The following is a 57,671-nucleotide window of genomic DNA, read 5'->3' on the forward strand; positions in this document are numbered from 1 at the left end:
ATGACCTCAGGACATTTTCTCCAGTCGGCGCCATCCGCTTCGATCACCCCGATCCGTCGATTTTTTCGGTGCTGACGGCGCCGACCGAAGATGCAGGCACCGCGAATGTCGATTTCGTGATCTTTCCGCCGCGCTGGCAGGTCGCCGAGCACAGCTTCCGTCCGCCCTGGTACCACCGCAACATCATGAGCGAATTCATGGGCCTGATCCATGGCCAGTATGACGCCAAGGAGGAGGGCTTCGTGCCGGGCGGCATGAGCCTGCACAACATGATGCTTCCCCACGGGCCGGACGCGCTCGCCTTCGAAAAGGCGGCCAATGCCGAGCTCAAACCTTTGAAACTCGACCACACCATGGCTTTCATGTTCGAGACCCGATACCCGCAGCAACTGACGAAATACGCCGCCGAGCTAGAAACGCTGCAGGACGACTATCTCGAATGCTGGGATGGTCTGGAACGCAAGTTCGACGGAACCCCGGGCATCAAGTAATAGCATCGGAATAGGGACATGAAGCTTGCGACCTTGAAGGACTCCACCAGGGACGGCCGCCTCGTCGTCGTTTCCCGCGACCTGACCCGCTGCTCCGAAGTCGGCCATATCGCCCGCACGCTGCAGGCAGCACTCGACGACTGGGAGCATGTGGCGCCGAGACTTGCGCTGATTGCCGAAGGCATCGAGACAGGCGCCCAGCCGACGCTCCGGTTTCACGAGCATGACGCAACGTCACCTTTGCCGCGGGCCTATCAATGGGCCGACGGTTCCGCTTACGTCAACCATGTCGAACTGGTGCGCAAGGCGCGCGGCGCCGAGATGCCGGCAAGCTTCTGGACCGATCCACTGATGTATCAAGGAGGCTCGGATAGTTTCCTCGCGCCGCGCGAGCCGATCCTGGTGGCTGACGAGGCCTATGGGATCGACATGGAAGGCGAGGTCGCCGTCGTCACCGGCGACGTTGCCATGGAGGCAAGCCCGGAAGCGGCACGCGACGCCATCCGCCTCGTGATGCTGGTCAACGACGTGTCGCTGCGCGGTCTGATCCCCCACGAACTGGCCAAGGGATTTGGTTTCTTCCAATCCAAGCCGGCTTCGGCATTTTCGCCTGTCACTGTGACGCCGGACGAGCTCGGGGACGCCTGGGATGGCGGCAAGCTGCATCTGCCGTTACTGGTCAGCCTGAATGGCAAGTCCTTCGGCAAGGCCAATGCCGGCATCGATATGACGTTCGATTTCGGCCAGCTGATCGCCCATGCCGCCAAAACCCGAAATCTGACGGCCGGAACGATCATCGGCTCGGGAACGGTTTCCAACAAGCTGGACGGCGGCCCGGGCCGGCCGGTCGAAGAGGGAGGGGACGGCTATTCCTGCATCGCCGAGATCCGAATGATCGAGACGATCGAGACCGGCGCGCCGAAGACGCCCTTCATGCAGTTCGGCGACCAGGTCCGCATCGAGATGAAGGATCGCGCCGGCCATTCGATCTTCGGGGCGATCGAGCAGACCGTCGAACGTTATGGGGGAGTGGGGCCGCAATGAGCGAGGTCGTTCTTTACGACTACTGGCGATCGTCGGCGAGCTATCGCGTCCGCATTGCGCTCAACCTGCTGGAGATCGACTACAGGACGGTGCCGGTCAATCTGCTGGAGGGAGCGCATGGGAAACCGGACTATCTCACGCTCAACCCGCAGGGGCTCGTGCCGACCCTGGTGGTCGATGGAAGACCCCTGACCCAGTCGCTTGCCATCATCGAATATCTGGCCGAGCTTCGGCCGGAATGCGGATTGCTGCCATCCGATAGCGCCGATCGCCAGACAGTGCGGGCGCTGTCCTATGCGGTCGCCATGGACATCCATCCGATCTGCAACATGCATGTCGTGGCCCATCTCACGACCATGACCGACAAGGCCGACGCCCGCGAGGAATGGATGAAGCATTTCATCGCCGACGGACTGCGCAAGCTGGAGGCGATGATCGGCGAACACGACGGAGCCTTCAGCTTCGGCGACACGCCGACGATGGCGGACCTCTGCCTTATCCCGCAAGTCTATAACGCCCGCCGTTGGGGCGTTGATATCACGTGTTTCCGACGCATCGCCGATATCGATAGTAGGTGCGCAGAACTGCCGGCGTTTCAGGCAGCGCATCCTGACCGCGTGAGGCCGTGATTTCACCGCCGGCGGGGCAGATCCGGCGGTAGCCGACTATTCGTCCCGCCATGACGGGAATATCGCAGCCTGGCCCAGCCGCTTCCCGGTCTCATCGATGAGCTGCCAGACGGTCACCTTCTCGATCCAGAAACGCCGTCCCGATTTCGCGATCCTGAGGCCGCGGCCATTGTCGACAAAACCGTCGCGCGTGACGCTATCCAGTAACTGCTGGCGCTCGGCGCGATCGGGCTGTTCGGCCGAAAGCCGAGACGGCAGCGCGACGAATTCCTCCCAGCCATATTCGAAGCATTTCTGCGCGGTGCGGTTCGCGTAGATGAAGCGCGGGTCCGGCTCGCTATTGTGGGCGAGGACCACGAAAGGCGCATCGTTGTAAAGCCAGTCCGGTCCTTGCCCGTCCCGGACAAGGCGACGGCCGACAATGCGCTTGTAGCTTCCGGTGAGAAGGGAGAAGAAATCGGCGTCGCTCGTCAGGTCGAGGGCGTGATCGTCATAGGTAGAAGTCACGAAGTGCCTCGCTGGTCAGATGCTCGGTGCAGGCGACATAACCGATATTCAGTGCATCGGTCTACAAGGCCCGCCGCTCGGGAATTGATAGGACCGATTTCAAGCACATCTAGCCCAAGCATCCCGACCGTGCGGATAGGAATGTCGCGATGCCGGCGAGGAACCGGCGTTTACCGTGTCTTATCACTTCTGATTGTGCCGCTTGCCAGAAGATCGCCCCTTGTGCATTGATCGGATTTTGCTGGGTAGGGTGAAATGTTCTCGTCAAAGCTGTTGATCTTTCACTCGTGATCGCCATGGGCTTGGGTCGCATTGAAGCGGGCTCACGCCGAGGATTCGGTGATCAGCCTGGCAACAAGTGAGCAAGATATGCTGCGAGTGACGACAGGAGAAATACGTGCTCGAAGGCTGGGGAAGAATGCTGAAATCCGTCTCATTCATATCGATGCTGCTGGCATTCGTCGCCCTGGCCGGAGAGGGGCATGCAGCAATTTCCTACCAACGTCTGGACGGCGCGCCGGGAGAGCGTGGCCTGGTGATAAAGGGCGTGTTTGAGTTCTCCGACGATCCGACGAAGCTTGTCGTCGAATACCGGCAGTACCAAGCGGACTACATCAGCTTTGACTCGCCCGGCGGAAACGTGGTCACCGCGATCAGCTTCGGCCGCGCCATCCGCGCACTGAATGCAAAAACGCTCCAGATCAGAGCCATGGAATGTGCATCGGCTTGCGCCTTCGCCTTCGTCGGTGGTGTTGAAAGATTTGCCGAGCCAGGGTCTATCGGCGTGCATCGGGTTTCCCTATCCGACGATGCCGGCGTGGATAACAAATTGGCCGTCTCGACCGTTCAAGCGCTGACCGGCGACATCATCGGCTATCTCACCGACATGGGGGTAAGCCCCAATCTGCTGCAACTCAGTCTGTCGATCGACAGCACCGATATACGGTATCTCACCGCTGCCGAAATGCGAGACTGGAACATCAACACGCCCGAGGATATGCCCTCGGCACAGGAAAGCGCGCCGCCCCCGCCAGGCGCCGCACCGCAGGAGAGCGCAACACCCGCCGACATGCCGTCAGACCCCGGCGCTTCCGAGGAGGTGGCTGCCTCCGAACCCGGCGACCTGACCACGGAAGCGGTTGATTTCGTCAACCGATACAATGACGAATGGTCAAAAGACAGCGCTTCGGCGCTAGCCTTCATGAAGAGCATCTATGCCGATGAGGTCTCCTTCTTCGGCAACTCGGTCGACAAAGACGCCGTCCTGAAGGAAAAGGCAGCCTTCGCGGAACGTTGGCCGGAGCGCATCTACAGCGTCAAACCCGGCTCCGTGACTGCGAGCTGTGCCGGAAAATGCGAAATGTCGGGAATTGTCGAGTGGTTTGCCCGAAACAAGGAAACGGGTAAGACTTCCGCCGGGATGGCGGAATTCTCTTACGTGTGGAACACGGCCTCCCTGCAGATCGAGTCCGAGACCGGAAAGGTGCTCGCCACGGACAAGGGAGCCAAGGCGCCGGATCGGTTGATTGACCAGTGGATAGGGCTGGACGACATCTGCCGCGGTAGCCTCGACCGCGAGGGCGTCAAGACACTGCAGGCGTGCAAACGGCGCGACGAGCTCGGTCCGCTGCTCGATCGCCTCGACTGGTGTTATGGCCGTGAGGGTGAAGCCGGAATGGACTGGGAATGGCACAAATGCGATGCCAACTCCCGGAGGTATGCAGAGTAGATATCGCCGGTCCGCAGCCAGCGACCGCAGGGGCCGCAGTCCGCCCGAGGGAACGAGCGGCCGGTTACTGCTTCAAAGCGGAGGTATCTGGCTAGCAACCATCAAGCACCTTGATCCTCAAGACCAGTGTTTTGCCAAACACATAGGTGGTCTGGACATCGGCGCGGCCCTTACAGCGACGACCGTCATTGGTGACGTATTTGTAGGAAACCCTGACCTCATCGTCGCCGCGCAACGCCGTGCCTGTGAGTTTTAGCGGCTGCGACATCGCGCCGAAGAAGGCGTGGATCGAAGCTTCGTTGAAGGGCCCCTGGCCGCGCTTTTCCGGAACGACGAGCGCCGAGGCGGTTTCACCATCGGCTGCAGCGAGCGCGGAGTAAAAGGCCGTCACCGCGCCCATCGGATCGTGTGGAAACGTCTTGCCCGCCTCGGACGCCGGATCAGGTCCGTCCTCGTCGATCGCGTCGTAGGTGATGCCCACGGCCTGCGCCTTGGCGGCCGTCAGCCACGCGATGCCTTCAGGTGGTGCCGACGTCACGTAGGCGATGGCGGTATCGGACAATCCCAACTGGTTGAGGTAGGCGCCGACCAGCGCATTGGCGACGCCGCTCTCGCTGGCCTTGCCGTCCACCACGCGATAGGCGGCATGGAAGCCGATATTGGATTCAGGCTGAAGAAACCGGGGCGACCCGGCAAGCCAGGTGAGGGCGCAAGCTGACGCGCACAAGGTCCCCGGCGGGGTGGCCGTGGCAAAGCCTCGAAGGCGGATGGCACGCCCGATCTCGATCCCGGCTTTGAGATCCCCGCCCTCGCTGTTCAGGAAAACAAGGGCCTTGCTGGAGGCCGCGGCCAGGTTTCTGAAGACGATTTCGTCACCGTCGTTCAAGACGCCCGTGACGGAGATCAGATCGGTATCATTCTCCAACGGCTGTCGCGTGATCTCTGCCGCAGACAGAGGAAATGCGCATAGAAACAACAGCCCAGCCGCGATGTAACGCATCGATTCGCCCCGCCTTTACGATCATTATTGAACATTGCGAGGAATTTTTTGCAAGTCCGATCGGGGCGGCCCACCGAGGCAGGCTTCGGTCAATCCGCGGAGTGGCGGATCGAAGTGAAAGATGGGCTGGATCGCCATCTCTGCGCAAATCCACTAGGACATTCCTACGCGCCGATCTTGATCTGGTATACATCGGATGTCGGCATTCTGTTAACGCGACACGATAAAGCATGTCAGAACACGAGCATCCCGAGGAAGACAGCGTCTTGTCTGGATCCGGCGAACCCGAGAAACCCGCGGAGCGCTATCAACTTGGCCTTTGCCTTTCGGGCGGCGGCTATCGGGCCATGCTGTTCCACGCGGGATCGCTGGCGAGGCTGAACGAGGCCGGTCTTCTGGCGAAGCTCGACATGATCTCGTCGGTATCGGGCGGATCCATCGCCTCCGGTCTGCTGGCCTATGTGTGGCCGCGGCTGGTCTTTAAGAATGAGGTCGCCGTCAACTTCAAGACGGAATATGTCGATCGCATTCTGGCCTTCAGCCAGGTCTTCGCCGATGGGCCGAGCTTTCTGAAGGGCGTGTTCAATCCCTTCTCGAGCGCGGCGGAGGAGGCGGCAAAACTCTATGAGCGACATCTCTTCAACGGAAAGTCGCCAAGCCTGAAAGATCTTCCGGGGTCGCCCTGGTTCGTATTCTGCTCCAGCAATCTCAGCACCGGTTCGCTCTTCCGCATGTCTAACCGCTATATCGCGGACTACAGGATCGGCCTGTCGTTTCATCCGGCACTTTCGCTCGCGACCGCGGTTGCCGCTTCGGCTGCATTCCCGCCCGTACTGTCACCGCTGCGATTGGACCTGTCGCAGTTTTCCTGGAAGAGGGAAAAACTCGATGACACGGTTGGCGAACCCGTTGCTCCGGACAGGGCGATATTGAGCGACGGTGGCGTTTATGACAATCACGGCATCGAGCCGGCGCTGAAACGCTGCGACTGCCTGCTCGTCAGCGACGCAGGAGCGCCTTGGCGCTCCTCCACCACCCGCGGATACTGGAACTATCTCTCCCAGCTCAAGCGTGTTCTCGATACCACCGACAATCAGGTGAGGTCGTTGAGGCGGCGAGACCTGGTCGCCGCCTTCAAGGCTGCAAAACTGGCGGATATGCTTGGCCTCGACGATCCCTCGAAATCGGCTCTGCGCGCAAGAACGCGTGGCGTCTATTGGTCGATCGACAGCAAGAACGCCGAACTCGAGCCATATGCATCTTACACGCTGCCGCCGTCCCCGGTCGTTCCCTCCGACGTCGGCACCTACGTTCATTTCTTGGGCGCTGAGGAGACGGAGCACCTGACGAATTGGGGGCATTACGTGTGCGACGCCATGCTCAACCGGTTTTATCAATCGCAGCTGGTTCCATCATTTGGGCCGCCATTAATTGCCGGCGCCGTGAAGCCATCTTGGACGGCGAGGGCCAGCAAGCGCCTATTCGACTTCCTGCTGTGAGCAGAGGGGCGACGAGGTTGAATACGGACAAAGATTGTTCCCGCGAGTGCGTCGGCGTCTGACGCTTGTAATATTCAGATCGTCGTCTGTAGGCCAAGTTCGACAACTCGGCCGGTTGGAAGTCCGAAATAGTCTGTCGCATTGCCGGCATTCTGCGCAAGCGTAATGAAGAGACGATCCTGCCAGAACGGCATGCCGCCTTTCTTGGAAGGCAGGATCGTCCGCCGTGACAGGAAGAAGGACGTGGACATGATGTCGAATTTCAGCCCCAGCTTACGTACCAGGACGAGGGCGCGGGGAATGTTCGGCGTCTCCATGAAGCCGAAGGTGACGACCAGCCGGCTGAACAGCGGATTGAAACTCTCCAGGAAAATCTTCTCGTCGTCGGGGACAAAAGGCGTCGTCGCGGTCACGACGCTCAGGATGATGTTTTGCTCGTGAAGTACCTTGTAATGCTTGAGGCTATGCAGAAGCGCAGTCGGTGCCCCTTCGACGTCGCTGGTGAGGAAGATGGCCGTGCCCGGCACAGTCGGTGGTTTCTTTTGCGCGAGCCTGTTGATGATCGACGCCAGCGGGATTTCGTCCATCTTCGTGCGGGCGGCGAGCAGACGACGACCGGACATCCAGGTCTGCATGATGAGACCCATCGTGCAGGCGACCGCGACTGGCACCCAGCCGCCGTCGGCGAACTTGGCGACGTTGGCGGTGAAGAAGCCCGCGTCGATCAGGAAGAGCGGCGCCACGGCCGCCGCGGCGCTTACCGGTTTCCAGTTCCAAACGCGTAGCATGACGACGAAGAGAAGCACCGAAGTGATCAACATCTCTCCAGTCACGGCGATGCCGTAGGCGGCGGACAGCCCACGCGAGCTACGGAAGTAGAGAACCAGCGCGACCACGAAGATGAAGAGGAAGGAGTTCACCTGCGGCATGAATATCTGCCCGGAATGGGCCTCGGAGGTATGCAGGATCTGCAGGCGCGGCAGCAAGTTGAGGTGCATGGCCTGACGGACAAGCGAGTAGGCGCCTGAAATGACCGCCTGACTGGCGATGACGGTCGCCGCCGTCGCCAGGCAGACCATCGGAATTTTCGCCCAGTCGGGATGCATGCCGAAGAAGGGGTGTTCGGCCATCTCCGGATTTGAGAGCACGAAGGCGCCCTGACCGAAGTAGTTGAGCAGGAGGCAGGGAAAGACGAGCAGGAACCAGGCCATCACGATCGGACGCCGGCCGAAATGGCCGAGGTCGACGTAGAGGGCCTCCGCACCTGTAACCGCGAGAAAGACGGCGCCCAGCACCGTCACTGTGATGCCGACGTTGTTTGTCGCATAGCGGAGCGCATGGAGCGGATTGACGGCCGAAAAGACAGCTGGATCGTCGAGGATATGGATCGCCCCGCTGAGCCCGAGCACCACGAACCACAGCGCCATGACCGGTCCGAACACTGCTGCCACGCCGGCCGTGCCGAAGCGCTGAACGAAGAAAAGCACAGCAATGATCGTGAGAGTTATCGGGACGATCCACGTCGACAAAGCCGGGGCAACCACCTGGATCCCTTCAACAGCCGACAATACCGATATGGCCGGAGTGATGATGGCGTCGCCAAGGAAGAGCGATGCGCCCGCAACGCCGAGCACGAGGACCCAGGCCGGCCTGCCGGAGAGACTTTCCCGAGCCAGCGTCATGAGGGAAAGTGTACCGCCTTCGCCACGGTTGTCGGCCTTGAGCACGAACGTGACATACTTCACGGTCACGACGATCGTCAGGGCCCAGACGATCAGAGAAAGGATTCCAAGCACGTTCTCACGATGCGATCCGCTTCCCGCGGTCGCATGGAGCGCTTCCCTGAAGGCGTAGAGCGGGCTGGTGCCGATGTCGCCGTAGACGACGCCGAGCGCCGCCAGGACCAACGCAGGCAAGCCGCTTTGCGTTTCATGTTCGAGTTCGGGATCCCGGGATCGGAGCTGCGGATAGGCCAAGGGCGGACTCGTGGTTTGGAGAAGCTCGGCGTCCGGATACGCCAGCAGGAGGGACGCTGTTAAATATGCAAGGCCATGCCGACCTCGTCAAACGAGTTGGGGGCTCAGGGGTTCCATGTACGACCTCGTCGAGCCTTTCCGGCCGAAGCCCCTGTCATTCCGGGCGACATCTTCGCGCCCTCGCTTGCAGTCGGCGCCCGCTTCGGCAGCACGGTCGGTTCGTTGCTCGGCACCAGCATCGCCCTTGCCACTATTCTCGGCATGGCCGGCTATTTCGCGGGCGTCGTGCAGGCCCCGACCCGATGACGGCTTTTGTCATCATCCTGGAAATCACCGGTGATCACTAAGCCATCATCCCGATCATGGCGATGTCGATGATCAGCTACGTGACATCGCGCATCCTGTGAGCCTCTCTATCACGGTCTGTCACGGGTGTGCGTCGCAGCCGCCATCCGGGCGCATCGTGCGATCGACAAAGAGTGTCCCTGAGCGACCGACGGGATGCTTCAGGATCGACGTCCAACACGCCCGAGCGGATTCTCTCGAAACGATGGGGCAGGATTCTCTGCCGAGGCTGCTGTCTCAACGCCCTTCGGCGTCCGGAAACGACGGCGAGAGTGCACTGCCCAAGCCTCGCACAATCAACAGGGATATCTCGAACGGGTTCGTCTCGCCCAAAGTTTTCGGCTTGGGGCGAGACGTATTCTGCGTTTCAGTGGCTGCCCGTCAAAATGAATGGCTGCCTATACATCCGCGCATTACTCAGCTGCACCCGCTCGTCGCACCGCACGTATCGCACTTCTCGCAAGTCCCATTCCGCACCATCGTGAAGTTCTGGCACTCCGAGCAGATGTTGCCGGTGTAACCCTGCATGATCGAGCGCTGGCGGCGTTCGGCTTCCACCTTCTTGGCTTCGGATTTCGCCGTTGCAGCGTCGGCTGCGGCCTTGTCGGAGAAGAGGGCGGTCGCGTCGCTGGTGATTTCCTCGGTCACCTCTTCGGCGATCTCTTCCGCCAATTCCTTGGCGCGCTCCTCGTAGTCGCGCTTGAAGGCGACGATTTCGGAGGTGGAGATGGCGACCGTCGGTTCCAGCTTGCGGGCGGCACTGCCGGCAAAGACGGTCACGGTGCCGGTGGACGTGGCGCGGGCTGGCGCTGCGGTCGCCGCACCCTTGGGTTCGCCCGCCTGGCGTTCGCCGCCGGTGCCGGGCACCAGCGTCGGCTTGTAGCCGCGGGTCCAGCCGGTGGAGAGCAGGTTGGTCTTGCCTTCCTGGATGCCCTTGCCGAGTGCGGTGTTCGAGAAATCAGACGTATCGACATGCGCGAGATCGTGGCGGCCGAGATAGGAGACGGCAAGTTCGCGGAAGACGTAGTCGAGGATCGAAGTGGCGTTCTTGATCGCGTCATTGCCGATGACCATGCCGGCCGGCTCGAACTTGGTGAAGGTGAAGGCCTCGACATATTCCTCGAGCGGTACGCCATACTGCAGGCCGAGCGAGATGGCGATGGCGAAATTGTTCATCATCGCGCGGAAGGCAGCGCCTTCCTTGTGCATGTCGATGAAGATCTCGCCGATGCGGCCGTCGCCGAATTCGCCGGTGCGGAGATAGACCTTGTGTCCGCCGACGGCGGCCTTCTGGGTATAGCCCTGGCGGCGGTTCGGCAGTTTTTCGCGTTCGCGGGAAACACGCTCGACCACCCGCTCGATGATTTTCTCGGTGATGGTGACGGCCTGGGCGGCGAGGGGCGCTTGCAGCAGTTCCTCCAGCGCATCCTCGTCGTCCTCGTCTTCGATCAGCGAGGCATTGAGCGGCTGCGACAGCTTCGAGCCGTCACGATAAAGCGCATTGGCCTTGAGGCCGAGCTTCCAGGACAAGAGGTAGGCGTTCTTGCAATCCTCGACGGTTGCGTCGTTCGGCATGTTGATCGTCTTGGAAATCGCGCCCGAGATGAAGGGTTGGGCCGCCGCCATCATGCGGATGTGGCTTTCCACCGAGAGGTAGCGCTTGCCGATCTTGCCGCAGGGATTGGCGCAATCGAAAACCGGCAGGTGTTCATTTTTGAGGAAGGGTGCGCCTTCCAGCGTCATCGCGCCGCAGACATGGACGTTGGCAGCTTCGATGTCCTTCTTCGAGAAGCCCATATGGTCGAGCAGGCTGAAGCTCATGTCAGCCAGCTGTTCGTCGGAAACCTTCAGCGTGTCCTTGAGGAAATCGGCGCCGAGCGTCCACTGATTGAAGACGAACTTGATGTCGAAGGCGCTCTTCAGCGCGGCGTTGACGGCTTCCACCTTCTCGTCGGTGAAGCCCTTGGTCTTCAGCGTCGACGGGTTGATCGCCGGCGCCTGGTTCAGGTTGCCATGGCCGACGGCATAGGCTTCGATTTCGGCAATCTGGCTTTCCGAATAACCGAGCGTGCGCAGCGCGTCGGGCACGGCGCGGTTGATGATCTTGAAGTAGCCGCCGCCGGCGAGCTTCTTGAACTTGACGAGGGCGAAGTCGGGCTCGATGCCGGTGGTGTCGCAATCCATGACGAGGCCGATCGTGCCGGTGGGCGCGATCACCGAGACCTGGGCATTGCGGTAGCCATGCTGTTCGCCAAGCGCGAGTGCCTTGTCCCAGGCCGCTTTGGCATGGGCGACGAGATCCTGGTCGGGGTTTTCCGAATGGATCAGCGCGACCGGGTCGATCGACAGGGCCTCATAGCCAGAGGTCTCGCCGTAAGCGGCGCGGCGATGGTTGCGGATGACCCGCAGCATGCTCTCGCGGTTTGGCGCGAAGTTCGGGAAGGGCCCGAGTTCGCCGGCCATTTCGGCCGAGGTCGCATAACATACGCCGGTCATGATCGCGGTCAGCGACCCGGCGATGGCGCGGGCCTCGGTGGAGTCGTAGGGAATGCCGGTGGACATCAGCAGGCCGCCGATATTGGCATAGCCGAGGCCGAGCGTGCGGTATTCGTAGGAGAGTTCGGCAATGCGCTTCGACGGGAACTGCGCCATCATCACCGAGACTTCGAGCACGACGGTCCACAGGCGAACCGCGTGTTCGTAGTCGCCGATATTGATGCGCTTGGTGGCCTTGTCCTTGAACTGCAGCAGGTTCAGCGAGGCAAGGTTGCAGGCCGTGTCGTCGAGGAACATGTATTCCGAGCACGGGTTCGAGCCGCGGATCGGGCCGCCGGCCGGCGAGGTGTGCCAGTCGTTCATCGTCGTGTTGAAGTGGATGCCCGGATCGGCAGAGGCCCAGGCGGCATAGGAAATCGTTTCCCAGAGATCGCGCGCCTTCAGCGTCTTCATCACCCTGCCGTCCTTGCGGGCGGTCAGGTTCCACTCGCCGTCAGTCTCGACGGCGCGCAGGAAGTCGTCCTTGATCGAGACGGAGTTGTTGGAGTTCTGGCCCGATACAGTGAGGTAGGCTTCCGAATCCCAATCCGTGTCGTAGGTCTTGAATTCGAGATCCTTGTAGCCCTGGCGGGCGAACTGGATGACGCGCTGGACGTAGTTTTCCGGAACCTGGTCCTTCTTGGCGGCGCGGATTTCGCGCTTCAGGGCAGGGTTCTTGCTGGGATCGTAGCAATCGCCGTTATCGCCGCCTTCACAATTGAAGCAGGCCTTCATGATCGCCTTCAGGTGCTTGGCGACGACCTTCGAGCCGGTGACGAGGGCCGCCACCTTCTGCTCTTCCTTGACCTTCCAGTTGATGTATTCCTCGATATCGGGATGGTCGATATCGACGACCACCATCTTGGCGGCGCGGCGCGTCGTGCCGCCCGATTTGATGGCGCCGGCGGCGCGGTCGCCGATCTTCAGGAAGCTCATCAGGCCGGAGGAGCGGCCGCCGCCGGACAGTTTTTCGCCTTCGCCGCGCAGCATCGAGAAGTTGGAGCCGGTGCCGGAGCCGTATTTGAACAGGCGCGCTTCACGCACCCAGAGGTCCATGATGCCGCCTTCGTTGACGAGGTCGTCCTCGACCGACTGGATGAAGCAGGCGTGCGGCTGCGGGTGTTCGTAGGCCGACTTCGACTTGGTCAGCTTGCCGGTGAAGGGATCGACGTAGAAATGGCCCTGGCCGGGGCCGTCGATGCCATACGCCCAGTGCAGGCCGGTGTTGAACCATTGCGGCGAGTTCGGCGCGACGCGCTGGGTGGCGAGCATATAGGCAAGCTCGTCCTGGAAGGCCGAAGCATCTTCCTCAGCAGAGAAGTAGCCGCCCTTCCAGCCCCAATAGGTCCAGGTGCCGGCAAGACGGTCGAAAACCTGGCGCGCATCGATTTCGGAGCCGGTCTGCTCATCCTTGGACAGGGTCTTCAGCGCCGCATCGTCGGGAACGGAGCGCCACAGGAAGGAAGGAACGTCGTTTTCCTCGACCTTCTTCAGCCGGGTGGGAACGCCGGCCTTGCGAAAATACTTCTGCGCCAGAACGTCGGTCGCGACCTGGGAGAACTGCGCGGGAACGTCGATATTCTCGAGGCGGAACACGATCGAACCATCAGGGTTCTTGATCTCGCTCGTCGCCTTGCGGAATTCGATATCCGCATAGGCGCCGTGTCCGGCCTTGGTGAAACGACGTTCGATGCGCATGGTCTTAACCTCGTGTTGGCGCCCGATCCCCGCGACCAGGGCGCAAAATTCCTATCCGGCGGCACTTTTGTCGTCGTGCAGCCAGTCTCGTTTCCGTATTGTCACAGGGGTGTCATCCGGAGATGCCCTTCCTGTATCTTGTGGTGATGGTGGCTGCAAACACTAAATATAGTATTAACAGCTTATTATCGCCAGTCCCAATGTCACTTTTTTTGGAGGCTGAAAACCGCGCAGAAATCCTGTCAGGCCTGAACCGTTCCCGGCACATTACCCTGATTCCGCGTCTAATTTTCAAAAGGGAACCGGGCTCGTTACCTCCGGTCCTGTCGCCGCCGCAACATCAGAGACAGTAAGTTTGAAACAGGTGATTCCGTCAAGGGCTGGCTCTTAATAGATTGCTAACCACAACATCTTGTGGATGCGCCTGTGGAGATTGGGGAAAGCCGGGGAGCCCTGAAATTACAATGGCTTGCACGCGTCGCCGGCTAAGGAAAGTGCTGGAACGGCAAAAAAACGTCCCGCGGCAAATCTTGTGATGGCATTTCCGGCGCAAATGCGCATGCCGATTCGGCGAGGAAATTCGCACTCTTCAGAGCGCATCGATGGCGATGGTGACGGTGGCGACGCCGATCGGCCTGTCCTCTTCGTCCATGACGACGAAGCTCGCCTGCGTTTCGAGCATCTGGGTGGATTCGTTGCGTTCCGCCCGGTCGATGAAAATCTCGCGGGAGCCGTTGGCGAAAGTTCTGAGGTATTTTTCCTCGTCGCCCTGCCAATAGTCGGCGGTGATGGTGCTTTGCCCTACGTTCAGCCCATGACTGTCGGTGACGAAAAATTCGACGATCGCCCCCTGCGAGGCGTCCTGCCTGGTTTTCAGGTAATGCGACACGGATTTGTCGAGCAGCAGCTTGACCATCTGCAGGTGGTGCTGATCGACCTCCGACCGGTAGATCTCGTCGAGCACCCGCATATCCATTTCGCTGACATTGCCGAACTGCGCATTCTGCTCGGCGATGGCTTTCAGCACCAGCGGCGTTTCCACCATTGGCCGGATCCGCGTCTCGACATAGTCGCGCACCAGGGGAATATAAGCAGGCTCGGCGCGGGCAAGCGTCGGCGGAAACAGAAAGGACGCCAACCCAAGGGTTACAGCCGCTCCTATATGCACCCACCGCGCCATCTTGCTTCCCTGTACCGTATCGTCGCTGCACGCTTTAAGCGCAACTTGAAACGATTCGCACCCCGCTTAGTATATGAGTATAAGGTAAAATAGATCTGCAGATCCCGATAGCGGATTCACGAGGCCGGGTTGACAAAATCTGGAACAATTTCAAGTGGTAAATATTAGGATCGCGCGCTCTGATCGGCGATCAGCGCGGACCCTTGGCAATCGGCTCCTGGTAGGTGAAGCCCATGTCCCAAGGGAAGTAGATCCAGGTATCCTGGCTCACCTCGGTGATGAACGTATCGACGGTGGGAACGCCCTTCGGCTTGGCATAGACGCAGGCGAAATGTGCCCTCGGCATCATGGTGCGTACCTGGACAGCGGTCTTGCCGGTATCCGTCAGATCGTCGACGACGAGCACGCCTTCGCCGCCATTTTCCTGCAGTTCGAGCGCTATTCCCTTGAGCAGCGTCATGTCGCCCTGGTTGACATAATCATGATAGGAGGCGACGCAGACGGTCTCGATCAGCCGGATGTTCAATTCGCGCGAGATGATCGCGGCCGGGACGAGGCCGCCACGGGTGATGCAGACGATCGCCTTGAACGTCTGGTCGAGGCCGGCAAGCCGCCAGGCAAGCGCGCGCGCATCGCGGTGGAACTGATCCCAGGAAACGGGAAAGGCTTTATCGGGAAGGGACATCGGGCTGCTCCGCGGCATGAAAAAACAACACGCCGTTTGCCGGCGACCGGACGAGCTTGAGGCGGCAATCGGCCAAACCAGAAATCGCGCGAGTTGCAACTGCGCGAGATCGCGAGTTGCAACGCGCGAGTTCGCGAGCTGCACTGCGCGAGTTGTGGCCGAGGCTCGAAGCGTCATCGGTCGCCGCAATTAACGGAATTTGCCGGTAAAAGGCAAGAGCGCCGATGATGGCGGCAACCATCAACGCGACAACAGAGTCAGCGCCGTCATCGATTGCAGCAAGGTCTTCGTCGTACCGCCGAAAATCATCTGCCAGAGCCAGGAATGCGTATAGGCGCCCATGACGAGAAGATCGATGCTGTCGTCCGAAAGCCGGTTCTCGATGACATGCGAGGTGTTTTTGTCGACGCTTCGGGCCGTCGCAAGCGTAGTCTTCACGCCGTGGCGGGCGAGTGTCGCGGCGATCTCGGCGCCTGGCGTCAGCGGCGATTGCAGCGCCGTGTCGGCCGGATCGACCGAAAAAATCTCCACCTCGTCGGCGGCCTTGAGGATCGGCAGCGCGTCGAAGGTGGCGCGCGCCACCTCTTTCGAGCCGTTCCAGGCGATCAGCACGCGCTTGATCGGCTTTGGCTGGCGGATGATGTAGGGGATAATCAGCACCGGCCGGCCCGTTTCGAACAGGAAACTGTCGACGTCGACATGGCTGTCGGAGGGTTTGGCCGGGTCGGCCTGCGAGGCGATCAGCAGATCGGCGCTGCGCGCGCTTTCGATCAGCGGTGCGGAGCCGTAGCCGGTTGATGTTGCAAAGCTGCGCCATTCGGAGGAGCCGCCCGATGCTTCCGCTTTAGTGCGAAATATCCGCTCGACCGCGATCGTTTCGCCATGCGCCATATCCTGCAGCGCCTGCACGGCGACAGGATCGGGGATTTCCATCGGCGCCACCAGCGGCACGGCGGAGATGGTTTCGGCATGCAGGCCGATCACATGAGCACCGCTTTCGGCGGCGAAGGCAAAGGCGAAATCGGCAACCGCGCTGCTATTGTCCGTTGTATCGAGAATGGCGAGAATGGTTTTGTAAGACATATCAATTCTCCTTGCGCTGAAATGGCGTGCGCGAGGGAAGGAATGCACCGGACCGTTCTTCCGTTCCTTGACGGGGATCAAGCTCGGTCGCCGGCTCCGGCATTGTCCTCAAGCCTCGGCGGAATGGTTTTCGGCGATGTCCTTTCGCTGGCGGATGGCCTCGATCATGGCGTGCACCTCGGCGCCGGCCGCATCGATCGCCGCCTGCGAGCGACCGCGCACGACGATCTCTGTCGAGAATTTCTGGCCGATATATCGGGGATAGGAACCGATGCTGGTTTCCGGATGGGCTTTCTGGATCGCGGTCAGCGGCGTGCCGATCTCGCCTTCGCCGTAAGGGCAGGCGATGGCGAGCGAGAGCACCGGCGTGCCGGTTCGAAGCGTCGGCAGCGCATTGTCGACCATTGCCTGGAAGACCTGCGGCACGCCGGCCATCACATGGACATTGCCGATGATGAAGCCCGGCGCCGTCGACACCGGATTGGCGATATGGACAGCTCCGCGCGGCATGCGCGCCATGCGCTGGCGCGCCTCGGTGAATTCCATCTCACGGCGACGGTACATATCGGCCAGCAGCGTCATCGCCTCTTCGTCATATTCGCAGGGCACGCCGAACGCCTTGGAAATGGCGTCGGCGGTGATGTCGTCATGCGTCGGCCCGATGCCGCCTGAGGTGAAGACGTAATCATATTTGCTGCGAAGCGCGTTCAGCGCCTCGACGATCGCCTCCTCGTCGTCGGCGACGATGCGCACCTCCTTGAGGTCGATGCCGGAAAGGGTGAGCAGATCGGCGAGGTGGCCGATATTCTTGTCCTTGGTGCGGCCGGAAAGAAGTTCGTCGCCGATGGCGAGCATGGCGGCGGTGACGACGATGGCAGGGCTCATGGGATGTTCCGTGAAGTGGGGCTGGTGAATAGGTAGCGTCCTTCGGCCCCTTTGCAAACAGCTATCAGGCGCGTTCATTCCCGCTGGAATGAGAAGCGCAAGTGAATTTTCGTCCACGGGCGTTGAACACTGAGTTCTTCAAGGCGGGACTGTGTTCGGAAATCCGCGCATGATAAAGATCCTCTCGATCACGACATTCAACCCACTGCGTGAAGGAAGACAGAAGATGGCGAAGGTTCTCGTCCTTTATTATTCGGCTTATGGCCATATCGAAACCATGGCCTATGCGGTTGCCGAAGGCGCCAAGTCGGCTGGTGCCGACGTCACCGTCAAGCGCGTTCCGGAACTGGTTCCGGAAGAGGTCGCCAAGGCTTCCTACTATAAGGTCGACCAGGCCGCTCCGATCGCCACCGTCGACGAACTGGCGGACTATGACGCGATCATCGTCGGTGCCGGCACCCGCTTCGGCACGGTCGCCTCGCAGATGCGCAATTTCTGGGATCAGACCGGCGGCCTCTGGTTTGCCGGCAAGCTCGTCGGCAAGCTCGGTTCGGTCTTCACCTCGTCGGCGACCCAGCACGGCGGCCAGGAAACGACCATCCTCGGCTTCATCCCGACCTTCCTGCACCAGGGCATGGTCGTCGCCGGCCTGCCTTATGCCTTCCAGGGCCAGATGGGTACCGAGGAAGTCAAGGGCGGCTCGCCCTACGGCGCCTCCACCATCACCAACGGCGACGGCTCGCGCCAGCCTTCCGAGATCGAGCTCGAAGGCGCGAAATACCAGGGCGCCCATGTCGCCAAGCTTGCTGCCAAGCTCGCCTGATCTTTGACGAGAAATAATAAGGCGCGGCGAGCGTAAGCTTGCGGCGCCTTTCCGTTTGATGGGAAATACTTGCCTGATCATTCGCCGGTGCCACCGGCAAAGCGGCGCATGACTGTTTGTTGGTGGTGCGGACGGCGGGGGTCGAACCCGCAAAGCCTAGGCCGAGGGATTTTCTTACCAGCTACGACTTTCGCCGCCGCCTTCCGGCGTTTGTGGTCTGGACTATACCTTCACCCTAGCGTCTGCCTTAGGTGCTGCCCGTCTAGTCTCTACACCTTCCCCTTGCGGGGCTTGGCTCGGGATTGCCATCTGACAGGTTTCCCCGACTTTGAGCAGTTCTACATCAGGCGTTTCCGCCAGTGCACTCAATTTTGTCTAAGTCCCTTGTGTCTACCAATTCCACCACGTCCGCGTGGTTCTTCCTGCTAACAAAGAGAGACGGTTTTCTCAACCGATATTCAGGGGTGGGCATGCGATTCCGTTTCAAAGTCTGGAGGCCGCAATCACCCTCCACAATTTTATATCGGCTTTGAGAGATGAGGTCGGATATTGGGCACTGGGGATATGGCGTTCCAAAACGCTGGTCGCTTCGAATGTCCAGCTGAATTCGGCAGTAAAGCGAAGATCTTGCCTGCTGATTAGAGCTTTGAAAAGCAACGATACGGCACGAATTTTCCGATTTATCTTGCCGATATGCGAGGGCGCGACGGTCGACTGCGAACATTATGCGAGTCAGCGTAGAAAACTTGGCACAACCCCTGCGACACAAGCTTGTTGAATTTCGCAGGACATTGGGACAAAGTACTGGCAGGGGTAGTGTTTGCGATTTCTACTGTTGCAATACGTGCACTTCACTTTTCATTGTGAATGCCGGGACATGTGGTGACTAAACGGCAAAATGGCTTTTGTTCTGAAGACCTTCGGGACGTTGCAGCTCGTTGACGGAGATGGGAACGCTGTTGCGTTTCCCGAGAAAGGCCTGCTGCTTCTCGCCTATTTGTTCACAACCGATCAAGGTTCGGCAGATCGAACGACCTTGGCTCGCTTACTATGGGGCGAGGCCGACAGGGACGTTGCACTTTCGACTTTACGCAAGGTGATTTCGCGCATTAAGGCCCGCCAAATCGATCTCGGGGTAAACATCCTTTCATCAAAGGGCAACATACTCACCCTTGAACGGGCGTCTCTGTCTTCCGACATTCTGCTATCGAACCAGGAGGACGAGGTTGAGCCGTTTGCCCGACTGAGACAGCTGGTGAAACTGATGAACCAGCCTTTTCTGGGGGCGGTTCACAGCCATAGCCGTCAGTTTCAGCGGTGGCTTGCCGAACGGGAAAACTACCATATCGAGTTTCTCGCAAATACATTGAGAACGGCGTCCCGATTGGCCGAGTCGGGAAAGGAATCCGAACTCCTGAGGAAGGCAGCGGTTATCCTGTTTCGGACGGAGCCGAGGGATCCGGAAACGCTGCAATTGCTCATCCGGATATTCAACGCGGAAGAGGAAGTTGAATCCCTCCGGAACTATTTCGAACAGCGGCGTAGTGCGACTTCGAAAGGCATCGCCCCGCGCACCGGATCCGATGACGGTGATGCAAAACCTCTCCGTCCGACATCCATGTCGTCAAAGGCGAAACTCGACGCGGCGCTTCCCCTTGAGCCCGAAGATATCAGCATTGCCATTCCCCGCTTGGTGCTGCTTCCGCCCAGGAACCAATCCGTTCGGCCTCAAGCTGGTTTTCTAGCCGCATCGTTGGTGGAGGATATCACGATCGGATTTTGCGTCTTCAACAGCCTGGAGGTCATAGCCCCGTATTCGGCGGTTCAGATCGGCCACCAGGTGGAGACGCAGAAAGCCTTCTTTGAACGGCATCGCGTCAACTATATCCTCGACACCCGGATCAGCAATTCCGGCGATGAAGTGACCCTGTTCGCCCAGCTGATCTTTTTCGATCAGAATCAAATAGTTTGGGCCGAAAGGTTCAGCCTCGATCGTATGGATCTCGCCAGAGACAGGAGAGTTGTTGCCCGGCAGATCGCTCTCTCCGTGTCCAGCGAAATCGAGCGCCATGAGGCGTTGCGCGAAGATCTGAACCCGATCGCTTACCATCGATATCTTGTCGGCAGGCGGCACCTGGCGCGGCTGACACTTCCGAACCTGCGGCGCGCCCGCAAGGAAATGAAGGCCGCGCTCAGCGAAAGCCCCGATTTCGCGCCGGCGCAGAGTTCTATGGCGCGCACCTATTCCAAGGAATGGTTGTTGACGGCCCGAGGTGATATCGATCTTTTGCAATTGGCGGAGACTTTCGCAAAGCAGGCCACCGAGATGCGTTCGGACTTTGCCGATGGCTATCGCGAGCTCGGTGTTGCCAAACTATTGCAGGGCGCGTTTGATGAAAGCGCCGAAGCAATGGAAATTGCAGAAAGCCTTGCGCCACACTATGCCGACGTGATTGCCGACTACGCGGACACGTTGGTTCATTGTTCGCTCCCCGCCATGGCCTTGCGAAAGATCGAGCGGGCAATCGAGCTGAACCCGCTCGGTCCCGATACCTATTTCTGGACTGCTGCGGGAGCAAACTATGCCCTCGGCGAATTCGAAGCTTCGCTGGACTATATCGGGCAGATGGCCGACCCCAATTTAGCGGACAGGTTGTCCGCCGCAAGTTGGGCCATGTTGGGTCATCAGGACAAGGCGCGGGTCTTCGTACGAAGGTTTCGTGAAGGCAACCCGGACTTCGATGTGGACAAGTGGTTGTCTGCAGTTCCAAGTAAAGAGCAATGGCATAAAGATCTTTATCGTGAAGGCCTGAAGAAAGCTGGATTTTAAACATCAATCGTTAGAGGGCAAAAACATGGCTACAGTTGTTGTTATTAGTGTTGAAGGTCAAGACGGACTCTGGGTCGCTGATCTGGACGCCGGCACAGTACTGCCGCTCCCGGCCCCAAAGGCGGGTGGCTTGAAAGTGGTGACCGATCTTCGCGCCACCGGCGCGACGGTCACAAAGGGCGTGAATTTGGCAGTCACCGTCAAGTCGGCAGAGGCGGCGTTCTCCGGCCATTATGACGGCTAGTGGAAGTGCTATAGCGCGGTTACGTCAGACGCGAAATAGACCTGTAACACTCTGAATTTCGCATGATTTTATTCGGCTTCCGACGAAAGAATTATGTGGAAACGCGCGAGACGGCGGCGAGCGGAAATTGACTTGCTCGCCGTCGAGCATTAGGCATGCACTGTCAAAGTCGTTTTCGATGCCGATCAAGTGTACCGGGTTTCAGCGACAATCTATCGGCCTCGGTCATACGGGTTCGATTCCGGTCGCCCCGGACCAGCTTCACAATATCGTTTGAATATGCATGTATATTGTGGATATATGCGTTCTATTGCTTGACGGGGGCATTTTCGGTGCAAGGATTGCGCCGCGGCGGTTGAGTAAGTGTTGTCTTCTGGGAGTAAGACGATGGTTTACGATTGGAGTGGGGCTAGGGTTCGGCGCGTCCGGATCGTCAAGACCAGTGTCGCGCTTGTTCTGGGAACTGCGATCGCTGCAATACCACTGTTTTTCTGGGCCGTGCAGCTGCGCGGGTTCTAGTCCGGGATAATCAGCTTTCTGCGAGAGGAAGCGTATCTGGCGCTTTGGTCGCGCGCCACCTGTTGATCACCCAGCCGGCGAGCAGCCCCAAGGCGGCGCCCATTGCCTTGATGCCGGCATCATGCAGGCGCGGATGGCGCGTCGGCGAAAGGTACTGCAGATATTCGATGGCGACGGAACCAGCGATCAGCAGCACGGCCACCAATTTCCACTGTTTCGGATAGGCGAGCGCAAAGGCGAGGCCGAGAAGAACATAAGCGCCTGCGCGGTCGGTGTCGACCGTCGTAACGGTCTCCGGCCTCAGCCCGATCGGCGAAACCGTGACGAAGAGGATGACGGCGAGCAGCAGCCAGGCGAGTGGTTTTGCGAAGTTGAACGTGATCATGGCTTTATATTAGTGGCTGGCGTTTTCATTGACAGTTAAAATCAGTTCATGTGCCGCCAATTTTGCGGTGGGCTTAAGAAAGGCTTTCGCAAACAGGGCTGGCGGCGAACCGCAAATGGCCGAAACGGGCTTTCTTTTGCCGGTCGGCCTATGCCATAGCGGCGCTGTAATTATGAGAATGGACCACGCCCGTGACGAGACTTGATGTCGAAAGCGCCGAAGAAGCAATGCGCAGCCTTTTTCCGGCAACACCGCTGCAACTCAACGATCATCTGTCGGCGCGCTACGGGGCCGATATCTGGCTGAAGCGCGAGGATCTGTCGCCGGTGCGCTCCTATAAGATCCGCGGCGCCTTCAATTTCTTCCGCAAGGCGATCGGGCAGGGAGCGGTCGGCAAGACCTTCGTCTGCGCCTCGGCCGGCAATCACGCCCAGGGCTTCGCCTTCGTCTGCCGCCATTTCGGCGTGCCGGGCGTCGTCTTCATGCCGGTGACGACACCGCAGCAGAAGATCGACAAGACGCGCATGTTCGGCGCCGAATTCATCACCATCCGATTGTTCGGAGACTTCTTCGACCAATGCTACCAGGCCGCGCGCGACCATGTCGAGGCAATCGGCGGCGTCATGGTGCCGCCCTTCGACCATGCCGACATCATTGAGGGACAGGCGACCGTCGCCGCTGAAATCATGCAGCAACTGCCTGAGGGAACGGTGCCTGATATGGTCGTCCTGCCGGTCGGCGGCGGCGGCCTTGCCGCCGGCATTACCGGTTATCTCCACGGCACCGTGCCGAAATCGGCTTTCGTCTTCACCGAGCCCGCCGGCGCGCCGAGCCTGAGGCGCAGTATCGAGGCCGGCAAGGTGACGACGCTTGCCAAGGTCGATAATTTCGTCGACGGCGCCGCCGTTGCCCGGATCGGCGACCTGAATTTCGCCGCTCTTTGCGATTTCCCGGCAAGCCAAGTGCAACTGATGCCGGAGAACGCCATCTGCGTCACCATTCAGGAGATGCTGAATGTCGAGGGCGTCGTGCTGGAGCCGGCCGGCGCATTGTCGCTGACGGCGATCGCCGCGATGGACCGCCACGTGATCCGCGGCAAGACCATCGTTGCCGTCGTCTCTGGCGGCAATTTCGATTTCGAGCGTCTGCCTGACGTAAAGGAAAGAGCCATGCGTTACGCAGGGCTGAAGAAATACTTCATCCTGCGGCTTGCCCAGCGCCCCGGGGCGCTCAGGGATTTCCTCAATCTGCTCGGCCCCGACGACGATATCGCCCGTTTCGAATATCTGAAGAAATCAGCGCGCAATTTCGGCTCGATCCTGATCGGCATCGAAACCAAGGCGCCGGACAATTTCGCCAGGCTGATCGGAAATTTCGAAGCTGCCGGCATGGGTTACGAGGATATCACCGAAAACGAGATCCTCGCCAATCTGATCATTTAACTTGGCGACGACGATATCGCCGTGCTAAAGGCGCAGCATGGCTTCGTTCATTTCAAATATTTTTTCGATGTTCTCCGGCGGCAGCAAACCCGCCCCCTCGGAGGCGGCCGGCCCTTCCGGCGAGCCGCAGCTTTACAATGATTGCACGATCTACGCGGAGCCGCGTAGGGAAGGCAGCCAATATCGTCTTGCCGGCCGCATCGAAAAGAAGGTCGGCGACGAGGTGCTGGTACGCAATTTCATCCGCGCCGATCTGTTTAGCTCTTCCGATGATGCGCTCGAATGCACTGTGCGCAAGGCGCAGCAGATCATTGATCAGCATGGTTCGTCGCTCTTTGGTGACGGCGAGAAGCTTCGTCAGGTCTGAAATCGGGATCTGCCGGATCGGCCGGATGTCGGCCGCAATTATTCTTGTTTTTCAATCCTGTGAGCCGGATGCTTCTCCGGCGCGCGCAATCGTGCTCACGCATTCTTAAAGGATTGCGGTCAAAGGTATCGCCTGCAGCATGTGCAGGGCCGCCCTCGTGTTTGACTTTTTCGGACGATCGACCAAAGGATCCGCTGTCGCGATCGCCGCGTCCGCGCGCCGCCGACCGCGCCGGCTTGAAGCTGGGGAGAGGTGATGGAGACGTTCAACCTCGCGCTCTTCGCTGTCGAAGCCGTCGCCTATTTCTCGCTGATGGTCACGCTTCTGCACTTCCGTCATCGGCTCGGTCTGGGCGTCTTCCTGACGGCGCTCGGGGTCATGCATTTCATGGAAACCTATCTGGCGGCGGTCTTCTACGTCTCGTTGCCGTTCGGCGATGTGTCGCCGGGTTCATCGGTCTTCTTCTCCGGCAAGCTGATGATGATCCTGATGCTTTACCGGCAGGAGGATGCCGCCACGGTGCGTCAGCCGATCTACGGCCTGTTCCTCGGCAACCTGCTGACCGTCGGCATCGCCTGGGTGCTGCAGCTGCACCTGCCGCTGCAAATGTCGCCCAACCACACGCCCGATGTCGATTTCCTCAAAGAGATGGGCTGGCTGATGGTCTGGGGCACGGCGTTGCTCTATGTCGATTCACTCGGCATCATCCTGCTTTACGAGAAACTCGGCGATTTCTTCCGCCGGCGCGTCGTGCTGCGCTTCCTGATTTCCGGATTTGTGCTGCTGACCTTCGACCAGATCGGCTTCTTTGCCGCGTTGAATTATTTCCTGGATGTGCCGATCGCTGCATTCTGGGCCGGATGGAAGGCGAAAATGCTGGCCGTCTGCCTCTATGCGGCGATGTTTGCGATCTACGAATATCGTATTCGCCGGGGCGGGGCCAGCGTGTCGGCACGTTCGATCAGCGACGTGTTCGGCGACCTGACATTCCGCGAGCGCTACAACGACCTTCTGGAGCGCACCGGCCGCGATATGCTCACCGGCGTCTACGATCGCACGCGCATGGAAGTTGAAGCACCGCTGATGGTGCGCGAGGCATTGAGGCAGGGGCTATTCGCCACCGTCCTCATTCTCGACGCCGATCACTTCAAGGATGTCAATGACGGCTACGGCCATCTCCAGGGCGATGAGGTGCTGAAGGCGATCGCCGCCCGATTGGGCACGACGTTGCGCTCGAGCGACCGCGTCTTCCGCTTCGGCGGCGAGGAATTCGTTGCCATCTGCCCGGGCACCGACCACGAGGAAGGTCTGCTCCTTGCCGAGCGCCTGCGGTGGACGATCGCCACCAGCGTCAAGACGCCGGATGACCGGCCGGTCACGGTCAGTATCGGCGTTGCGACCGCCGACGAGGACGGTGTCGATTTTACCGCCGTGCTGGCGGCCGCCGATGGCCGGCTTTATGCTGCCAAGAGGAGCGGCCGCAACTGCGTCGTCGGCCGTTCCGGGGTGGTGAAACTCGCTTAAGCCGCGCGGAAGATCTTGGCGCCGGACGGGGCGCTCGTCATGCCGCCATCAACGGTGATCTCGATGCCGGTGATATTGGCTGCGTCATCCGAGGCCAGATAGAGTGCTGCCTTGGCGATTTCGTCAGCTTCGCTCATGCGGCCGAGCGGGCTCATCCCCCCGATGCGGGCTTCCAGCGCCGACATCGCGTCTTCCGTCGGTGCCATCGGCGACCAGATCGGCGTCTTCGTGCCGCCTGGTGTCACCTGGTTGACGCGGATGCCGCGGGGCGCGAGCTCGGAGGCCATATTCCGCGTCAACGCCCGGACCGCAGCCTTGGTCGCCGCATAGGCCGACCAGCCGGGGGCGCCGAGCACGGCATGCACCGAACCGTTGAGGATGACAGAAGCGCCGTCGTTGAAATGCGGCAGGGCCGCCTGCACGGTGAAGAAAACCGCCGTCAGATTGGTGCTGATGATCTGGTTGAACTGCGCGGGCGACGTCTCGCCGAGCGGCGTCGCGCCGCCAATGCCGGCATTGGCGAAGACGATGTCGAACTTGCCGACCTTTGCGGCGGCTTCCGCAAAGGCCTTCTCGGTGGCAGCGGCATCGGTGACGTCGACCTTCAGTGCCAGCACGCCGGCCCCAAGCGCCTTTTCGGCCGCGGCCAGCGTTTCCGGATTGCGGCCGGTGATCACCACCCTGGCGCCCTCATCGATGAAGATCTTGGCGGTGGCGAGACCAATACCGCTGTTTCCGCCGGTGATCAGCGCGACCTTGTTTCTTAGACGCATGATTCATGCTCCTCTTGGAATTGCTAACGATCTGGATTATGATCGTTATCTATAAGGATTATGACTGTAATCCATACGCGTCAAGGAGCATGATGCCGAAAAGTGTAAGCGGTTTTCGGCCGACATCATGCTCATTCGAATTTAGTGCCGGGAGATTCCGATGGGGCGTTCGCAGCTGGAGAAACAGAAGACGCACGAGAAGATCGTCGAGACCGCGTCGAAGCGGCTGCGCGAGGAAGGGCTCGAAGGTATCGGCGTCGCCGACCTGATGAAGGAGGCCGGGCTGACCGTCGGCGGCTTCTACAAGCACTTCGCCTCCCGCGACGATCTCGTCGCCGAGGCGATTCAGTCCGCTTTCGATTCGTGGGGACGCAGGCTGGCGGCCGAGGGTGTGGATCCGGCGGCGATGAAGCCCGCCGATATCGCCGATCGTTACGTCAGTGTCTATCATCGCGACAACCCCGGCGACGGTTGCCCATTTGCGGCGTTGACCTCCGATATAGCCCGCAGCGGCGAGAAGGCGCGGGCGATCGCCACCGATGGGCTCAGGCGCAATTTTGAGGCTTTGGCGAGCAAGGCTGCGGGAGCGGACGAGGGAGAACGGCGACGCAAGGCGATCATGGCCTTCGCGATGATGGCCGGCGGCGTCGGCCTTTCCAGGATTTCCTCCGATGAGCAACTCTCGACCGAAATCCTGGAGACGGTCCGGGATTTTGTCGCCGGTATCGACCAATGACAAACGGCCGGCAATTGCCGGCCGTTCCATGCGAGCATTAGAAGCCGATCAGGCGGCCAGCGCGATTTCCTGGACGCGCGACTTGGCGGCGTCGATGGCCTTTTCGGCAGCTTCGGGACCGAAGGCCAGGCCTTCGACATAGATGGTCTCGATATCGCTGATGCCGAGGAAGCCGAGCACCGACTTCAAGTAGGGCACGGCGTGGTTCAAGGCGGATGCCGGTCCTTGCGAGTAGACGCCACCCGAGGCGAGCACCACATAAACCTTCTTGCCGGTCGCGAGGCCAACCGGGCCGCTTTCCGTGTACTTGAAGGTCAGGCCGGCGCGGGCGACGTTGTCGATCCAGGTCTTCAGCGACGAATAGATGTTGAAGTTGATGAGACCGGTGCTGATGACGATCGTGTCGGCGGCAAGCAGCTCGTTGACAAGTTCGTCGGAAGTTTTGACGGCGGCTGCCTCCTCAGCAGTGCGGGCTTCGGCCGGCTTGCGGATTGCGCCGGTGAAGAGGTTATCGATATGCGGCAACGGATTGGCGGCAAGGTCGCGGCGAACGACAACACTACCAGGGTTCTGGCTCTTCAGCTTTTCAGCGAGGTCGACGGCGATCGGCGTCGAGAGCGAGTCGGCGCGCGGGCTGGACGTCAGAAGAAGGATGGACGACATGGTGCATTTCCTTTCGAATTGGATTTGACGGCCCATTGCTGGGAGGTGAGCCGCAGTGTCGACGAGGAAAATAGGTCTGGCCTGCTATCGAAAAAACGGTGATAATGTCGATCGAAACTATCGATGGAATGGATGGATATGCTTCCGAACCCGACCCTGGACCAATTGCAGGTGTTTTTGACCGTTGCCGAGACCGGCAGCTTTTCGGCCGCCTCGCGGGCGCTGAACCGTGCGCAGTCGGTCGTCAGCTATACGATTGCCAATCTGGAGGCGCAGCTCGAGGTGGCGCTTTTCGAGCGCTCCGGCGCCCGCCAGCCGAAGCTGACGGAGGCGGGCAAGGCGATGCTGGAGGATGCGCGGCGCATACTCGGCGACCTGCAGGTGATGCGAGCGCGCGTCAAGAGCTTGCGGGAAGGGCTTGAAGCGGAGGTGTCCGTCGCCATCAGCGTCATGGTGCCTTCCCGGGCCGTGGTCGATGTCCTGCACGAATTTCGCGAAAGGTTTCCGTCCGTTTTGTTAAACCTCAATGTCGGTGAGCTCGGCGTGGTCATGGACCTCGTCCTCAGCGGCAAGGCGACCATCGGCATTGGCGGCGCAGTCCTAAAACAGGATGATTCGGTCGTCACCGAGCGGATCGGCCACTCCTTCATGCTGCCGGTTGCCGCGCCCAATCACCCGCTTGCCGGGATCGACCGGCCGTTGACGCTCGGCGACGTGCGCGAGGAAGTGCAGCTCGTCGTCACCGATGCGTCGGGCCGGACGAAGGGGCGCGATTTCAATGTTCTGTCCTACAAGACATGGCGCGTCAGCGACATTGCCACGAAGCATCAGCTCATCAAGGCCGGCCTTGGCTGGGGCGGTCTTCCTGCCTCCGTGATGCATGACGATCTTCGCAGCGGCGCGCTCGTCCATCTCGATCTGGACGCCTACGAACAGGGCGAGTATGCCATCTATTCGATGCGCCAGCTCGCCAATCCGCCGGGACCTGCGGCTGCCTGGATGATCGACGCGTTCCGCACGCGGCTTTCGGCCTGCCCGAGCCAAGCCGATTTCCATGCTGAGATCGCAGAATTGCGTGAACCCGAAACGCCGCTCGCGGCCGAATGACGAAGGCGCGAGCGCGCCTTCGCCGGCATCTCTTTCCGCTTAAAGCACCAGCCTGAACTTCGAGAAACCGTCGGCGCCGTCGCCGGCATCCTCGATCTTGACGTTCTTGACCGCCGCGAGGAACTGCTTCGCCTTTGGGCCGCTCTCGAAGGTCGCCGTCGTGCCCGGCAGCGGCTTGAAGGTCCAGTTCGCATCGGCCGTCGGATTGATCGTGCCCTGGTCGTGGATGTAGCGGACGATGACGTCGCGGTTGGTATCCGGCGCCTGGAAGATCACCTTGTCCGCGGCAATATCCGGGAAATTGCCACCGCCGCCGGCGCGGTAGTTATTGGAGACGACGACGAATTTCTGGGCAGGATCGATCGGCTTGCCGTCGAAGGCGAGATTCTGGATGCGGTTGGAATCCGGATTGATCGCCTTGCCGGACGAATCATATTTCGGCGGCTGCGACAGGTCGATCTGATAGGTCACGCCGTCGATGACGTCGAAATTGTAGGACGGGAAGTCGTTGTTGAGCAGCGGCGCGTCCTTCGAGCCGGCCCCGATGTGATTGAACATGCCGGCCGACATTTCGAGCCAGTTCTTTACCTGTGCGCCGGTGATGGCAACGGCCTGCACCGTGTTCGGGTAGAGGTAGAGGTCGGCGACGTTCTTGATGGCGATATCGCCGGCCGGAACGTCGGTGTAGTAGTCGGCGCCGCCGCGTCCGCCAGCCTTGAAGGGGGCCGCCGCCGAAAGCACCGGCAGATCCTTGAACTTGGTGTCGGCCAGCATCTGCTTGATGTACCAGGTCTGGGCCTGGGAGACGACCTGCACCGAGGGATCGTCGGCGACCAGCGCGAAGTAGGAATAGAGCGGCGCCGACGTCTTGCCGACGGGGGTACGCACATAGGCAAGCGTTGCCTCGTGCTCGGCCTTGGCGGCGTCGACCACGTCCTTCTTGTCGGCGTAATCGGCAACCACCTTCTTTTTGTCGTCGCGATGATAGATCGGCCGGGCTTCCGCGGTGAAGTCGACGATCTTCCAGCTGTTGCCGTCTTTTTCCAACAGCAGGTCGATCAGGCCGAGATGCGAACCCCAGAAGCCTGCCATCACCGTGGGCTTGCCGTGCAGCGTGCCCTTGACCGGGTCGGCATTGGCGATGCCATCCCAGCTCTTCGGGCCGGGGAAGACGAGATGCTGGTGGCCGGTGAAGATCGCGTCGATCCCATCGACGGCGGCCAGATGCAGCGAGGCGTTTTCCATCTTTTCGGACGGCGCGGCTCCGTCGATGCCGGAATGGGAAAGCGCGATGACGATATCGGCGCCGGCTTCCTTCATGGCGGGAACCCAGGCCTTGGCGGCCTCGACGATGTCACGCGTCTGCGCTTTGCCTTCGAGATTCTTGATATCCCAGAGCATGATCTGCGGCGGTACGAAGCCGATGAAGCCGATCTTGACCGGGCTCTCCTTGCCGGCGCCGTCCTTGATTTGTTTTTCGACGATAAGGTAGGGCTTGAAGAAGAGATCGTCCTGCTTCGGGTCCGAGGCGAGCTGGCCCTTGGTCAGGTTGGCGCAGACGAAGGGGAAGTTTGCACCTGATAGGACCTTGAACATGAAGTCGAGCCCGTAATTGAACTCGTGATTCCCGAGCGTGCCCACCGTATAGCCGAGCGTGTTCATCGCCTTGATCACGGGATGGACGTCGCCGTCCTTCATGCCGTGCTGATAGGCCATGTAGTCGCCCATCGGATTGCCCTGCAGCACGTCGCCATTGTCGATCAGCAGCGAATTGACGGCTTCCGCGCGGATGCCGTCAATGATCGTTCCGGTGCGAGACAGGCCCATCGTGTCGTTCGGCTTGTCGGCATAATAGTCATACGGGAAGACGTTGACGTGAATATCCGTCGTTTCCATCAGCCGGAGATGCGCCTGGTTGGCGCTGGCGTGTGCGCTGAAGGGATGCAGCAGCACCAGGGCGGAAGTGGCGGCAAGCCCGCCAAGCAGGGAACGGCGGCTCATGACGCCAACGTCGAAAATGGAAGACATCGAACTCTCCTTCAAAGATCATGCATCGTCCGGCCCGTCAGAATTAGGACGAATTGACAAGGAGTACACTGCGAAAATGACAGGACGGCAAAACAATCGCGGAGAAAGGCGACCCGATTCCAACGCGCGCTCGGCACCAGTGCCAAGCGCAGCGACTGACGCGATCTCGGCCGCCCCTGCGGCGCAGAAGCGCCGCAGCCTTACGATTTCAGAGTCAACGTCGCCAAATGAGGTGGGCGATCGCCGTTGGTATGGGTTCTAAGTTGGCGTACCGCCAGCACCGGCCGTATTTCCTTATGGAAAAAGCGGAAATAGGAGGAGACCTGCGCCCGCGCATTCGAATTCACGTCGAACTGGATGCCGACACGGCCATTGTGCTTCCAGCGGATGATGCCTTCGAGCATCCCAAGGTTTTCAGCCTCGATACGGACCTTGCTGCCGGATGCGGCATGGAGCGGCGTCTTCATCTCCAATGCGGCACCGGTCGCCGACAGGTTGAGGATGCGGGCATCCACCTCGCTGTTCAGATATTTGACGCTGCCGAAGACGCGGCAGTTTTTCCGGTCGGCCTTACGGGCCGTGATTTTCAAGTTGCGGGTCATATGTTCTCCCCTGATACAGCCAGGGAGCATAGCGCCCGAAAATTGAAATGGTTTTAGGGGCTTGGCTAAAATTGCAGTGAAACGTCAATTGGCTGTAGCCGTCCTGCGCCCCACCACATGCTCGCGCCAGATGGTGAAGATCCCGGCGGAAACGACGATGATCGAGCCGATGATTGTGTTGATACCGAGCGTTTCGTCATAGATCGTCACACCGATGATCGAGGCGTAGACCAGTGACAGATAGGTCAGCGGCTGAACCGCGGCGGCATCGAGGAGATCGTAGGCGCGGATCAAGAAATAGTGGCTGGAAATGCTGGTCATACAGACCAGCGCCATCCAGCCCCAGTCTCCCCGCGACATAGAGCTCCAGTAGAACGGGCCAATGATGCTCATCGTGATGCCACCGATGACGCCGGTATAGAAGAAGCTCGTCATCGACGAGTCGTCGCGGCTGACGAGACGCGTGGCGATGACGTAGAAGGCGAAGTTGAAGCAGGAAATGACGGCGAGTAGCAGTTTCACATCGAAAAACTCGCCTTCCGGCTTCAGGATCAGCAAAACCCCGAAAAGCCCGACGCCAATTGCAATCCATCGTCGCCAGCCAACCCGCTCGCCGAGGATCGGCATCGACAGCAGTGCGATCAGGATCGGCGTCGCGGAAAAGATCGCTTGTGAGCGGGCAAGGCCGATCACGGCAAAACAAGTGATGGCCAAAACCACCTGAACGGCAAGCAGCACGCCGCGCGTCACCTGAAGCATGGGGCGTTTGGTACGGGCCGTCGCCCTGATGCCGCCGCGCATCTTCGAGGCGAGGATGATCGTGAACAGCGCGAAAGCCCAATAGCGGATCATCGTCACGAAGATCGGCGGATAGGTCGCTGCCAGATGTTTCGAGATGGCGTCCTGCAGCGAAAAGATGGTGATCGCCAGCAGGACGAAAATATAGCCTTGGGTCTTCGATGTCATCACATGCCAATGAACGGGAAACGCCCGCGCGCACCGAAAGTCTGGGCAGGCTTTCCGTGGATATGCAAGGGCTCAAAGCCCGACATTCGGCTTGTCGATGATTTCTCTGAGCGCGAAGCTCGAATTGATCTTGACGACATGGGGCAGGGCCGACAGCCAATCGCGGTGGATGCGCTCATAATCCTCGAGATCGCGGGCGGCGACCCTGAGGATATAGTCGTATTCGCCCGACATCAGGTAACAGACGAGCACGTTCGGGCAGAGTTTCACCGCTGCCTCGAATTCGGCCAACGTCTTGGCGAACTGGCCGGACAGCGAGATATGCACGATGGCGATCATCTTGTAGTCGAGCGCCTTGTGCGAAAGCCGCGCATGATAGCCGCCGATGACGCCGCTTCGTTCGAGGATGTCGAGGCGGCGCGAACAGGCCGAAGGCGACAGGCCGATCCTTTCGGCAAGCTCGGCATTGGTGATGCGGGCATTGGCCTGCAGCACCTTAAGAATCGCAAGATCGATGGTATCCAGATCGGCCATTCGAAGAACCTTCGAAAAAATATAGAGCGTACGCAATAATCACCGAAAAACCGCCTCTTCGCAAATCGTCTTTGCAAGGACATTTCACGCCCTTGGTGGTTGGATTCAATGTCCGAGGAAATCCGCGACTGCGGATGACATGAGAGGAACGCAAATGCGTGTCGGTTGCCCGAAGGAAATCAAGAACCATGAATACCGTGTCGGCCTGACGCCGGCTTCGGTGCGTGAATATGTTGCCCATGGCCATGAGGTCTGGGTTGAAACCAAGGCGGGCGCCGGCATCGGCGCCGATGACGGCGCCTATGCTGCGGCTGGCGCGAAGATCGCCGCCTCCGCCAAGGATATTTTTGAAAAATGCGATATGATCGTCAAGGTGAAGGAGCCGCAGCCCTCCGAATGGGCGCAGCTCCGCGACGGTCAGCTTCTCTACACCTATCTGCATCTGGCCCCCGATCCCGATCAGACCAAGGGTCTGATCGCCTCCGGCGTCACCGCGATCGCCTATGAGACGGTGACCGACGAACGCGGCGGCCTGCCGCTGCTGGCGCCGATGTCGGAGGTTGCCGGCCGCCTGTCGATCCAGGCGGGCGCCACCGCCCTGCAGAAGGCCAATGGCGGCCTCGGCATCCTGCTCGGCGGCGTGCCCGGCGTTCTGCCGGCCAAGGTTGCGGTCATCGGCGGCGGTGTCGTCGGACTGCATGCCGCCAGGATGGCCGCCGGCCTCGGCGCCGATGTCAGCATCCTCGACCGGTCGCTGCCGCGCCTGCGCCAGCTCGACGATATCTTCGCAGGCCGCATCCACACGCGTTATTCCAGCATCCAGGCTTTGGAGGAGGAAGTCTTCACGGCCGATCTCATTATCGGCGCCGTGCTGATCCCAGGTGCCGCCGCGCCGAAGCTCGTCACCCGCGAAATGCTATCCGGCATGAAGAAAGGCTCGGTCATCGTCGATGTCGCCATCGACCAGGGCGGCTGCTTCGAGACCTCGCATGCGACGACCCATTCCGATCCGACCTATGAGGTCGACGGCGTCGTGCATTACTGCGTCGCCAACATGCCGGGCGCGGTACCGGTCACCTCGGCGCATGCCCTGAACAATGCCACGCTGGTCCACGGCCTGGCGCTTGCCGATCGCGGCCTGCGCGCCATCGCCGAAGACAAACATCTGCGGAACGGCCTGAACGTGCACAAGGGCCGCATCACCAACAAGCCGGTCGCCGAGGCGCTCGGCTACGAGGCTTTCGCGCCGGAAAGCGTGCTGAACGTAGCGTAAGCTAGCTGACTATAGGTTAGGCGCTGGTCTCTGCAAGAACCGGCGTCTTTACCTTGTCGATCCGGCATTGGAAGCAGTTGTTGCGCGCCGAGCGCACGTGCACATAGGCTATGTCGGGCCGCGCCAGCAGCTTTTCGCCGTAGGCCGGAATATTGGCGATATCAGTCACTGCGCCGGTGCCATAGACGATGCGGTCGTTCTTGCTATAGCCGCGGACGATGAAGTCGGGGCTCATCGTCAACATTGGCGGCTGGATCTCCTCGGCGGCGTAGCGTCGGCAGGGCTGCTTGTGGAGGAAAATCGGCCCGGTTTCGGCATAGGGCTGCAGCTCCGGGAACGGCCGGTAGGCGAAAACCAGAAACTCCTCGCCTTCTTCGATATTCCCCAGGCAGTGGCGGCAAGGGTTGCCGTCACCGTCGGAAACCACCGTCTCAGGCAGGTTGTCATATGCGTCGCGGCCACCGCTCCAGAGATGTTCAGCGTCAGTGGTCGGCATGGCGGCAAAACGAATGGCGGTCACGGCAAATCTCCTTGTGATCGCCATGAAATTGCACCCGGACCATCGCCCAAGCCACCCGTTTCTTGCGGGTGCTATTGCTTGTCGAGATCGCCGCGGACAATCTCGTACTTGATGCCAGACATGCCAATTCATCGACGTTTGAAGAGAAGTTTCCACCTCTCTTCCCTCATTCCTATGCTCGTCACAGGATTCCAGTGCGCCCAAGTCCTTGGGCGCGATAGACGCTTTCCTTTGTGGGATTGCTTCATTCCCGGCGCAGACGCGCCGTGTCTGGATTCCTGTGACAGGCACAGGAAGGTAAACCAAACAGTCAGCTTTTCCGCGCCATCTCCAGCAGCTCCTTGTCGCTGAGCGGCCGGACGATACCGGTGCCGGTCGAGACCGGGGAGAAGCCGTACATCTGGTAGAGCTGCAGTGCGCGCGGGTGGTCGAGGTTGTTTGTTGTGGTGGTGACCCGCTTCGGATTGAGCGACCAGATGGCGTATAGCGCCTGCAGCAGGAACCATTTGCCGATGCCGAGGCCGAGCGCGTGTTCGATCAGGCCGAAATGGCTGAGCTCGATCGTATCTTCGTCCTCGCAGAAATATTCGTAGAAGCCGGCGGGCGCGCCGTTGACGTAGAGGACGCTGATATTGTTGCGCTCGTCGTTCAACGTCTCGGCAAGCTGCTCGTCGCTCATGCGCAACCGGTCCACCCATTGCCAGCGCGCGCCGACCTGCCGGTACAGATAGCGGTAAAAGGGCAAGGGGATCTCGGGAGCGCGCATGATCGCCGTCTGGATATTGACGGGCACCGGCATGCTCGCCTTCGGCGGCGCCGTCATTTCCAGCCGGGTGATATGCGCTTTGAGCGACGCGGGTGTTTTCCCCATGGCGATCAGGCTTTGACCGGCGTCGGCGGGCCGGTGACGATAGGCGTATCGTCACGGCTGCCCCATTCGCTCCACGAGCCGTCGTAAAGTTTGTTGTCGTGATGGCCGAGCGATTCCAGCGCCAGCGTGATGATTGCTGCGGTGATGCCTGAGCCGCAGGAGGTGACGACAGGCTTGGAAAGATCGATGCCGGCATCCTCGATGGTCTGGCGCAGTTCGGGCAGCGACTTGAACCGGCCCTGGTTCGCGAAGGCACCGGAGGGCAGGCTGCGGGCGCCCGGCATATGGCCGGAGCGCATGCCGGCGCGCGGCTCGGGCTCGGCAGCAGCGAAGCGGCCGGCGCTGCGGGCATCGGCAATCTGCATCGCACCGCTCGAGACGATATCACGCATCCTATCGAGCGTCACCACCCGGCTCTCGTCGAAGTCAGGTGTGAAACTCGCTGGCGCATAGTTGGGTGCGGTGCTTTCGAGCGGACGGCCTTCGGCCCTCCAGCCGTCGAGACCGCCGTCGAGCACGAAGACGTTCTTCGCGCCCATCACCCGGAACAGCCACCAGACGCGCGGCGAGGCGAACAGGCCAATGCCGTCATAGACGACGATCCGATCGTTTTCGCTGATGCCGAGCCGGCCGACTTCGGCGGCGAAATAGTCAGGCGAGGGGATCGTGTGCGGCAGCGACGTCGAGTGGTCGGCGATCTTGTCCTGGTCGAAGCGGATGGCACCGGGAACATGACCGGCCGCATATTCGGCATCGGCATCGCGTTTCTGCGCCGGCAGATAGAAGGAGGCGTCCAGCACGCGCAGGTCCGGCTTCCCGAGTTCCGCCTGCAGCCAGTCGGCCGACACGACGAAACGGCTCTTGGTCTCACTCATTGTGGTCTCCCTTGATGGTCAGGCTTCGTCGCCGGGCGTGCCGAAGCGGATGCGGAAGCGCCGGTTCTCTTTGCCCTTCTTCTCGATCTTGGCGATGTGGATCTGCCCGACTTCCTGAGTCTCGGAAACATGTGTGCCGCCGCAGGGCTGGCTGTCAATCGACGAGTTCTCGCCGATGCAGACGAGGCTGACGCGGCCGAGCCCCATCGGCGGGCGGACATTCTTCGATTTGACGATATCAGGATTGGCCGCAAGCTCTTCGTCGGTGATCCATTGCAGGGTGACCGGATGGTTCTGACCGACCAGTTCCATCAGCTTGGCCGTGACTTCGTCTTTGTCGATCGTCTCGGTCATGTCGAAGTCGACGCGGCTTTCCTCCTCGCCGACGGCAGCCCCGGTGATCGGAAAGGAGCAGACGACTGAGAGCAGATGGCAGGCCGTGTGCATGCGCATCAGCCTGTAGCGGCGCAGCCAGTCGAGGTGCAGCACCAGCGTCTCGCCGACCACGGGCTTCGGCTCGTTTTCAAGTGGCACGTGGATGACGATATCCTTGCTCGGACCGTGCTTCGTCTGGCCAAGGGCGATCTTGGTGCCGTCGGCGCGTTCAAGCTCGCCTGTATCACCCGGCTGGCCGCCGGATGTCGCATAGAAGCAGGTCTGGTCCAGTTCGATGCCCCCATCTTCGTGAACGGCGGTGACGACCGCCTCGCATGTCGAAAGATAGAAGTCGTCACGATAGAGGGCATTGACGGGCATGGGATCTCACGCGGGCTCGTAGGGAACGTTTATATCGGGTGACGCGGCCATCCAGCTTGGAACGGGCAGCCCCTTCGACGTCAGGAAGTCCGGGTTGAAGAGCTTTGACTGATAGCGGTTGCCGTAATCGCAGAGGATCGTCACCACGGTGTGGCCGGGGCCTAGATCCCGGGCGAGATTGACCGCGCCGGCAATGTTGATCGCCGTCGAGCCGCCAAGGCACAGGCCCTCGTTTTCGACGAGATCAAAAAGATAGGGAAGCGCTTCTGCATCGGACACCCGATAGGAAAAATCGGGGGTGAAGCCTTCGAGATTGGCAGTGATGCGGCCCTGTCCGATGCCCTCGGTGATCGAGGAGCCCTCGGATTTCAGCGCGCCGTTCTGGTAGAATTCATAGAGAGCGGCGCCATCGGGATCGGCAATGCCGATCTTGACGTCTGCCTTGAAAGCCTTGAGGCCGGTAGCGACACCTGCCAGCGTGCCGCCGGAACCGACCGAGCAGATGAAGCCGTCGATCTTGCCGTCGGTATCGTTCCAGATCTCTGGAGCGGTCGTTTCGATATGCGCCTGCCGGTTGGCGACGTTGTCGAACTGGTTTGCCCAGATCGCCCCGTTCGGTTCGGTCTTCGCCAACTGCTCGGCGAGCCGGCCGGAAACCTTCACGTAGTTGTTAGGGTTCCTGTAGGGAACGGCGGGCACCTCGACGAGTTCGGCGCCGAGCAGTTTCAGAGCGTCCTTCTTTTCCTGGCTCTGCGTTTCTGGGATGACGATAACGGTGCGGTAGCCGAGCGCCTTGGCGACCAGCGTCAGCCCGATACCCGTGTTGCCGGCCGTGCCTTCAACGATCACGCCGCCGGGCCGAAGCAGGCCCTTCCGCTCTGCGTCGCGGATGATAAAGAGCGCGGCGCGATCCTTCACCGACTGGCCGGGGTTCAGGAACTCCGCCTTGCCGAGAATGGTGCAGCCGGTCGCCGCCGACGCGCCCTTGAGTTTGATCAGGGGCGTGTTGCCGATGGCTTCGAGGACGGAAGGGTGGAAGGTCATGGAATCTGCCTCTATTCGAACTCTTACTTTAGGAACGGTCTTTTCCCTTCACAAGGCTGAGTTGGCAAGAAATGCTATTCCACGCCTCTGTCGGGCACGGTAAAATTTGGCCTTCCTCCCCTGAAATGACGCGTAGCCGACAATCCCACCGTGCGCGGAGTGATCCGAAGATTGACTTTCCCCGTACGGATGACGACAAAGCGAAAACGGAGCGCGGCAACAGGGCGTGACCGAAACCGGCATGATTCACGAGCAGATCGATACGATCGATGCATTGATGGCGCATTATGTCGCCGGCTCCTTGCCCGAGCCGGCGCGCGTGTTGGTGCGGTCCCATCTCGAAATGACGCCGGATAATCGCAGCTTGGTGAAAAGCCTCGAGCTGCTGGCCGGGGAGGCCCTGGAAAGCGCGCCTGTTGCTGCCATTGCCGATCGCGACCGGCGGCTTTCGGCGATCTTTTCCTCGGCGCCTCCCGTCTCTGTGCCACGTGCGGTAGCGCGGCCGGAAAACGTACTGTTTCCCCAAGCGTTGCGCGATCTCGTCGGCTGCGAGGTCGAGGATGTGCCCTGGCGCAAGCGCTTGCCGGGCTTCAAGGAATATTGCTTCGATATGGACGGCTGCGAGGTCAACCTGATGTGGATCCGCCCGGGCCGTGCCTTGCCGGCGCATACCCACAAAGGCATGGAACTCATCCTCATCCTCGACGGCGCCTTCAACGATGAACGCGGCCGTTTCGGCCCCGGCGACATCTCCATCGCCGACGAGACGGTCGACCACCGACCGGTCGCCGAAAAGGACAGGCCTTGCATCGCCTTTGCCGTTTCGGACGGGCCGGTCAGACTGACGGGATCCTTTCGTCAGATGATCGGCGACCTGATCGGCTGAAAGCAGCCACAATGGTGTGATAGAGCCATAAATCCGGGAGACGCAGCGAACTTCCGGACCTGTTTTCGTGTTGGTCAGGCAGAGCCGGAGGAACATGTGATGCATGATTTCATCGCCCGTCCCGAACATGGAATCGTCTGGATCACCGGGGCAAGTTCCGGGATCGGCCGGGCGCTTGCGCTGAAGCTCGCGGCCGAAGGATACAAGGTCGCCGTTACCGCCAGACGTCACGAAAAGCTGGTCGAGCTGCAGGCCGAAGCCAGCGGTCTTTCCGGCAGTATCGTGGTTCTCGACGGCGACGTCACCGATGCCGAGGACATGGAACATGTCATGGCCTCCATCGAATATGAGCATGGCACGCTCGCCATGGCGATCCTCAATGCCGGCGTCTACCTGCCGGTCCATGCCGAGGACCTGAACCGCGCCGATTTCGAAAAAAGCTTTGCCGTCAATCTTTCCGGCGTCGTCAACTGTCTGCTGCCGGCGATCGGCCATATGAAGGCGAAAGGCCAGGGGCAGATCGCCATCGTCTCCTCCGTCACTGGCTATGGCGGCCTGCCTACGGGTGCGGCCTATGGCGCCACCAAGGCGGCACTGATCAATATGGCCGAAAGCCTGAAATTCGATCTCGACAAGATCGGCATCCGCATCCAGCTCGTCAGCCCAGGCTTCGTCGATACGCCGGCGACGAGGAAGAACGCCTTTCCGATGCCGGCCTTGGTGTCGCCCGAAGACGCAGCCCGGCAGATTGCCGCCGGGCTGAAATTGCGGGCCTTCGAGATCACGTTCCCGAAGCGCTTCACCACCATGCTGAAACTGGCGCGCCTACTCCCCTATGGTGCTTATTTCACGCTGGTGAACCGAGTGACCGGCTGGCGGGAGCGGCCGCCATTGACTGGTCACCATTCGGTGACGCCGCATTTAGCGGAATGATCACCGGCGCGACAACACGACCTGGCGCACATCGATATTGCGGGCGCGGAAGCCGGCCTCGCAATAGAACAGGTAGAATTCCCAGAGCCGCTTGAAACGCTCGTCGAAGCCCATCGGGCGGATGCGCTCCCAGACCGACCAGAAGCGCTCGCGCCATTCGGCAAGCGTGCGCGCATAGTCGAGCCCGAAGCCGAAATCCTTGTCCAGCGACAGGTCGACCTTGCCGGCGAGTTCGGCCAGATGGTTGCGCGTCGGCAGCATGCCGCCGGGAAAGACATATTTCTGGATGAAGTCGGGATTGCTGCGATACTGGTCGAAGGATTCTGGCTGGATGGTGATGATCTGCAGGCCTGCCTTGCCGCCCGGCTTCAGGCATTGCCTGAGCTTGGAAAAATAGGATGGCCAGTATTTCTCGCCGACTGCTTCGAACATCTCGATCGAGACGATCCGGTCATAGAGCCCGGTCTCGTCGCGGTAGTCCTGGAAACGGAACTCGACGCGGTCGCCGAGGCCGGCTTTGCGGATGCGCTCCTCGGCGAAAGCGAGCTGCTCGCGGCTGATCGTCAGCCCGGTCACCTTGCAATTTAGCTCGCCTGCTGCGAATTCGGCAAAACCACCCCAGCCGCAGCCGATCTCCAGCACGTGATCCCCAGGCCCGATGCCGGTCGCCTCCGCGAGCGCGCGGTATTTGGCATTCTGCGCCGATTGCAGGTCGTTGGCCCCGGTCGAATAGAGTGCCGAGGAATAGGTCATGCTCGGATCGAGCCATTGCTTGTAGAAATCGTTGCCGAGATCGTAGTGGGCGGAAATGTTCCGCTTCGAGCCCGTCCTGGTATTGGTGTTCATCCAATGGCGGACGCGCTCGAAGAGGCGGCCAAGGCCGCCTTTGCCATGCGCATAGCTGTAGACGGCCTCGCCGTTGACGAGGAAGAGTTCAAGGAAGGCGGCGATGTCGGGGCTGTCCCAATCGCCGTCCATATAGGTTTCGGCAACCCCGATCGTGCCGCTCGTCAGCGCCCGATAGGCAAGATTCCAGTTGTGGAGGCTGAGCGCCGCCTTTGGACCGGCCTTCCTGCCCTCGACCAACAGTCTGCGGCCGTCGGGGAGGGTAACGGCGAGCGAACCGTGCTGCATGTGCAGAAGTCCGCGCACAGCCAGCTTTGCCTTGAAGGGCAGACCTTTCACCATGCGGGACATGTTTTCGGCCGTCAGCGTCACCGCATCACCAGCCAGCAGATTCCAGTCCTGCGCCTTACTCATCTCTCCTCCTCCAGCATTTTTTGCCGGTTAGGGGCGACGATACATCCGTGACGATGTGTTCGGGCGGCCTCCGGCCATTACATCGAAAGCTAATGTCATTCCGCCGCGTCTGCAAGCGGGCAGGGCTGGTGGATGCTGACTTCAGGCGGCGGGGCCGGACGCCTGATATAGCGCGCGCCTTTCAGCCAGAGTTTCAGCGCTTCCCAATGTATACCGGCCACGATTTTGACGGTGAGGAAAGGTATGTACGCCGTCAGCCTTAGCAGCGAGGCGCTGGTCAAGGGCTCTTGTCGCCCGGAATACGTCGCCGAAAGCAGCGGGCCTTCATTGTCGGTTTCGAGGATTCGCCAGCGGATTTCCGCGCCGGGCGGCAAGATGCGGAAATGATAGCGCCCCACCACACCGATGAAGGGCGAGACGTGGAAGAGCTTTTCGCAGCTCTGGCGAAGCCCGCTTTCCGACATCTCGCCGCGGCCGACGGGACAGACATAGCTGTGCCGCTCGCCGAAGGTGTTGCGCACCTCGTAGATCATCGCGACGAGTGCGCCACCGGCATCATAGGCGTGGTAGACGCAGAGCGGGTTGAAGACATAGCCGAGAATTCGGGGATAGCAGACGAGCAGGATCCTGTCGGCACGATCGAGCCCCGCTTGGGTCAGCAGCCGGTCGGCATAGATGCGTAGTCGCGTGTTGCCGGCATCGGCATGGTCCCTTTCGTAAAACGACACGAGATTGCCTCTGTTGACGGAAAACAGCATCGACGCCAGGTCCGCCTCATCGAGCCGATCAAGATCGACAAGCAGCGAGAAGACGCGGTAGCGGAAGCGATGGCCGAACGGTTTCATCCGTTGATGCATGATGTCGCCGACATAGAGTGCTGCCGCCGCATCCGGTGGCGGGCCGTTGGCCACCGTGTCCATGCCACGCTTTTCGCCGCGTCCTCTCATGCTGTTGCATCCGGTTGAGGTTCCCAGGTTCGGACCGTCCGCCAGGGGATGATGCCGCCCATCGCCTCCGCTGCCGCCAGGCCGGAAACGAGGCCATCCTCGTGAAATCCATATCCCGTCCAGGCGCCGGCGAAATGGCAATTGTTCTCTCCCTGAATGGCGGCAAGCGCCTGCTGCGCCTTCACCGCTTCGGTCGAAAATTGCGGATGCTCGTAGGCGAATTCCGCAAAAACCCTGCGGGGGTCCGGCTCACGATCCGGATTGAGCGTCACGAACAGCGGAAAATTGTCGTCGATGCCCTGCAGCCTGTTCATCCAGTAGGTGACGGCCACGCCTGCCTTTCCATCTACGCGGCTGGAACGCAGATAGTTCCACGAAGCCCAGACCTTGCGCCGCTGCGGCATAAGGGCTTCGTCGCGGTGCAGGACGACGCGGTTTGGCTGATAGGGGATGGCGGCAAGCAGTCTCCTTTCCCCGTCGGTAGCATCGACGAGCAGGCGGGCTGCCTGGTCGCTGTGGCAAGCCAAGATCACTTTGTCGAAGGCGTGTTCGCTGCCCGTATCGTCAATGATCGCGATGCCGCTCGCGGAGCGGCGCACGCTGCGCACGCCGCAGGAAAGCTTCATCCGTTCGCCGAGCGGCTGAAGCAGCCGGTCGAGATAGGTGCGGCTGCCGCCGGTCACCGTCCGCCACTGGTGCTGCCGGCGATAGATCAGCCGGTGGTTGTCGAAGAAATTGACGAAATGTTCGGCGGGAAACTGCAGCATGCGGGCGGACGGCGTCGACCAGATGGCCGCCGCCATCGGCAGGAGATAGTTGTTGGTGAAACCCGGCGAAAAGCCGCGCCAGTCGAGATAATCGCCGATCGAACGGGAGGCGAGATGGCCGGCCGCCCGGTCTTCGAGGCAGGTGCGGTTGAAGCGCAGGATCTCACGAATCATCCACAGGAACGACGGCCGCAGCAGATTGCGCTTCTGTGCGAAGATCGAAGACAGCCCGCCGCCGCACCATTCCAGTCTGCCGCGGTCGAGTGAGAGCGAAAAGCTCATGTCGCTTGCATGCGTGGCGATGCCGAGCTCGGCAAAGAGCGTCGTCAGATTTGGGTAATTCTGTTCGTTATAGACGATGAAGCCGGTATCGACCGCAATCCGAACCCCATCGTAATCGACGTCGACCGTCGCCGTGTGGCCGCCCGCCCGCGCTTGGCTCTCGTAGAGCGTAACGTCGTGTACCTGACACAGCGCCCAGGCCGCGGAGGCGCCCGAGATGCCGGAGCCGATGATGGCGATCTTCAGCCGGCGGGGAGCAGGACGCAAGTGCGCGTTCATGTGGCGTCCTTTGTGGCGTTGTAGGCGGCGAGCGCCCGGTTGCGCGCGCGCGCGTGGTCGACGATCGGTTTCGGATAGGTTTGGCCAAGCGTGATGCCTGCCTCGTCGAGCATGCTCTTTGGCGCTTCGAACGGCCGATGGATGTATTTTGCCCCGAGCTCTCGAAGCTCCGGCACATGAGCTCTGATATAGTCACCGTCCGGATCGAAGGTCTGGCCCTGCAGCACCGGATTGAAGATCCGGAAAAACGGTGAGGCATCGGCTCCTGAGCCAGCCACCCACTGCCAGCTTGCGGCGTTGTTGGCGGGATCGGCATCGACCAGCGTGTCGCGAAACCAGGCCTCGCCCCGGCGCCAGTCGACCATCAGATCCTTGATGAGGAATGAGGCGACGATCATGCGTACGCGATTGTGCATCCAGCCATGGTGCCAGAGCTGGCGCATGCCGGCATCGACGATCGGGTAGCCGGTCACCCCCCGGCGCCACGCGTTGAAATCGTCATCGTCGTTGCGCCATTCGAAGCCGTCGAATCGATTGTTCCAGTTTTCAGAGGCAAGCTGCGGGAAATGGAAAAGCAGGTGATAGGAAAATTCGCGCCAGGCGATCTCCTTGCGGAAATGCACGATATCGGCCGCCGGCACTTGGCTCGTAAGACCGCGTGTCGCATCCCAGATACGGGCAGGGGAGATCTCGCCAAGTGCCAGATGCGGTGACAGCATCGATGTCGCTTGCTTCGCAGGATAGTCGCGGTTCTCTTTGTAGCCATCGAGCGCTTCCTCGACGAAGTCACGTAGGTTCTGCTGCGCACCTTCTTCGCCCGGCGTCCAGAGATCGCCAAAACCCTTCGCCCAGTTCGGCTTCGTCGGCAGCAGTCTCCAGCTCTCCGGCCTTTCGGATTTTAGAAGCTGCGAGGCCAGCCTTAGTTTCGCAGGCGCGGCGAGCGGCCGCTCTGGTTCGCCGGCGGCCTCCAGCGCCCGCCAGAAAGGCGTGTAGACGCGATAGGGTGTGCCGGCGCCGGTCAGCAGCCGGGAAGGTTCGTGCAGCAGCTGGCCGCCGAAGCTTCTCGCCTCGATCGCCTGCTTTTCCAGTTCGTGCTTGATTTGGATATCGATGGCGATTCCGGATGGATCGTAGCGGCGGTTCCAGAAGACGGCTTCGGCACCACTCTCCCTGATCAAAGCGCAGAGCACCTCGAGGGCCTCGCCGCTGGCAAGCACCAGTCCTCCCTGCTGCTTGCGCAACGACCTGTCGAGCGCTTCCAGCGAATGGTGCAGCCACCAGCTTTGCGCAGCGCCCAGTGGACCGGTGCCTGCCGTGGGCTCGTTTATATAGAGGGGGATGACCGGCCGGCCGGAGAGATCGGCTGCATTGAGAGCCTGGTTGTCGTCAAGGCGCAAGTCCTTGCGAAACCAGAGAATGGCCGGTTTTGCCGCGTCCTGTGCCAATAAAGCCGTTCCTGCTTGTGTTCTTTTCGACCTGCTACGAATGTACGGAACGGCCGGATCAAAAGTTTCATCCGCGAGAACAAGCTTTGCATCGCCGTCGCGACATGAAAAAGGCCGGCGTGAACCGGCCTTTTCTGTCAGCGGAGGGTGCCTGTTAGTTGTCGTACTCGCGGCAGGCGTCGCTGATCGATGCGCCGCTCTGACCGCCGCGGGTGTCGACGCCGGACATCTGTTGCGGCATGCCGGGGCATTCCATTGATTGCGGACGGCCGATGCTTTGTGTCGTCATCGGGTCAACCGCCGTGCTGCGCACCGGATACATGCCGTTGTCACTGTTGGTGTAATCGGATGAATAGCTACCTGAACTCGGATCGGTCGAGCCGCCATTCGTCGGCCCGATCGGGTCGGGGTTCGACTGGCCAAAGGCAGACGATGCCATGCCGATCGCAAGCAGCGAAGCGGCAATAAGGGACTTGGTCATGAGGATATCCTCCTTTGATTTTCATCTTGGGTGGCCCTCGGGTAACCGCCCGCTGGAATCATTGTTCCGAAATTTGCCAAAAAACTTTTACGCGAACCTTGCATGGTTACGCATAAACCTTAACGGGCGAAGCCGCTGGATCGGCATCGCCGCCTGCCTTAATTGCTGGATAAACGCTGAAAACCGGCAGCATGAGGCCGCTATGTTCATTTCCTCTCGCGAGGCCGCAGATTTGGGCCTCCAGATTGCCCTTGCACTCGCCTTGACAGCAAGCGGCATGGCGATCGCGTCCTCTGCCGTGGGCCGCGAGAAGGACAGGATTTCTTCAATCGACGTCAGCCGCCCCTCGCTATGGACCGCCACTCCGATGCGCGTCGATCCAACCGCGCAAGCCGAGCTGCGCGCCGATACTCCGGTCGCGCGGGAGCTCGCCGCCAGCACCGATACCCTCTGCCACGACTCGATTGGTCTCCGACTCTCCTGCGGCTTACTGGCCACCCGCACGGCTTTCTAAGGCGGTTTTTGCCTTCTCAAGAGCGGCCGTCGTCTTTCCGCAAGCTTGCAAAATGCAATAATTTGCCGTTATCAATCGATAGCAACGACCGTCCGATATTCCTCCTTAAAAGGATCTACGTTTTGTCCCTGCCGATGCCCCGTGGCTTCGAGAAGCCTTATGCCGCCTTCCTGTTCGATATGGATGGCACCATTCTCAATTCGATCCAGGCGGCCGAGCGTGCATGGAGCGACTGGGCAAGGCGTCACGGGCTCGATGTCGCCACCTTTTTGCCGAAGATGCACGGATCGCGTGGCATTGACACGATCACCCGGCTGAACCTGCCCGGGGTGGACCCCGAACATGAATCCAGGCTGGTGACCGAAGCCGAAATCGCCGATGTCAGCGACGTCGTTGCCATTCCCGGTGCTGCGACATTCCTGAGTTCACTGCCTCCGGATCGCTGGGCGATCGTTACATCCTCGCCGTTGCGTCTTGCCCATCGGCGGCTGGAGGCGGCAGGCTTGCCGGTGCCGAAATTCATGGTGACGGCGGAGGATGTGAGGGTCGGTAAACCCCATCCGCAATGTTATATTCTGGGCGCCGAACGGCTCGGCGTCAGCACCCATGATTGCCTGGTGTTCGAGGATGTCGCAGCCGGCATCGTTGCCGGCGAGGCCGCCGGCGCCGATGTCATGGTCGTCACCGCTGCTCATCACCACAAGATAGAGACGCGGCATCCGACCCTCGCATCCTATGACGAGATTTCGGTGCGTATCTCAGCCGACCATAAGATGTTCATCGTCCCGAACGCGGCCTGATAGCAGCCGCGTCACGTTTCCTGCCGTTCACTCCGCGGCAGCGGCAAGACAGCGATCGATGATGCTGCCGATTTCGCTGCGGCAGGATCCGCAATTGGTACCAGCACTCGTTTCCTTGCCGACAGTCTCGACGCTGTGGCATCCGCCGTGCACGGCGGCAGCGATCTGGTTGACCCCGACGCTGAAGCAGGAGCAGACGGTGGCGCCCGGATCCGGCCTGCCGGCGCCGGGACGGCCTGCGACGAGTGCAAAGCGTTTCCTGAGGTCGCCATGCGAGGCGGAAAGCTGCGAGATCGCCCAGTTGCGGGCGACGGCGACCGGTTCGCGGGCGAGGAACAGCGCGGCGAGCAGGGTCTCGCCATCGAAGAAGGCCAGCCTGAGGTCGCCGGATTGCCGATCGGCATAACCCAGCGGCTCGATTTCATCGGGAATGGCGAAAACCGCGCGGCACCAGGCCGTCCAGTCGTCGACAGTGTTTCTGAAGGCAAGTTCCAGCCGCCAGCCGCCGTCGGCTTTCGCCAGCGCCCAATAGGCTGCCTCAGGTGTCGCCGGTTTTGTCGCCGAGACGGCGAAGCCATAATGGGTGGCGGGGAAGGGCCGAACGGCAACGGCAACGTTCTTCGACGCCGGCTGGCCGGAAAACGGATCGGTTATCGGCGCGACCACGGCGTCGATCCGCGCTTTCGCGGCGAACTGGTCGTTCCAGTGCATCGGCGCAAAGATGCCGCCGCGTGCCTGGCGATCGGTCACCAGCGCCCGGACGATCGCTTTGCCATGGGGGCTGTCGATCTCGACGAGGCCGGCGCTTGATATACCGGTCTCGATGGCGTCGCGCGGATGGATCTCGGCAAAGGGTTCGGCGATGTGGGCGGAAAGCCGCGCGCTCTTTCCTGTGCGCGTCATCGTGTGCCAGTGGTCGCGGACGCGCCCGGTGTTCAGCGTGAAGGGGAAATCGGCATTGGTGCGATCGGTTGCCGGCGGTTTCACCGCGATGAAGCGCGCCTTGCCGTCGGCATGGAAAAACCCGCCCTCGGCGAAGAAGCGGGTGATGCCGGGTGCGGTCCCTGGCGCCTGCGGCCATTGAAAGGGCGATAGTTCATCGTAGGCGCCGTCGCTTATGCCGGCACGAGCGCCGATGTCGAAATCGCGGCTGCCGTTATTTTCGAAGGCGGAGAGGGCGGCATGTTCGGCAAAGATTGCGGCCGGTGCATTAAAGTCGAAGGCGGCGGCAAATCCCATGCGGCGTCCGACCTCTGCAAGCTGCCACCAGTCGGCCTTGGCATCGCCTGATATGCCGAGAAACGGCCGTTGTCTGGAAATGCGCCGTTCGGAATTGGTAACGGTGCCGTCCTTTTCGCCCCAGCCGAGCGAGGGTAGAAGCACATCTGCGTGCCGGGTCGTATCCGTCTCTTTGAGGATGTCGGAGACGACCACGAAGGGACAGGCGGCGATCGCGCTTTCGACGCTGTCGGCATCCGGCATCGAGACGACGGGATTGGTGGCCATGATCCAGAGCGCCTTGATGCGCCCGTCGGCCACGGCGCGGAACATGTCGACCGCCTTCAGGCCCGGTTTTGCGGCGATGACCGGTGAATTCCAGAAGCGCTGCACGCGGTCCCGGTCTTGCGGATTTTCGATCGCCATATGGGCGGCAAGCATATTGGCGAGACCGCCGACCTCGCGCCCGCCCATGGCGTTCGGCTGGCCGGTCAGCGAGAACGGTCCCATGCCTGGGCGGCCGATGCGGCCGGTCGCCAGATGGCAGTTGATAATCGCATTGACCTTGTCGGTGCCGGAGGAGGATTGGTTGACGCCCTGGCTATAGCAGGTCACGACTTTCGGCGTGGTCTCGAACAGGCGGAAGAATTCCCGGATCTGCATGGCCGGCAGGCCGGTCCGCTCCAGGAGATCGTTGATATCAAGCGCCGCGGCAGCCGCAAAGGCGTCGGCGAAATCTTCCGTGTGGGAAGCGATATAATTTTGGTCGATTGCCGGGCTTGTCGCGAGATGGGCAAGCAGTCCCATGAACAGCGCGACGTCGCCGTCCGGGCGGATTGCCAGATGCAGGTCGGCGATATCGCATGTCATCGTCCGGCGCGGATCGATGACGACGATGCGCATGTTTGGCCGCGCCACCTTTGCGGCGGCAAGCCGCTGGTAGATGACGGGATGACACCAGGCGAGGTTGGAGCCGGTGAGCACCACCAGATCGGCGAGTTCGATATCCTCGTAGGTTCCGGGCACCGTGTCGGCGCCGAAGGCGCGGCGATGCCCCGCCACCGAGGAGGACATGCAGAGCCTTGAATTGGTATCGATATTGCCGGAGCCGATGAAACCCTTCATCAGCTTGTTGGCGACGTAATAGTCCTCGGTCAGCAACTGGCCCGAGACATAGAAGGCAACGGAGTCAGGCCCGTGTTCGGCGATCGTTTCGGAAAAACGCCGGGCGACCAGATCCAGCGCCTCGTCCCAACCGCTGCGCTCGCCTGCGATTTCGGGGTAGAGAAGCCGGCCATCGAGATCGATGGTTTCGGCAAGTGCCGACCCCTTCGAGCACAGCCGGCCGAAATTCGACGGGTGCTCGGGATCGCCCTTGACGCTGACTGAGCCTGCCTCGTCGACGGTGGCGAGAACGCCGCAGCCGACGCCGCAATAGGGACAGGTGGTCTTGACCTCGGCTACCATCTATTCCGCCGCCATCATCAGGCTTTCCAGGGCAATGAACAGCCTGCCGTCTTCGTTCAGCACCTGTATCGTCCGGACCTCGCCCTGGTCGGCACCGAGAGCCTTGCCGGTTTCCAGCGAGATCACCCAGTTGTGCAGCGGGCAGGTGACGGCTTTGCCGTGAACGATGCCCTGAGACAGCGGCCCGCCCTTGTGTGGGCAATGATCCTCGATGGCGAAGACCTCGTTTTCGGCGGTGCGGAAGACGGCGATTTTGCCCTGCGGTGTCTTTACGCAACGCGCCCCACGTAGCGGGATGTCGGAGATGTCGCCTATTGCGATCCAGTTCATGTCCATCTCCTTACTCTGCAGCCTGCGGATAGCCGATCGTCGCCATCGGCTTGAACTCATGCTTGTCCTTGCCGGAAACACGCTCCGACCACGGGTCGACCTGGGCAAATTTTTGGCTGAAGACGAAGCGCTCGTAATAGGCTTTGCGCTTTTCGGCATCGCCCATGATCTGCCGGCGGATTTCTTCGAGGCCAACACGCTTGGCCCACTTGTAAATGCGCTCGAGATAACGGGCCTGCTCGCGGTACATTTGCGTCAGTGCCACGATATGCTCCAGCGCCTCGTCCTCGGTCCGCACGAGCCCAAGGACCTCCGTACCCTTGATGTCGAGACCGGCGGCACCGGCGAAATGGATCTCGAAACCGGAATCGACGCAGATCACGCCGATATCCTTGCAGGTTGCCTCGGCGCAGTTGCGCGGGCAGCCGGACACGGCCAATTTCAGCTTGGCCGGCGTCCAGGAGCCCCACATGAATTTCTCGATGCGGATGCCGAGACCGGTGGAATCCTGGGTGCCGAAGCGACACCAGTCGGAGCCGACGCAGGTCTTCACTGTGCGCAGACCCTTGGCATAGGCCTGGCCGGAAACGAAACCGGCCTTGCCGAGGTCGGCCCAGACGGCGGGCAGGTCTTCCTTCTCGATACCGAGCAGGTCGATCCGCTGGCCGCCCGTCACCTTCACCATGGGGATCTCGAATTTGTCGACGACATCGGCGATGGCGCGCAGCTCGTTCGAATTGGTGACGCCACCCCACATCCGCGGAACGACGGAGTAGGTGCCGTCCTTCTGGATGTTGGCATGGACGCGCTCATTGATGAAACGCGACTGGTAGTCGTCGGCATATTGGTCCGGCCAGTCGCTGACCAGGTAATAGTTGAGTGCCGGCCGACATTTGGCGCAGCCGCAGGAGGTCTTCCATTCCAATTCCTGCATGACGGCGGGGATGCTCTTCAGCCCTTTCGCCTTGATCAGGCGGCGGACGTCGTCATGGCCGAGTTCGGTGCAGGTGCACATCGGCTGCACGGCAGCCGGGTTGTAGCTGTCGCCGAGCGTCAGCGCCATGAGTTGTTCGACGAGGCCAGTACAGGAGCCGCACGAGGCGGATGCCTTCGTGTGGGCCCGCACGTCGTCGAGCGACGTCAGCCCTTTGCCTGAAATCGTCGAGGTGATCTTTCCCTTACATACGCCGTTGCATCCACAGATCTCCGCGTCATCCGGCAAGGCTGCAACGGCCGCCATAGGGTCCAGCGGCGACCCTCCCTGATAGGCCTGTCCGAAGATCAGCGTCTCGCGCATCTCCGAAATATCAGTCGCTTTTTTCTTCAGGTCGTTGAACCAGGCGCCGTCAGCGGTCTCGCCGTAAAGCACGGTGCCGATGATCTTGTTGTCCTTCAGCACCAGGCGCTTGTAGACGCCGGCGCTGGCATCGCGCAGCACAATTTCCTGGCGGTCGTCGCCGTCGGCGAAGTCGCCAAGGGAATAGAGTTCGATGCCGGTGACCTTGAGCTTGGTCGGTGTATCCGCATGCACGAAAGCCGGCGAGCGATCGCCCGAGAGATGTGCTGCGGCAATCCGAGCCATTTCATAGAGCGGCGCAACAAGGCCGTAGACCATGCCGCCCACCTCGGCACATTCGCCAAGCGCAAGAATATTGCCATCCGAGGTCTGCATGCCGGCATCGACGACGATGCCGCGATTGACCGCAAGGCCGGCGTCCTTCGCCAGGCCCACACTCGGACGAATGCCGACGGCCATTACCACCAGCGTTGCCGGGATGATGCGGCCGTCGTCAAGCTCGATACCCTCGACCCTGCCGTTGCCGACGATCGCCTTGGTATTGGCCTTGCAGATGACCTTGATGCCACGTTCTTCGACCGCCTTCTGCAGCAGATAGCCGGCGGCGGGGTCGAGCTGGCGCTCCATCAGCGTCGGCATGACGTGCAGCACGGTGACGTCCATGCCTCGCTGGGCAAGACCGGCCGCCGCTTCGAGGCCAAGCAGACCGCCGCCGATGACAACAGCCTTTTCGCGCGACTGAGCGGCAAGCAGCATCGCCTGCACGTCGTCCAGATCGCGATAGGTGATGACGCCCGGCAGATCCTTGCCGGGGACCGGGATGATGAAGGGCACCGAACCGGTTGCGATCACCAGCTTGTCATAGCTTTCGGTGACGCCGTGGTCGGAGGTGACGGTCTTGGCGACGCGATCGATGTTGACGATCTTGTGGCCCTTGTAGAGCATGATGCCGTGCTTGATGTACCAGCCGTCACCGTGAATGATGATCTGCTCGTAGTCCTTCTCCCCGGAGAGAACCGGCGACAGCATGATGCGGTCGTAATTGACGCGCGGCTCGGCATTGAAGATCGTAACTTCATAGCGTCCGGGCGCCTGTTCGAAGAGGTGCTCCAACATGCGCCCGGGCGCCATGCCATTGCCGATGATGACAAGTTTTTCGGTCATATTTCCAAGTCCTTAGATCAGGTTGCAGCCACGGGCGCGGAGTGCCCTTGGCGCGACAGTTGCTTTACGGACAGGTGCATCCAGATGAGAGAAGCGACGACGATTGCAAAGAGCAGCAGGAAACAGCTGGACCATAGGCCGGTCATGTCCTTGAGCAGGCCGAAGGCGATCGGCAAGATGAAGCCGCCAAGGCCGCCCATCATCCCGACGATGCCACCGACGGCGCCGACGCTTTCGGGATAGTAGGCGGGAATGTGCTTGTAGACGGCGGCCTTGCCGAGGCTCATGAAGAAGCCGAGCACGAAGATGACGACGATGAAAATGGCAGGCGTAATCGTAGCGGCCGGCAGGGACAGAATGAGGGTGGCCACGGCCGATACGGCCAGCATCGTATACATGACGCTGCGTGCGCCCTTTTTGTCCGACAACACGCCGCCGAAGGCGCGGAAGATGCTGCCCGGGATCGAGTAGCAGGCCGCAACCATCCCGGCCGTTTCCAGGTTGAAGCCGTAGACGCCGACCAGATAGCGCGGCAGCCACAGCGACAGGGCAACGAAGCCTCCGAAGGCGAAGAAATAGTAGAGCGAGAAACGCCAGACCTGAACGTTCTGCAGCGGCGCGAATTCCTGAGCCAGGCTCTTGGAGGCGACGCCGCGCTCGCGGCGAAGACGGAAGGCCGGGTCATCGGTGGTGGTGAACCAGAAGACGATTGCCATCAGCGCCAGACAGACGGCCCAGATCTCCGCAACCGCCTGCCAGCCCCATGCCAGCAGGACGAAGGGGGCGGCGAATTTGGTCACGGCCGCGCCGACATTGCCGGCGCCGAAGATGCCGAGCGCCGTTCCCTGCTTTTCCGCCGGGAAGAAGGGCGAGACATAGGCGACACCGACCGCGAAGGAGCCGCCGGCAAGCCCGACTCCGAGACCGGCAATCAGCATCTGCGAATAGGTCTGGGCGTAGGAGAGCAGGAATGTCGCCAATGCGGCGGCCAGCATGGTGATCGTGTAAACGAGACGGCCGCCGTAACGCCCTGTCCAGATGCCGAGGACGATGCGCACCAGCGAGCCGGTGAGGACCGGGGTGCCGACCAGCAATCCGAACTCCGCCTCGTTCAGGCCGAGATCCTGCTTGATGCGGATGCCGATGATCGCAAAGATCGTCCAGACGGCGAAGCAGAGGGTGAAGGCGGCTGTGGAGATCCACAATGCTTTGGCTGGTTCGCCGGCGGACATAGGCTCTGCTTTCTCGATGACGGACATGGCTTCTCCGTGGCCCGACGAGGTCGTGCCGATCCATTGTTGGGGGTTAAAACAAAAAAGCCGCTGGCCAGGCCGCGCATACACGAGGTGCGCGAAGTATCCTGATCAGCGGCTTTGCTGGTGGCGCCCGTCGTTGGACGCCGAATTCATGTCAGTAGGACCTACGTCTTCAATCTGAAGAGCAATGTCTCTGTTTTGCGCGAGCGCCTAATGCGCGCTCATTGTGCTGATCGTCGTTGATCTGCGCGCTAATAACCTTGCAAGCTGTGTGCCAGATTGGTGTTTTCATATCAAGGCACTGAATAAAAACAGTATTTTTAAAAGTCTGTCGTCTGCTCGTTTTTGGGGCTACTAAAAATCGTGCAAATTTTTTGTGCGTTGCGGTGGGGCGGACGGAGATCATTGCTGGCGTTTTGTGCAGGCCGGCCTGTCGATCAGGTCTCATCGCTGTGGGAAGCGAAGGGCAGGGTGCTCCGAACGGCGAAGCCCGCAACATAGTCCGGCAATCGCGTCGGATCGAAGACGTGGTCGTCCATGAAGCGGTCGCCTTCGTCATTGCCTTCGATGCGGATATCGGCGTCATCGGGTGCGTTGTCGTCGCCGAGGGCTCTGCGATAAAGATCGGGGCGATAGGCGGATGCGGCGGCCCTTGCGCTGTTGAGGCTGGCCTCGGCCTGTCCCCAGCGGATCATTTGGCTGTAGATCCATAGAGCATGGCTTGGCCGGGGATAGTTGGCGAAGCCGGAATGGAACATGAAATAGTCGGCAATGACGCGGCGGTTGCCCTTTGCATCGAGGCTGAATTCGCCGGCGAGAACACGGCGAATGATCTCGACGGGGGCGGCGATATAGCGGGAATCGGCAAGTGCTGCCGCCAGCGTGTCGTGATTGTCCGGCCGGTCGCACCAGCGGGCTGCGGCGTCGAGCGCCACGATCAGCCGGGAAACGGTTTCCGGATGGCTTTCCGCCCAGTCCGGCCGCATGCCGATCACCTTTTCCGGAGCCGATGGCCAGATATCCTGTTTGGCGGCAACGATGCGGCCGAGGCCGCGCTCCGAGGCGACCATATTCCACGGCGCGCCGACGCAGAAACCGTCGATCGCGCCGGCTGCAAGCGCGTCCGAAGTCAGTGGCGGCGGCACGACGACGAGCTTGACGTCCCTGTCGGGATCGATGCCGCCAGCCGCCAGCCAGTAGCGGAATTCGTAATTATGGGAGGAAAAGGGATAAGTGACCCCGAAGGTCGGTAGCGGCTCGCCGCGCATCTTCATCGCCGCCAGTGTCTTCGCCAAAGCTTGCGCATTGTCGAGCGCATTTGCCGTTTCCGGCAATCCCGCGTCATTTCGCATCCTGTCGAAAAGTCGCGTCGACAGCGTGATCGCGTTGCCGCCGCGTCCCAGAGAAAACGGCGTGATTGTCGGCGAGGGATTGGAGCCGAGACCCAGCATGGAGGCGACTGGCATCGGCGACAGCATGTGGGCGATATCGAACTGGCGGAATGCCAGGCGGTCGCGGACAGTCGCCCAGGAGACGTCCTTGACGAGATCGAGCGTCAGGCCTTCCTTTTGCGCAAAGCCGAATTCTGCCGCCGCAATCAGCACCGATGCGTCGACGAGCGGAATGAAGCCGGCCCGCAGCACTTTCGGCCCTTCGTTGTTCACGCGCACGGGCGAGGGCAGCCCGCCGCTAAAATTCGTCGCCTTCGTCATCATATCCACTCCGGTTCCTCCGGAAATTCACGAACGTCGGCCATTACATCAACAGCCCTGCGGCGGTGACGACGCTCTGGGCGATTTCCGACATCTTCTTCTTTTCGTTCATCGCTGTCTGGCGCAACAGGGCGAACGCCTCTTCTTCGGACAGTCCGCGCATTTTCATCAATATGCCCTTGGCGCGCTCGATGAGCTTGCGTTCCTCCAGCGCTGAGCGGGCATCGGCAAGCTCGCGCCGCAGCCGGCTGAAGGCATTGAAGCGGCTGACGGCCATGTCGAGGATCGGCTTGACACGTTCCTTCTTCAATCCGTCGACGATATAGGCCGAGACGCCGGCATCGACCGCAGCTTCGATCGAGGCCGTGTCGGAGCGATCGACGAACATGGCGATTGGCCGGCTGACCGTGCGCGTCAGCTGGAACAGATGCTCCATCATGTCGCGGTTGGGATTTTCGATATCGATGATGATTACGTCGGGCGTCAGTGTTTCGATGATTCGCGCGATGCCGTTGACCTCATGCACCACGGTGACGCGCGCATGCCCTGCCTCGCGCAGCCCTTCTTCGATGATGGAGGCGCGTATGGCATTTTCGTCGATCACCAGAATTGTCAGATCGAGATGCGTCATTATTCATTGATGACGCACTGCAGCAATTTTGGCAAGGTGTCGCCTGAAAAACGTGCATCAACGCAAATGCCTAAAAAACAATCAAATGCTGCACTTTTGGGCTTCTCCATTCAACAGACCGATGTCGATAGCCCGATTTTTCTGGCCCGTTGCCGCTTGAGGAAGCGCTCCGTTTCGGCGAAAAGGCGTGACGCTCTCGACCGCGATCTTTTTGAGGATCAGGAGTGCCAGATCCTCTGGGCAGAAGGTAGGTTTATTGGCCACCAGTGAAGTTCGTCCGATCGAACGGGTCGGGGACGATGGGCTTGCGGCGCGGGCGCTGCGGGCTGTTGAAGCGATCCTCGGCATTGCCGCGGCATCCGTTCTCGCCGTGTTGCTGTTCATGGTGCTCGTCACGGTCTGCCTGCGTTATTTCCTCGGCACCGGCTTCATCGGTACCGAGGACCTCGGAGTCTGGCTGCATGTGGCACTGATCGCACTCGGCGCGCCGCTCAGCCTCAACAGCGCGCTTGCCATGCGCCTCGACGTTTTCGTCAGGATGCTGCCGGAAAGCCTGCAGAAGGTCACGCGGATCGGCGCCGATATCTTCACCGTGCTTTCCGCCTTGATCCTGAGTTTCGGCGGCAACCAGATCATGACGATGCTCGGCGGTATCTCGCCGACGCTCGGTCTGCCGGAATGGATCCGCTTCGGCTTCCTCGGCGCCGGCGGCGCGCTGATCCTCGTCGTATTGCTTCTGCAGCGTATCGCCGACGGCAAGGTCCTGCCGGTAACGCTTTCGCTTGCGCTGGGCGTCGCGCTCTATGCCGGCATCCCGCATATCTCAATTGATCTCGACTGGCCGCCAAGCATTTTCCTCGGGTTGATCGCGGCGATCGGTCTCGTGCTCGCCGCGCCGCTGCCGCACGCCTTTCTCGCCGCGGCCTATGTCGCCATCGCCTTCGGCAGCAGCCTGCCGGAAGCGGCGATCGTTTCCTCGACCGTCACCGGCATATCGAAATTCCTGCTGCTCGCCATTCCCTTCTTCCTGCTAGTCGGCGGCCTGCTGACGGCTTCGGGCGTCGCCAATCAGCTCGTCCGTTTTGCTGCCGCCATGGTTGGTCATCGCCGGGCCGGACTGGCGCAGACGACGCTTTTGACCAGCGTTCTCTTTTCCGGCGCTTCCGGCTCCTCGGTCGCAAATGCCGCTTTCGGCGCGTCGACCTTCCAGCCCGAACTGGTCAAGCACGGCTATCGACCGGCGCAGGCGGCGGCGATCATCGCCTCGACATCGGTTCTCGACAACATCATCCCGCCGTCGATCGCATTTCTCATCCTTGCCTCGGCGACCAATCTTTCCGTCGGCGCACTGCTCGTCGGCGGCTTTTTTGCCGGCTGCCTGATGGCCATATGCCTGGCGGTTGCCATTCACCTGACGGTCACCGAACAGGTGCCGTTGCCGCGCGCGACCGCGAGACAGCGCTGGCAATCGGCGGTCCAGGCGATCCCCGCCTTCGGCCTCGGCGTCATAGTCGTCGTCGGCATCCGTATCGGCATCGTCACGACCACGGAGGCAGCAGCACTCGCCGCCTTTTACACGCTGCTGCTCGGCATCGGTGCGCGCCTCGGTTTCCTCTCGCTCTATGTTGCCTTTCGTCAGGCGGCGGTCGAGGCAGCGGCGATCGGTCTCCTGATCGGCACGGCCGGCCCCTTCGCCTTCCTGTTGGCGGTCGATGACGTGTCCTCGCTGATCTCGCATCTGACGACGGCGCTCGGCGGCAGCGCGCTTGCCGTCATTCTTTTGTCGAACGTCATTTTGCTGGTCGTCGGTCTCGTTCTCGACATCGGTGCCGCG

Annotated in this window: 51 protein-coding genes and 1 pseudogene (2 of these 52 only partly in view); 21 read left to right on the plus strand and 31 right to left on the minus strand. The window is 60.8% G+C overall.

Translation table 11 applies throughout. The annotated features are described in order from the left end of the window. The 3 genes in view from hmgA to maiA are tightly spaced (at most 18 nt apart) and all read left to right on the plus strand, a layout consistent with a single transcriptional unit that may run on beyond the window. A protein-coding gene (gene hmgA, locus HJB84_RS15380; protein WP_207583892.1) for a homogentisate 1,2-dioxygenase crosses the window boundary here: on the plus strand, positions 1-491 show its end. The gene continues 871 nt to the left of window position 1, outside the view; the window shows 491 of its 1,362 coding nt (coding positions 872-1,362); the start codon falls outside the window, past its left edge; the stop codon is at positions 489-491. An 18-nt stretch (positions 492-509) separates the two neighbouring features. Next, positions 510-1,535: a fumarylacetoacetate hydrolase family protein gene (locus HJB84_RS15385; RefSeq protein WP_207583893.1), complete on the plus strand. Its 1,026-nt coding sequence runs from the start codon at positions 510-512 to the stop codon at positions 1,533-1,535. Further along, a complete protein-coding gene (gene maiA, locus HJB84_RS15390; RefSeq protein WP_207583894.1) occupies positions 1,532-2,164 on the plus strand; it encodes a maleylacetoacetate isomerase in 633 nt (210 codons plus the stop codon). Before HJB84_RS15385 ends, maiA begins: the two co-directional genes overlap by 4 nt. Before the next feature lie 36 nt (positions 2,165-2,200). Here the strand turns inward: maiA and HJB84_RS15395 are convergent, their stop codons facing one another. Then, complete coding sequence (locus HJB84_RS15395) at positions 2,201-2,671, minus strand: MEKHLA domain-containing protein (RefSeq protein ID WP_207583895.1); 471 nt, start codon at positions 2,669-2,671, stop codon at positions 2,201-2,203. 397 nt (positions 2,672-3,068) lie between these two features. Between HJB84_RS15395 and HJB84_RS15400 the strand changes: the two genes are divergently transcribed. After that, complete coding sequence (locus HJB84_RS15400) at positions 3,069-4,400, plus strand: hypothetical protein (protein WP_207583896.1); 1,332 nt, start codon at positions 3,069-3,071, stop codon at positions 4,398-4,400. A 91-nt stretch (positions 4,401-4,491) separates the two neighbouring features. Here the strand turns inward: HJB84_RS15400 and HJB84_RS15405 are convergent, their stop codons facing one another. Continuing rightward, entirely contained in the window at positions 4,492-5,400 is a 909-nt protein-coding gene (locus tag HJB84_RS15405; RefSeq protein WP_207583897.1) for a hypothetical protein, read from the minus strand. A 230-nt stretch (positions 5,401-5,630) separates the two neighbouring features. Between HJB84_RS15405 and HJB84_RS15410 the strand changes: the two genes are divergently transcribed. Next, complete coding sequence (locus tag HJB84_RS15410) at positions 5,631-6,899, plus strand: patatin-like phospholipase family protein (RefSeq protein WP_221116288.1); 1,269 nt, start codon at positions 5,631-5,633, stop codon at positions 6,897-6,899. A 74-nt stretch (positions 6,900-6,973) separates the two neighbouring features. On the opposite strand, the gene HJB84_RS15415 is transcribed toward HJB84_RS15410, so the two are convergent. Next, positions 6,974-8,875, minus strand: coding sequence for a potassium transporter Kup (locus HJB84_RS15415; protein ID WP_207583899.1), 1,902 nt, complete (start codon positions 8,873-8,875; stop codon positions 6,974-6,976). Between the two features lie 156 nt (positions 8,876-9,031). Between HJB84_RS15415 and HJB84_RS15420 the strand changes: the two are divergent. Continuing rightward, positions 9,032-9,364: pseudogene (locus tag HJB84_RS15420) on the plus strand (chloride channel protein); the annotation flags it as partial. 273 nt (positions 9,365-9,637) lie between these two features. Here HJB84_RS15420 and HJB84_RS15425 read toward each other — a convergent pair. The 5 genes from HJB84_RS15425 to HJB84_RS15445 form a co-directional block, all read right to left on the minus strand. Further along, complete coding sequence (locus tag HJB84_RS15425) at positions 9,638-13,453, minus strand: vitamin B12-dependent ribonucleotide reductase (RefSeq protein ID WP_221116289.1); 3,816 nt, start codon at positions 13,451-13,453, stop codon at positions 9,638-9,640. 589 nt (positions 13,454-14,042) lie between these two features. Beyond that, positions 14,043-14,633: a hypothetical protein gene (locus HJB84_RS15430; protein ID WP_207583901.1), complete on the minus strand. Its 591-nt coding sequence runs from the start codon at positions 14,631-14,633 to the stop codon at positions 14,043-14,045. 190 nt (positions 14,634-14,823) lie between these two features. Continuing rightward, entirely contained in the window at positions 14,824-15,318 is a 495-nt protein-coding gene (gpt, locus tag HJB84_RS15435) for a xanthine phosphoribosyltransferase (RefSeq protein ID WP_207583902.1), read from the minus strand. A gap of 240 nt (positions 15,319-15,558) precedes the next feature. Continuing rightward, the gene (locus tag HJB84_RS15440) at positions 15,559-16,401 is read right to left on the minus strand and encodes a universal stress protein (RefSeq protein ID WP_207583903.1); all 843 of its coding nucleotides are present in this window, start codon (positions 16,399-16,401) and stop codon (positions 15,559-15,561) included. 108 nt (positions 16,402-16,509) lie between these two features. After that, positions 16,510-17,286: a competence/damage-inducible protein A gene (locus HJB84_RS15445; protein WP_221116290.1), complete on the minus strand. Its 777-nt coding sequence runs from the start codon at positions 17,284-17,286 to the stop codon at positions 16,510-16,512. A 226-nt stretch (positions 17,287-17,512) separates the two neighbouring features. Here HJB84_RS15445 and wrbA point away from each other — a divergent pair, with 226 nt between their 5' ends. The 3 genes from wrbA (at position 17,513) to HJB84_RS15460 (ending at position 21,183) form a co-directional block, all read left to right on the plus strand. Then, positions 17,513-18,109 (plus strand): NAD(P)H:quinone oxidoreductase type IV, encoded by a 597-nt coding sequence (gene wrbA / locus HJB84_RS15450; protein WP_221116344.1) that lies wholly within the window; start codon positions 17,513-17,515, stop codon positions 18,107-18,109. Between the two features lie 898 nt (positions 18,110-19,007). Further along, positions 19,008-20,939: a hypothetical protein gene (locus tag HJB84_RS15455; RefSeq protein WP_207583905.1), complete on the plus strand. Its 1,932-nt coding sequence runs from the start codon at positions 19,008-19,010 to the stop codon at positions 20,937-20,939. A gap of 25 nt (positions 20,940-20,964) precedes the next feature. Further along, positions 20,965-21,183 carry a hypothetical protein gene (locus tag HJB84_RS15460; RefSeq protein ID WP_207583906.1) on the plus strand — a complete coding sequence of 73 codons (219 nt, stop codon included), beginning with the start codon at positions 20,965-20,967 and terminating at the stop codon, positions 21,181-21,183. A 529-nt stretch (positions 21,184-21,712) separates the two neighbouring features. Here HJB84_RS15460 and HJB84_RS15465 read toward each other — a convergent pair. Beyond that, entirely contained in the window at positions 21,713-22,087 is a 375-nt protein-coding gene (locus HJB84_RS15465; RefSeq protein ID WP_207583907.1) for a VanZ family protein, read from the minus strand. A gap of 191 nt (positions 22,088-22,278) precedes the next feature. On the opposite strand from HJB84_RS15465, the gene ilvA reads away from it, so the two are divergent. The 3 genes from ilvA (at position 22,279) to HJB84_RS15480 (ending at position 25,420) form a co-directional block, all read left to right on the plus strand. After that, positions 22,279-23,529 (plus strand): threonine ammonia-lyase, encoded by a 1,251-nt coding sequence (gene ilvA, locus HJB84_RS15470; RefSeq protein WP_207583908.1) that lies wholly within the window; start codon positions 22,279-22,281, stop codon positions 23,527-23,529. 37 nt (positions 23,530-23,566) lie between these two features. Beyond that, entirely contained in the window at positions 23,567-23,896 is a 330-nt protein-coding gene (locus HJB84_RS15475; RefSeq protein ID WP_207583909.1) for an HlyU family transcriptional regulator, read from the plus strand. Positions 23,897-24,148: 252 nt separating this feature from the next. Then, entirely contained in the window at positions 24,149-25,420 is a 1,272-nt protein-coding gene (locus HJB84_RS15480; RefSeq protein WP_221116291.1) for a diguanylate cyclase, read from the plus strand. Here the strand turns inward: HJB84_RS15480 and HJB84_RS15485 are convergent. Beyond that, on the minus strand, positions 25,417-26,193 hold the full coding sequence (locus HJB84_RS15485) for an SDR family oxidoreductase (RefSeq protein WP_221116292.1): 777 nt from the start codon (positions 26,191-26,193) through the stop codon (positions 25,417-25,419). The two genes, HJB84_RS15480 and HJB84_RS15485, sit on opposite strands and share 4 nt — an antisense overlap. Before the next feature lie 160 nt (positions 26,194-26,353). Here HJB84_RS15485 and HJB84_RS15490 point away from each other — a divergent pair, with 160 nt between their 5' ends. Next, complete coding sequence (locus tag HJB84_RS15490; RefSeq protein WP_207583912.1) at positions 26,354-26,929, plus strand: TetR/AcrR family transcriptional regulator; 576 nt, start codon at positions 26,354-26,356, stop codon at positions 26,927-26,929. A 48-nt stretch (positions 26,930-26,977) separates the two neighbouring features. On the opposite strand, the gene HJB84_RS15495 is transcribed toward HJB84_RS15490, so the two are convergent. Continuing rightward, positions 26,978-27,592: an FMN-dependent NADH-azoreductase gene (locus tag HJB84_RS15495; RefSeq protein ID WP_221116293.1), complete on the minus strand. Its 615-nt coding sequence runs from the start codon at positions 27,590-27,592 to the stop codon at positions 26,978-26,980. A gap of 138 nt (positions 27,593-27,730) precedes the next feature. Between HJB84_RS15495 and HJB84_RS15500 the strand changes: the two genes are divergently transcribed. After that, positions 27,731-28,699, plus strand: coding sequence for a LysR family transcriptional regulator (locus tag HJB84_RS15500; protein WP_207584296.1), 969 nt, complete (start codon positions 27,731-27,733; stop codon positions 28,697-28,699). 39 nt (positions 28,700-28,738) lie between these two features. Here the strand turns inward: HJB84_RS15500 and HJB84_RS15505 are convergent, their stop codons facing one another. The 4 genes from HJB84_RS15505 to HJB84_RS15520 all read right to left on the minus strand — a co-directional run bounded on the left by HJB84_RS15505 (position 28,739) and on the right by HJB84_RS15520 (position 32,829). Further along, complete coding sequence (locus tag HJB84_RS15505) at positions 28,739-30,727, minus strand: bifunctional 2',3'-cyclic-nucleotide 2'-phosphodiesterase/3'-nucleotidase (protein WP_221116294.1); 1,989 nt, start codon at positions 30,725-30,727, stop codon at positions 28,739-28,741. Positions 30,728-30,927: 200 nt separating this feature from the next. Beyond that, positions 30,928-31,329: a PilZ domain-containing protein gene (locus HJB84_RS15510; RefSeq protein WP_221116295.1), complete on the minus strand. Its 402-nt coding sequence runs from the start codon at positions 31,327-31,329 to the stop codon at positions 30,928-30,930. Positions 31,330-31,413: 84 nt separating this feature from the next. Next, positions 31,414-32,295, minus strand: a complete 882-nt coding sequence (locus HJB84_RS15515; protein WP_221116296.1) for a DMT family transporter — start codon at positions 32,293-32,295, stop codon at positions 31,414-31,416. Positions 32,296-32,367: 72 nt separating this feature from the next. Continuing rightward, positions 32,368-32,829, minus strand: coding sequence for an Lrp/AsnC family transcriptional regulator (locus HJB84_RS15520; protein ID WP_207583917.1), 462 nt, complete (start codon positions 32,827-32,829; stop codon positions 32,368-32,370). Between the two features lie 154 nt (positions 32,830-32,983). Between HJB84_RS15520 and ald the strand changes: the two genes are divergently transcribed. Beyond that, on the plus strand, positions 32,984-34,102 hold the full coding sequence (ald, locus tag HJB84_RS15525; RefSeq protein WP_207583918.1) for an alanine dehydrogenase: 1,119 nt from the start codon (positions 32,984-32,986) through the stop codon (positions 34,100-34,102). Positions 34,103-34,118: 16 nt separating this feature from the next. Here the strand turns inward: ald and HJB84_RS15530 are convergent, their stop codons facing one another. The 5 genes from HJB84_RS15530 to HJB84_RS15550 all read right to left on the minus strand — a co-directional run bounded on the left by HJB84_RS15530 (position 34,119) and on the right by HJB84_RS15550 (position 38,168). Next, complete coding sequence (locus tag HJB84_RS15530; RefSeq protein ID WP_221116297.1) at positions 34,119-34,622, minus strand: DUF1203 domain-containing protein; 504 nt, start codon at positions 34,620-34,622, stop codon at positions 34,119-34,121. 310 nt (positions 34,623-34,932) lie between these two features. Next, a complete protein-coding gene (locus HJB84_RS15535; protein ID WP_221116298.1) occupies positions 34,933-35,493 on the minus strand; it encodes a GNAT family N-acetyltransferase in 561 nt (186 codons plus the stop codon). A 5-nt stretch (positions 35,494-35,498) separates the two neighbouring features. Next, positions 35,499-36,368, minus strand: coding sequence for a 3-mercaptopyruvate sulfurtransferase (sseA, locus tag HJB84_RS15540; protein WP_207583921.1), 870 nt, complete (start codon positions 36,366-36,368; stop codon positions 35,499-35,501). A gap of 18 nt (positions 36,369-36,386) precedes the next feature. Then, positions 36,387-37,124 carry an alanyl-tRNA editing protein gene (locus HJB84_RS15545; protein ID WP_207583922.1) on the minus strand — a complete coding sequence of 246 codons (738 nt, stop codon included), beginning with the start codon at positions 37,122-37,124 and terminating at the stop codon, positions 36,387-36,389. Between the two features lie 6 nt (positions 37,125-37,130). Continuing rightward, the gene (locus tag HJB84_RS15550; RefSeq protein WP_221116299.1) at positions 37,131-38,168 is read right to left on the minus strand and encodes a cysteine synthase A; all 1,038 of its coding nucleotides are present in this window, start codon (positions 38,166-38,168) and stop codon (positions 37,131-37,133) included. Positions 38,169-38,394: 226 nt separating this feature from the next. On the opposite strand from HJB84_RS15550, the gene HJB84_RS15555 reads away from it, so the two are divergent. Both HJB84_RS15555 and HJB84_RS15560 read left to right on the plus strand, forming a co-directional pair. Next, positions 38,395-39,054: a ChrR family anti-sigma-E factor gene (locus HJB84_RS15555; RefSeq protein ID WP_221116300.1), complete on the plus strand. Its 660-nt coding sequence runs from the start codon at positions 38,395-38,397 to the stop codon at positions 39,052-39,054. 99 nt (positions 39,055-39,153) lie between these two features. Further along, positions 39,154-39,987, plus strand: coding sequence for an SDR family NAD(P)-dependent oxidoreductase (locus HJB84_RS15560; protein WP_221116301.1), 834 nt, complete (start codon positions 39,154-39,156; stop codon positions 39,985-39,987). On the opposite strand, the gene HJB84_RS15565 is transcribed toward HJB84_RS15560, so the two are convergent. The 5 genes from HJB84_RS15565 to HJB84_RS15585 all read right to left on the minus strand — a co-directional run bounded on the left by HJB84_RS15565 (position 39,988) and on the right by HJB84_RS15585 (position 45,448). Then, complete coding sequence (locus HJB84_RS15565) at positions 39,988-41,247, minus strand: cyclopropane-fatty-acyl-phospholipid synthase family protein (RefSeq protein WP_221116302.1); 1,260 nt, start codon at positions 41,245-41,247, stop codon at positions 39,988-39,990. Positions 41,248-41,342: 95 nt separating this feature from the next. Next, the gene (locus HJB84_RS15570; RefSeq protein ID WP_207583927.1) at positions 41,343-42,194 is read right to left on the minus strand and encodes a DUF1365 domain-containing protein; all 852 of its coding nucleotides are present in this window, start codon (positions 42,192-42,194) and stop codon (positions 41,343-41,345) included. Further along, positions 42,191-43,522 carry an NAD(P)/FAD-dependent oxidoreductase gene (locus tag HJB84_RS15575; RefSeq protein ID WP_207583928.1) on the minus strand — a complete coding sequence of 444 codons (1,332 nt, stop codon included), beginning with the start codon at positions 43,520-43,522 and terminating at the stop codon, positions 42,191-42,193. The genes HJB84_RS15570 and HJB84_RS15575 overlap by 4 nt, the downstream gene beginning before the upstream one ends. Continuing rightward, positions 43,519-44,967: a deoxyribodipyrimidine photo-lyase gene (locus HJB84_RS15580; RefSeq protein ID WP_221116303.1), complete on the minus strand. Its 1,449-nt coding sequence runs from the start codon at positions 44,965-44,967 to the stop codon at positions 43,519-43,521. Before HJB84_RS15580 ends, HJB84_RS15575 begins: the two co-directional genes overlap by 4 nt. Before the next feature lie 154 nt (positions 44,968-45,121). Further along, positions 45,122-45,448, minus strand: a complete 327-nt coding sequence (locus tag HJB84_RS15585; protein WP_221116304.1) for a hypothetical protein — start codon at positions 45,446-45,448, stop codon at positions 45,122-45,124. Positions 45,449-45,650: 202 nt separating this feature from the next. Here HJB84_RS15585 and HJB84_RS15590 point away from each other — a divergent pair, with 202 nt between their 5' ends. Beyond that, entirely contained in the window at positions 45,651-45,962 is a 312-nt protein-coding gene (locus HJB84_RS15590) for a hypothetical protein (protein WP_207584297.1), read from the plus strand. Positions 45,963-46,084: 122 nt separating this feature from the next. Then, complete coding sequence (locus HJB84_RS15595) at positions 46,085-46,762, plus strand: HAD family hydrolase (RefSeq protein WP_221116305.1); 678 nt, start codon at positions 46,085-46,087, stop codon at positions 46,760-46,762. Between the two features lie 27 nt (positions 46,763-46,789). Here HJB84_RS15595 and HJB84_RS15600 read toward each other — a convergent pair whose 3' ends face one another. From HJB84_RS15600 to HJB84_RS15625, 6 genes are all read right to left on the minus strand, one after another. Continuing rightward, complete coding sequence (locus HJB84_RS15600) at positions 46,790-49,447, minus strand: nitrate reductase (protein WP_221116306.1); 2,658 nt, start codon at positions 49,445-49,447, stop codon at positions 46,790-46,792. After that, complete coding sequence (gene nirD / locus HJB84_RS15605; protein ID WP_207583933.1) at positions 49,448-49,783, minus strand: nitrite reductase small subunit NirD; 336 nt, start codon at positions 49,781-49,783, stop codon at positions 49,448-49,450. 4 nt (positions 49,784-49,787) lie between these two features. Then, a complete protein-coding gene (gene nirB, locus HJB84_RS15610; protein WP_207583934.1) occupies positions 49,788-52,238 on the minus strand; it encodes a nitrite reductase large subunit NirB in 2,451 nt (816 codons plus the stop codon). Positions 52,239-52,255: 17 nt separating this feature from the next. After that, positions 52,256-53,497 (minus strand): nitrate/nitrite transporter, encoded by a 1,242-nt coding sequence (locus tag HJB84_RS15615; protein WP_207583935.1) that lies wholly within the window; start codon positions 53,495-53,497, stop codon positions 52,256-52,258. A 434-nt stretch (positions 53,498-53,931) separates the two neighbouring features. After that, the gene (locus tag HJB84_RS15620; RefSeq protein WP_221116307.1) at positions 53,932-55,215 is read right to left on the minus strand and encodes a CmpA/NrtA family ABC transporter substrate-binding protein; all 1,284 of its coding nucleotides are present in this window, start codon (positions 55,213-55,215) and stop codon (positions 53,932-53,934) included. 34 nt (positions 55,216-55,249) lie between these two features. Continuing rightward, on the minus strand, positions 55,250-55,837 hold the full coding sequence (locus HJB84_RS15625) for an ANTAR domain-containing response regulator (RefSeq protein ID WP_207583937.1): 588 nt from the start codon (positions 55,835-55,837) through the stop codon (positions 55,250-55,252). Between HJB84_RS15625 and HJB84_RS15630 the strand changes: the two genes are divergently transcribed. Next, positions 55,829-56,107 (plus strand): hypothetical protein, encoded by a 279-nt coding sequence (locus HJB84_RS15630; RefSeq protein WP_207583938.1) that lies wholly within the window; start codon positions 55,829-55,831, stop codon positions 56,105-56,107. The genes HJB84_RS15625 and HJB84_RS15630 overlap by 9 nt on opposite strands. After that, on the plus strand, positions 56,094-57,671 hold the 5' portion of the coding sequence (locus HJB84_RS15635; protein ID WP_221116308.1) for a TRAP transporter large permease subunit. Its footprint extends 249 nt past the window's final position; the window shows 1,578 of its 1,827 coding nt (coding positions 1-1,578); the start codon lies at positions 56,094-56,096; its stop codon lies off the right edge, out of view. The genes HJB84_RS15630 and HJB84_RS15635 overlap by 14 nt, the downstream gene beginning before the upstream one ends.

The organism is Rhizobium sp. NZLR1b (genome assembly GCF_019685155.1).
GTDB lineage: Bacteria > Pseudomonadota > Alphaproteobacteria > Rhizobiales > Rhizobiaceae > Rhizobium.

Excerpts from the sequence above, each read along its gene's own strand:
- HJB84_RS15385 (WP_207583893.1), top strand. The coding sequence starts at position 510 with ATGAAGCTTGCGACCTTGAAGGACTCCACCAGGGACGGCCGCCTCGTC.
- maiA (WP_207583894.1), top strand. The coding sequence starts at position 1,532 with ATGAGCGAGGTCGTTCTTTACGACTACTGGCGATCGTCGGCGAGCTAT.
- HJB84_RS15405 (WP_207583897.1), bottom strand. The coding sequence starts at position 5,400 with ATGCGTTACATCGCGGCTGGGCTGTTGTTTCTATGCGCATTTCCTCTG.
- HJB84_RS15410 (WP_221116288.1), top strand. The coding sequence starts at position 5,631 with ATGTCAGAACACGAGCATCCCGAGGAAGACAGCGTCTTGTCTGGATCC.
- HJB84_RS15425 (WP_221116289.1), bottom strand. The coding sequence starts at position 13,453 with ATGCGCATCGAACGTCGTTTCACCAAGGCCGGACACGGCGCCTATGCG.
- HJB84_RS15430 (WP_207583901.1), bottom strand. The coding sequence starts at position 14,633 with ATGGCGCGGTGGGTGCATATAGGAGCGGCTGTAACCCTTGGGTTGGCG.
- gpt (WP_207583902.1), bottom strand. The coding sequence starts at position 15,318 with ATGTCCCTTCCCGATAAAGCCTTTCCCGTTTCCTGGGATCAGTTCCAC.
- HJB84_RS15440 (WP_207583903.1), bottom strand. The coding sequence starts at position 16,401 with ATGTCTTACAAAACCATTCTCGCCATTCTCGATACAACGGACAATAGC.
- HJB84_RS15445 (WP_221116290.1), bottom strand. The coding sequence starts at position 17,286 with ATGAGCCCTGCCATCGTCGTCACCGCCGCCATGCTCGCCATCGGCGAC.
- wrbA (WP_221116344.1), top strand. The coding sequence starts at position 17,513 with ATGGCGAAGGTTCTCGTCCTTTATTATTCGGCTTATGGCCATATCGAA.
- HJB84_RS15455 (WP_207583905.1), top strand. The coding sequence starts at position 19,008 with ATGGCTTTTGTTCTGAAGACCTTCGGGACGTTGCAGCTCGTTGACGGA.
- HJB84_RS15460 (WP_207583906.1), top strand. The coding sequence starts at position 20,965 with ATGGCTACAGTTGTTGTTATTAGTGTTGAAGGTCAAGACGGACTCTGG.
- HJB84_RS15465 (WP_207583907.1), bottom strand. The coding sequence starts at position 22,087 with ATGATCACGTTCAACTTCGCAAAACCACTCGCCTGGCTGCTGCTCGCC.
- HJB84_RS15475 (WP_207583909.1), top strand. The coding sequence starts at position 23,567 with ATGGCTTCGTTCATTTCAAATATTTTTTCGATGTTCTCCGGCGGCAGC.
- HJB84_RS15485 (WP_221116292.1), bottom strand. The coding sequence starts at position 26,193 with ATGCGTCTAAGAAACAAGGTCGCGCTGATCACCGGCGGAAACAGCGGT.
- HJB84_RS15490 (WP_207583912.1), top strand. The coding sequence starts at position 26,354 with ATGGGGCGTTCGCAGCTGGAGAAACAGAAGACGCACGAGAAGATCGTC.
- HJB84_RS15495 (WP_221116293.1), bottom strand. The coding sequence starts at position 27,592 with ATGTCGTCCATCCTTCTTCTGACGTCCAGCCCGCGCGCCGACTCGCTC.
- HJB84_RS15500 (WP_207584296.1), top strand. The coding sequence starts at position 27,731 with ATGCTTCCGAACCCGACCCTGGACCAATTGCAGGTGTTTTTGACCGTT.
- HJB84_RS15505 (WP_221116294.1), bottom strand. The coding sequence starts at position 30,727 with ATGTCTTCCATTTTCGACGTTGGCGTCATGAGCCGCCGTTCCCTGCTT.
- HJB84_RS15510 (WP_221116295.1), bottom strand. The coding sequence starts at position 31,329 with ATGACCCGCAACTTGAAAATCACGGCCCGTAAGGCCGACCGGAAAAAC.
- HJB84_RS15515 (WP_221116296.1), bottom strand. The coding sequence starts at position 32,295 with ATGACATCGAAGACCCAAGGCTATATTTTCGTCCTGCTGGCGATCACC.
- HJB84_RS15520 (WP_207583917.1), bottom strand. The coding sequence starts at position 32,829 with ATGGCCGATCTGGATACCATCGATCTTGCGATTCTTAAGGTGCTGCAG.
- ald (WP_207583918.1), top strand. The coding sequence starts at position 32,984 with ATGCGTGTCGGTTGCCCGAAGGAAATCAAGAACCATGAATACCGTGTC.
- HJB84_RS15535 (WP_221116298.1), bottom strand. The coding sequence starts at position 35,493 with ATGGGGAAAACACCCGCGTCGCTCAAAGCGCATATCACCCGGCTGGAA.
- sseA (WP_207583921.1), bottom strand. The coding sequence starts at position 36,368 with ATGAGTGAGACCAAGAGCCGTTTCGTCGTGTCGGCCGACTGGCTGCAG.
- HJB84_RS15545 (WP_207583922.1), bottom strand. The coding sequence starts at position 37,124 with ATGCCCGTCAATGCCCTCTATCGTGACGACTTCTATCTTTCGACATGC.
- HJB84_RS15550 (WP_221116299.1), bottom strand. The coding sequence starts at position 38,168 with ATGACCTTCCACCCTTCCGTCCTCGAAGCCATCGGCAACACGCCCCTG.
- HJB84_RS15560 (WP_221116301.1), top strand. The coding sequence starts at position 39,154 with ATGCATGATTTCATCGCCCGTCCCGAACATGGAATCGTCTGGATCACC.
- HJB84_RS15565 (WP_221116302.1), bottom strand. The coding sequence starts at position 41,247 with ATGAGTAAGGCGCAGGACTGGAATCTGCTGGCTGGTGATGCGGTGACG.
- HJB84_RS15570 (WP_207583927.1), bottom strand. The coding sequence starts at position 42,194 with ATGAGAGGACGCGGCGAAAAGCGTGGCATGGACACGGTGGCCAACGGC.
- HJB84_RS15575 (WP_207583928.1), bottom strand. The coding sequence starts at position 43,522 with ATGAACGCGCACTTGCGTCCTGCTCCCCGCCGGCTGAAGATCGCCATC.
- HJB84_RS15585 (WP_221116304.1), bottom strand. The coding sequence starts at position 45,448 with ATGACCAAGTCCCTTATTGCCGCTTCGCTGCTTGCGATCGGCATGGCA.
- HJB84_RS15590 (WP_207584297.1), top strand. The coding sequence starts at position 45,651 with ATGTTCATTTCCTCTCGCGAGGCCGCAGATTTGGGCCTCCAGATTGCC.
- HJB84_RS15600 (WP_221116306.1), bottom strand. The coding sequence starts at position 49,447 with ATGGTAGCCGAGGTCAAGACCACCTGTCCCTATTGCGGCGTCGGCTGC.
- nirD (WP_207583933.1), bottom strand. The coding sequence starts at position 49,783 with ATGGACATGAACTGGATCGCAATAGGCGACATCTCCGACATCCCGCTA.
- nirB (WP_207583934.1), bottom strand. The coding sequence starts at position 52,238 with ATGACCGAAAAACTTGTCATCATCGGCAATGGCATGGCGCCCGGGCGC.
- HJB84_RS15615 (WP_207583935.1), bottom strand. The coding sequence starts at position 53,497 with ATGTCCGTCATCGAGAAAGCAGAGCCTATGTCCGCCGGCGAACCAGCC.
- HJB84_RS15630 (WP_207583938.1), top strand. The coding sequence starts at position 55,829 with ATGCGTCATTATTCATTGATGACGCACTGCAGCAATTTTGGCAAGGTG.
- HJB84_RS15625 (WP_207583937.1), bottom strand. The coding sequence starts at position 55,837 with ATGACGCATCTCGATCTGACAATTCTGGTGATCGACGAAAATGCCATA.